Here is a 57,671-nt window from a genome sequence, read left to right as displayed (position 1 = left end):
GTGATCGCCGGTAGCACCATGCCACCGGGCAAAAAAGCGTTTAATCCGGGAAAGGTGAATGGATAAGATCGAAGTTCGGGGCGCCCGCACCCATAATCTCAAAAACATCAACCTCGTTATCCCCCGCGACAAGCTCATTGTCGTGACCGGGCTTTCGGGTTCTGGCAAATCCTCGCTCGCTTTCGACACCTTATATGCCGAAGGGCAGCGCCGTTACGTTGAATCCCTTTCCGCCTACGCGCGGCAGTTTCTGTCACTGATGGAAAAGCCGGACGTCGATCATATTGAGGGGCTTTCTCCTGCCATCTCGATTGAGCAGAAATCGACGTCTCATAACCCGCGTTCTACGGTGGGGACAATCACCGAAATCCACGACTATTTGCGTTTGTTGTTCGCCCGCGTCGGTGAGCCGCGCTGCCCGGACCACGATGTACCGCTGGCGGCGCAAACCGTCAGCCAGATGGTGGATAACGTGCTGTCGCAGCCGGAAGGTAAACGCCTGATGCTGCTCGCGCCAATCATTAAAGAGCGCAAAGGCGAACACACCAAAACGCTGGAAAATCTGGCAAGCCAGGGTTACATCCGTGCTCGTATTGATGGCGAAGTCTGCGATCTTTCCGATCCGCCGAAACTGGAATTGCAAAAGAAACACACCATTGAAGTGGTGGTTGATCGCTTCAAGGTGCGTGACGATCTTACCCAACGTCTTGCCGAGTCGTTTGAAACCGCGCTGGAGCTTTCCGGTGGTACAGCGGTGGTTGCTGATATGGACGATCCAAAAGCGGAAGAGCTGCTTTTCTCAGCGAACTTCGCTTGTCCAATTTGCGGCTACAGTATGCGTGAACTGGAGCCGCGACTGTTTTCGTTTAACAACCCGGCGGGGGCCTGCCCGACCTGTGACGGCCTTGGCGTACAGCAATATTTCGATCCTGATCGCGTGATCCAAAACCCGGAACTGTCGCTGGCTGGCGGTGCGATCCGAGGCTGGGATCGCCGCAACTTCTATTATTTCCAGATGCTGAAATCGCTGGCAGATCACTATAAGTTCGACGTCGAAGCGCCGTGGGGCAGCCTGAGCGCGAACGTGCATAAAGTGGTGCTGTACGGTTCAGGCAAAGAAAACATTGAATTCAAATACATGAACGATCGCGGCGATACCTCCATTCGTCGTCATCCGTTTGAAGGCGTGCTGCACAATATGGAGCGCCGTTATAAAGAGACGGAATCCAGTGCGGTACGCGAAGAATTAGCCAAGTTTATCAGCAATCGCCCGTGCGCCAGCTGCGAAGGAACGCGTCTGCGTCGGGAAGCGCGCCATGTGTATGTCGAGAATACGCCGCTGCCTGCTATCTCCGACATGAGCATCGGTCATGCGATGGAATTCTTCAACAATCTCAAACTCGCAGGTCAACGAGCGAAGATTGCGGAAAAAATTCTTAAGGAGATTGGCGATCGCCTGAAATTCCTCGTTAACGTCGGCCTGAATTACCTGACACTTTCCCGCTCGGCAGAAACGCTTTCTGGCGGTGAAGCCCAGCGTATCCGTCTGGCGAGCCAGATTGGTGCGGGCCTGGTTGGCGTTATGTACGTGCTCGATGAGCCGTCTATCGGCCTGCACCAGCGCGATAACGAGCGCCTGCTGGGTACGCTTATCCATCTGCGCGATCTCGGTAATACCGTGATTGTGGTGGAGCACGACGAAGACGCGATTCGCGCCGCTGACCATGTGATCGACATTGGCCCGGGCGCAGGTGTACACGGCGGTGAAGTAGTCGCGGAAGGTCCCCTGGAAGCGATTATGGCCGTGCCAGAGTCGTTAACCGGACAATACATGAGCGGCAAACGCAAAATTGAAGTGCCGAAGAAACGCGTTCCGGCGAATCCGGAAAAAGTGCTGAAGCTGACAGGCGCACGTGGTAATAACCTGAAAGACGTGACGCTGACGCTGCCAGTCGGTCTGTTTACCTGCATCACAGGGGTTTCAGGTTCCGGTAAATCGACGCTGATTAACGACACACTGTTCCCGATTGCCCAACGCCAGTTGAATGGTGCGACCATCGCCGAACCGGCACCTTATCGCGATATTCAGGGGCTGGAGCATTTCGATAAAGTGATCGATATCGACCAAAGCCCAATTGGTCGTACTCCGCGTTCTAACCCGGCGACCTATACCGGCGTGTTTACGCCTGTGCGCGAACTGTTTGCGGGCGTACCGGAATCCCGTGCGCGTGGTTATACGCCAGGACGTTTCAGCTTTAACGTCCGTGGCGGACGCTGCGAAGCCTGTCAGGGCGACGGCGTGATCAAAGTGGAGATGCACTTCCTACCGGACATTTACGTACCGTGCGACCAGTGCAAAGGTAAACGCTATAACCGTGAAACGCTGGAGATTAAGTACAAAGGCAAAACCATCCACGAAGTGCTGGATATGACCATCGAAGAGGCGCGTGAGTTCTTTGATGCGGTGCCAGCTCTGGCACGTAAGCTGCAAACGTTGATGGACGTTGGTCTGACGTACATTCGCCTGGGGCAGTCCGCAACCACACTTTCTGGTGGTGAAGCCCAGCGCGTGAAGCTGGCGCGTGAGCTGTCAAAACGCGGCACCGGGCAGACACTGTATATTCTCGACGAGCCGACCACCGGTCTGCACTTCGCCGATATTCAGCAACTGCTCGACGTACTGCATAAACTGCGCGATCAGGGCAACACCATTGTGGTGATTGAGCACAATCTCGACGTGATCAAAACCGCTGACTGGATTGTCGACCTGGGGCCGGAAGGCGGCAGTGGCGGCGGCGAGATCCTCGTCTCCGGTACACCAGAAACCGTCGCGGAGTGTGAAGCATCACACACGGCACGCTTCCTTAAGCCGATGCTGTAATCGCAAAGGCCGCTTTCTGAGCGGCCTCAGATTATTGACAAAGTGCGCTTTGTTCTTGCCGGATGCGGCATGAACGCCTTATCCGGCCTACAAAAACATGCAATTTCAATATATTGCAGAAATTACGTAGGCCTGATAAGCGTAGCGCATCAGGCAATTTTGCGTTTGTCATCATTCTCAGGCCGCTTTCTGAGCGGCCTTTTCCTTTCAGAGTTGCACCAGCAATTTACGTTTTTCTTCCGGCAGTAAATTCACCGCCTGCTGATAAGACGCATCCACCAGATAATAGATTTGCGAATCTGGCAGCGAACCGTCGAGATACACGGTGCTCCAGTGCGCTTTATTCAGATGGCGGCTTGGACGCACATCGCTGTGCTGCTGACGTAGCAGCTCCGCCAGCTCCGGGCTGGTTTTCAGCGAAACAGCTGGGCGATTTTCTACTTCTTTCACCATCGCAAACAGTACATCTTCCACTTTGATCTGCGTCGCTTTCCAGTCGTTATGCACGCTCTGTTCTGCGCCTGGTTTTGCCATGCAATATTGTAGCAACTCCGAAATGGTCATTTTTTACTCCCCTTGTAGTGTCGCGATGATGCGACGCGATCCGCCGTGGATGCGATGTTCCCCCAGCCAGATGCCTTGCCAGGTGCCGGTCTGAATACGCCCTTTATGCACCGGCAATACAAGCGATGTTCCCAGCATTGAGGATTTGATATGAGAAGGCATATCGTCTGCTCCCTCATAGTCATGCTCATAATTTCCGTTATCGGGAACGGTGCGGAGGAAAAAACGCTCCATGTCGTGGCGTACGGTGGGATCGCAGTTCTCATTAAGTGTCAGAGAGGCGGAGGTATGTTGCAGCAACAGATGCAGTAAACCGATGTTAACGCGCGGCATATCAGCCAGCTGATGCAGTATTTCATCCGTTACCAGATGAAATCCACGAGATTTGGCGCTAAGCGTGAGCGTCTTTTGATACCACATGTGCTGCTCCTTGATAAAACTCTCTTAATCAGTTTGCAGCAAGACAGCGAAAGGATAAAGGTGTGATTAAAAAAACAGCATTCGGGAGAGTGTCACGCTCTCCCGCTCTGTCAGTATTCTGAATTGACGATCACCTCTTCACCAAACGCACCCGCTTGTGGCAAGGGTTTGTAGGTAGAGTTGGAGGCACGTAGAATGCGGATACCACGAGCACCGACTTCGCGTGCGGCGGTAATATCGTTATCGGAATCGCCATAAAAAATTCGGATATTTTTATCCTGTAGCCATTGCGATTTTGTATTTTGACCTGGTTTATCGCCTGCAAAAATTACCGGATTCATGTTGGTGGCAGGAATGTGAAAATTATCCGCCAGCGTTTTTGACACCGTTTCTGTTTTCGTCGGGCTACGACCAGTCACAAAGAAGATCGCGTCACCGCGGCGTACATGCATATCAATCAGCTGACGAGCAACCTCTTTTGGAATGCTGAATTCATCCCAGCCATTGTTCATTTTTTCCCAGAACACAGGATTTTTCAGATAATCTTCACTTTCTGGCGAGAAGGTTTTTTTGCCGCGCCAGAATCCCGGACTGGAAAAAAGCACCGTGTCATCAATATCAAACCCCACCGCCATTGGTGGACGCCCTGCGAGGCTATTTTCTATTTGTGTGACTGAAACCCAATGAACAGGAGCCTGCTCTGCAAGTCTGGCAACGTTAGTACCAGGATTAAGCGGTGAAGGTGACGAGGCAAGGGCAACAGCGGAACTGTTTAGAGCGAACAATAAGCAAACGGCACTCAAAGCCTGTGTGATCTTGCGCATATTTTTCCCTAAATAGTCAGTCTATTGAAACGTTTTATTATGAGATTTGTTGCAAAAACCATCTGACCATAACGCCAGCTGCCAGGGAATAAAAGGGTTATCTACGGCTTTTGTTAAGAAAGGGAGCAGGATCACATGCGATCAGACTATGTTTGTTGTATTTAATAACTTAATGGCTCTCTATTGTGTAAAAATATTCGGATATAAAAACTTCTATTTTCTCAGTAGGAAATATCGCTTATCAGAACCCATTCCTTTGTACGATTAGCCGAAAAAATACGTATACCCACTTATTGATGATTGAGCAGGCGGCTGTTCATCCGCCTGCCAACGACATTACATCACCGCAGCAAACGCCTTTGCCACACGTTGTACATTTGCCGTATTTAACCCGGCAACACACATGCGACCGCTGGCGATGAGATAGACCCCAAACTCTTCACGTAGTCGGTCAACCTGAGCAGCACTTAAACCGGTATAACTGAACATACCGCGCTGATTAAGCAGATAATCGAAATTGCGCTCTGGCATCTCTGTGCTCAATACGTTCACCAGTTCCTGACGCATCGCCAGAATGCGAGTACGCATCTCTTCTACTTCCGCCAGCCAGCTGGCTTTCAATGCCTCGTCATTCAGCACCGCCGCCACCACCTGCGCACCAAAATTCGGCGGGCTGGAGTAGTTGCGGCGAACTGTTGCTTTCAATTGCCCCAGTACGCGGCCTGCGGCTTCGGCATCTTCACACAGCACAGAAAGTCCGCCGACGCGCTCGCCGTAAAGGGAGAAAATTTTCGAGAACGAATTGCTCACCAGAGCGGGTAATCCAGCGCTGGCAATGGCGCGAATGGCGTAGGCATCCTCTTCCATACCGGCACCAAATCCTTGATAGGCAATATCAAGAAATGGGATAAGCTCGCGGGCTTTGAGAATTTGAATCACCGCATCCCACTGGTCATTAGTGAGATCGGCACCCGTTGGGTTGTGGCAACATGGGTGCAGCAACACAATACTGCGGGCAGGTAATGTTTTTAGCGTCGCCAACAGGTCATTAAAGCGCACGCCGTTAGTCGCTTCGTCATACCAGGGGTAAGTACTCACTTCGAATCCAGCCCCGGCGAATATTGCTACGTGGTTTTCCCAGGTAGGATCGCTGACCCAGACGCCTGATTCCGGGAAGTAGCGTTTCAGGAAATCTGCGCCCACTTTCAATGCCCCTGAGCCGCCAAGGGTTTGAATGGTTGCTACGCGCTGTTGTTGCAGTACCGGATGGTCCGCACCAAACAGCAGCGGCGCAATGGCATGGCGATAGCTATTAAGCCCTTCCATCGGTAAATAAAGCGAAGCGCCATGAGGCTGCGCATTCAGGCGCGCTTCCGCATCCGCCACGGCTTTCAGTTGTGGAATAATGCCGTCTTCGTTGTAGTACAGACCGATACTTAAATTCACTTTGTCGCTGCGAGGGTCTTCTTTGAAACGCTCCATAAGCGTAAGAATCGGGTCGCCAGCGTAGGCGTCAACTTTTTGAAACACGCGATGGTTCTCCAGGTTTACGGGCAGGTGGTTAAAACACAATAAACCGGAAGGTGGGGAAGATCGAGAGGATGTTCAGGGGTGAACGACAATTAGCAACAAAAAGTGACCAATGACAAACGCACATTCGCCAGAGGCACGACCTTTATAACAGCATGAAATAATATCAATTTATTGAATTAGTAAGATTTTATTAGCCGGATAGGCATTCATACCACATCCGGCACAGATAATCAGATATTACAGAACGATTAATCCACGTATTTCATCGCGACCCTTGAAGTCAGGCGCGTGATAAGTTCGTAAGCGCTCACTTTCGTCATTTCAGCGATACGTTCTACGGGCAAACCTTCGCCCCATAAAATGACCGGGTCCCCGGCTTTATCCTGCGCCTGTGGACCTAAGTCGACGCAGATCATATCCATCGCGACTCGCCCGACAATCGGCACTTCGCGACCGTTCACCAGCACCGGCGTACCGGACGGCGCGGCGCGCGGATAACCATCGCCATAACCCATAGCGACTACGCCAAGACGGGTATTACGTTCGCTTACCCAGGTTCCACCATAACCGACAGGCTCTCCGGCTTTATGCTCACGCACAGCAATCAGGCTGGAGGTCAATGACATTACCGGCTGACAGCCAAAATCGGCACCGGTGGAGCGATCTTCCAGCGGCGAGACACCGTAAAGAATGATGCCCGGGCGCACCCAGTCAAAATGTGACTGTGGCCACAGCAGAATGCCCCCCGACGCGGCAATGGAACGTTGACCAGGTTTGCCTTCACAAAAGGTATTAAAGATATCGAGTTGTTTCTCGGTTGCACCGCATTTTGGCTCATCCGCGCGCGCAAAATGGCTGACAATATTCACCGGCTGACGAACGTTTTTGCACCGCGTCAGACGATGATAAAACGCCTCAGCCTGTTCCGGCCTTACACCCAGACGGTGCATACCAGTATCGAGTTTCATCCAGACGGTAACCGGCTCGTCCAGGCTAGCCTCTTCCAGCGCAGCAAGCTGTTCTTCGTTATGCACGGCGGTATGAAAATGCTGCGCAGAAATCGTCGGTAAATCTCTGGCATCAAAAAAGCCTTCGAGTAACAGTACAGGTTTGGTGATTCCCCCCGCACGCAGTCGCAGAGCTTCTTCGAGACGGGCGACGCCAAAGGCGTCAGCATCGGGGAGCGTTCGCGCGGTCTCAAGAAGACCGTGACCATAAGCGTTCGCTTTCACCACCGCAACCATTTTACTGGCAGGAGCCAGTTCACGAAGACGTTGCAGGTTGTGTCGCAGAGCGCGGCGGTTAATCACAACAGTTGCCGCTTGCATTTGTGTTCCTTGATAAGTGTTTGCTTTAATTACCTAATTCATAAAATAATTATTATTCGTCGTCGTACTGCGGCCCCGCATAGTTGTCGAAGCGCGACCATTGACCGTTAAAGGTCAGGCGTACCGTCCCGATTGGGCCGTTACGTTGTTTACCGATAATAATTTCCGCGATGCCTTTTAAATCACTGTTTTCGTGATACACCTCATCACGATAGATAAACATGATCAAGTCCGCATCCTGCTCGATGGAGCCGGATTCACGCAGGTCGGAGTTAACCGGGCGTTTGTCGGCACGTTGTTCCAGAGAACGGTTCAACTGGGACAGCGCCACCACCGGCACGTTCAGTTCTTTCGCCAGTGCTTTCAGCGAGCGGGAGATTTCTGCAATTTCCAGCGTACGGTTATCGGAAAGCGCCGGTACGCGCATCAATTGCAGGTAGTCGATCATGATAAGCCCGATGCCGCCGTGTTCACGGGCAATACGGCGTGCGCGGGAACGCACTTCCGTTGGCGTCAGGCCGGAGGAGTCATCGATATAGATATTGCGTTTTTCGAGCAAAATACCCATGGTGCCGGAAATGCGCGCCCAGTCTTCATCATCGAGCTGCCCGGTACGGATTTTAGTCTGGTCAACGCGCGACAGCGACGCCAGAGAACGCATCATAATCTGTTCTGATGGCATCTCCAGCGAGAAGATAAGTACCGGTTTATCCTGCAACATCGCCGCATTTTCGACGAGGTTCATCGCAAATGTTGTTTTACCCATCGACGGACGCGCGGCGACGATGATCAAATCCGACGGCTGCAAGCCAGCGGTTTTTTTGTTGAGATCGTCATAACCGGTGTTTACCCCGGTAACGCCATCGTGTGGCTGCTGAAACAGCTGCTCAATACGCGCCACGGTTGCGTCGAGCACATCGGCGATGTTCTTCGGCCCTTCGTCTTTGTTTGCACGACTTTCGGCAATTTTAAAGACGCGGGATTCAGCCAGGTCCAATAGGTCTTCGCTGGTTCGCCCCTGCGGATCAAAACCGGCTTCGGCAATCTCATTCGCGACTGAGATCATTTCACGGACAACGGCACGTTCACGCACGATGTCCGCATAGGCACTGATGTTCGCCGCACTTGGCGTATTTTTTGACAACTCTGCCAGGTAAGCAAAACCACCAACGCTGTCGAGTTGTCCCTGACGTTCCAGCGATTCCGCAAGGGTAATCAGATCGATAGGACTACCGCTTTCCTGCAAACGCGCCATTTCGGTAAAGATATGACGGTGTGGGCGGGTGTAAAAATCGTCTGCCACCACACGCTCGGCTACATCGTCCCAGCGTTCGTTATCCAGCATTAAACCGCCCAACACCGACTGCTCCGCTTCGATCGAGTGCGGAGGCACTTTCAGCCCGGCAACTTGTGGATCGCGTTCGCGGGGTTCAGCCTGCTGTTTGTTGAAGGGTTTATTTCCTGCCATAGTGAATGGAGTTACCGAGATAAAGAATGGGTCGAAACTTTACCATATGAAGCAGACCCTGACGATACGTTCTGGAGGACACATGGCAACACGAATTGAATTTCACAAGCACGGTGGCCCGGAAGTACTTCAAGCCGTAGAGTTCACTCCTGCCGATCCGGCGGAGAATGAAATCCAGGTCGAAAATAAAGCCATCGGCATCAATTTTATCGACACGTATATCCGCAGCGGCCTTTATCCGCCGCCATCGCTACCCAGCGGATTAGGTACCGAAGCGGCAGGCATCGTGAGTAAAGTCGGCAGTGGTGTAAAGCATATTAAGGCAGGCGATCGCGTAGTCTATGCACAGTCGGCATTAGGCGCTTACAGCTCTGTGCATAACGTCAATGCCGATAAAGCGGCGATTCTGCCCGCGGCAATTTCTTTTGAGCAAGCGGCGGCATCATTCCTGAAAGGCTTAACGGTTTATTATCTGCTGCGCAAAACCTATGAAATTAAACCTGATGAGCAGTTCCTGTTCCACGCAGCGGCTGGCGGCGTTGGCTTAATTGCCTGCCAGTGGGCAAAAGCCCTTGGGGCGAAACTTATCGGCACCGTGGGAAGCGCGCAAAAAGCGCAGAGTGCGCTAAAAGCGGGCGCATGGCAGGTTATTAACTATCGCGAAGAGAATCTGGTCGAGCGGTTAAAAGAGATCACCGGTGGCAAGAAAGTGCGCGTGGTGTACGATTCCGTGGGCAGAGACACCTGGGAACGGTCGCTGGATTGCCTGCAACGCCGCGGCTTAATGGTCAGTTTTGGCAACTCATCAGGTGCGGTTACCGGTGTGAACTTAGGCATTCTCAATCAGAAAGGCTCGTTGTATGTGACACGCCCTTCCCTGCAAGGCTATATCACCACGCGGGAGGAATTAACCGAGGCCAGTAATGAACTGTTCTCTTTGATTGCCAGCGGTGTGATTAAGGTCGATGTCGCCGAACAACAGAAATATCCGCTGAAGGATGCACAGCGTGCGCATGCGATTCTGGAAAGCCGGGCGACGCAAGGCTCCAGCCTGTTGATTCCATAAAAGAAATAGGGCTTCCACCTGGGAAGCCCTTTCTTTTTATAGTTCGGCTGTATGTAGGGTACAGCACGATGAATCTGTTAGAGGCGCAATAGTGACAGATTTGATTATCAATTCCTATTTTGTTCTAAGGATAAAACCTTAGGTTGTGATCGTCCGCACAATCCCTTAGTAACGCCAACGGTCATAGCGCTGATATTTCGGCACTTTTGGTGCTTTAATCGCCTTAATAACCCACACCACCGCAATCGCCAATAACAGCCACGGCAGCAACTTAATCATCAATGCCAGCATACCGCCGAGGAACATAATGGCCGTCGCCACAACCAGCGCAGCGATAATACCCAGCAACGAAACGCCGGTGACCATCAGCATGACAAAAAAGCCAATCACAAAAAGTAGTTCCAGCATGATGCTCTCCCAAATATGAAATCTCTTGCTGGCATTACAAGAATCATGCCAAAAATAATCTATTGATTTAACAGCAAAACGCCCCGCGACGGTGCGCAGGGCGTGGTGAATTTGACTACTTTTTGGTGAAAAGTTAACGCTTATCTGCCACCAGTTTGAGCGCGTGTTCCAGCACGTTAATGTCAGCACCCGCTTTATGGGCATTTTCACTTAAATAACGCCGCCACTGCCGCGCGCCAGGAATACCCTGGAACAGCCCCAGCATATGCCGGGTAATATGGCCCAGATAAGTTCCCTGGCTGAGTTCACGCTCAATATACGGATACATGGCACGCACCACCGCCACCGGATCGGCATCGGTATCCGAGGAACCAAAAATCTCTCGGTCTACCGCCGCCAGAATACCCGGATTCTGATACGCCTCGCGCCCTACCATCACGCCATCCATATGTTGCAAATGCGCTTTAGCCTCTTCCAGCGACTTGATACCACCGTTAATCGACATCGTCAGATGCGGAAAGTCGCGCTTCAGTTGATAAACGCGCGGGTAATCAAGCGGCGGGATTTCACGGTTTTCTTTCGGGCTTAACCCAGAAAGCCAGGCTTTACGTGCGTGGATGATGAACATCTCACACTCGCCTTTGCCGGAAACGGTGTTGATGAAATCGCAGAGAAATTCATAGCTGTCCTGGTCATCGATGCCAATACGCGTTTTCACCGTCACCGGAATCGATACGACATCGCGCATCGCTTTCACGCAGTCGGCAACCAGCTGCGCATTGCCCATCAGGCACGCACCAAACATGCCGTTCTGTACCCGGTCAGACGGGCAGCCGACATTCAGGTTGATCTCATCATATCCGCGCGTTTCTGCCAGCTTCGCACACTGCGCCAGCGCCGCCGGATCGCTACCGCCCAGTTGCAACGCTACCGGATGTTCTTCTTCACTGTACGCCAGGTAATCACCTTTACCGTGAATAATCGCCCCTGTGGTCACCATTTCTGTATACAGCAACGTATTGCGGGAAAGCAGACGCAGGAAATAACGGCAGTGTCTGTCCGTCCAGTCGAGCATTGGTGCAACGCTAAACCGACCACTCCAGTGAACGTCAGTTTTTTCAGGCATTGCGCTGGTTTGGTTGATTTTTTGCATTTCAGAATTACCGTGCATTTTCAAAAGTAGAGATTATTTTAACGATATATCATGGAGTTATGTTATTCAGCATCACTGTTCAGGAGGCTCAATAGCGGGGTACTATACCATAACAACAGGAAGCGCCTGGCTCTTTGAAAAAGAAAAATGAGATCCCTTCAAAGCGTGACGCTCTCGCGAATTGAAGAAATAATCTTATTAGATGTTAGCGTTGTGAAAAGCAATGATAAGCAATTCAGTTTCGACGATAAATAAAAAATCATACATAAAAGCGTGTTGAACTATCTCGCGGCGAATGGCAATGATAGATAAAAAAGAACCCAAGCAATATTGGGTTCTTTTATGTAAAAAATTCCATTCTACAGAGAAAATTCACATTTTATTTTTTTAACACAATACCGAATAGGTCATAAATGAACTTAATAATATCTTCGTTAATGAGATCGTTGTCATTTATATCTTTGTCATTCATATCTTTGCCAATTACAATGGGTCCCGTTGAGTCTGGGTCAAATGATTGAACGAATTTAATTAACGTCTCACCTGCAGCCTGCATTTTTGTAATGTCTGTGATGTCTTTATTGTCTTCTTCAGCCTGCTTTTTCCTATCATTCAGAATTAAATTAAAATCCAGTTCATTTTTATCTACCAATTCTTTCATATCCATCAGGCTTTTTTTCATCACTTGACGAGATAATATTTTTATCTTACTTGTTATGTAGTTTTCACAATAATCATTAACTCTTCGTGCTGTTGCTATGATATCAGCTGATGCACTACCATATGAAAATGAAAGTAAAAGGGAAGCCAAGGGTTTTAAGCGAGCATCGTTCTTTGCTTTATATGCATTTTCCAAATTTAAAAAACCTTCGCTTACAGTTTTTAGATGTAATGACGCTACAGGTACTTTACCATAGGGTTTATCATAAAATAGCTGAATTGCGGAGGGAAGGTCATTCTGATTTATTACATCGAACGTACACCTGTCTATTAGAGTTGCATCGCTATTTTCCATTGGATTACAAACAAAATCCATCGCATAATGAAAAATCGCCCGTTCTACAAATGCAGAAATATAGTCACGATCACCTAATTGCTCATTAGTGCACTGTACAATACACTCGTCAACCCAATCTTTGAGAGCATTTATTCGTCCAATTAAGGAAACATTCTTTTCACTTGCAGTCCATAAATTATGGGTAATACTCTGAATAAACAAATCTATTTTTGCAATAATCGCAGCGCGATTACTCATCGTTGCATAATCAACCGATTTATTATACATATCCTTAAGTTTTTCCGAGCTTACATTTTTATTATCGTATTGATTTGAGTTGAGGCTTTTATTAAAGTAATCTCTTGAACTTCCTATTATACTTGACATAATTTATCCACCTTTTTACCGAGCTGTATCATTCTTATAATTCATTTGACAAAAAGTCACTATCAAAAACCGCTCATAATTTCTGATCTGTAGGCATACTTTCAAACGCATTTAAATAAATAGCGAGTTAACTTCAAGCAATGTATTTAAAAATGGAGTAATAATTATTGTCATGTTGATAATGGTGTCACCTGGCTATACAACACCTTACCTATGAAACAGAAAATCAACATTACAACAACAATAAGGGTTCTCGGTGTTTTTCCTGGAACATGGTAAAGTAAGGACATTCTTAACCCACACCTTGAGGTGCCCGATGGAAAAGACCACAACGCAGGAATTATTAGCGCAGGCTGAAAAACTCTGTGCGCAGCGTAATGTGCGCCTGACCCCGCAGCGCCTGGAAGTGTTACGCCTGATGAGTCTGCAGGATGGCGCTATCAGCGCTTATGATCTGCTTGATTTGTTGCGCGAAGCTGAACCGCAAGCCAAGCCGCCAACGGTTTACCGCGCGCTAGACTTTCTCCTTGAGCAAGGGTTTGTGCATAAAGTTGAGTCCACCAACAGCTATGTGCTCTGTCATCTGTTCGACCAGCCAACGCATACTTCAGCTATGTTTATTTGCGATCGCTGCGGTGCGGTGAAAGAAGAGTGTGCGGAAGGTGTGGAGGACATCATGCATACGCTGGCGGCAAAAATGGGTTTTGCCCTGCGGCATAATGTGATTGAAGCACATGGATTATGTTCAGCATGTGTAGAAATAGAAGCGTGTCGTCATCCTGAACAGTGCCACCATGACCACTCTATTCAGGTGAAAAAGAAATCTCGCTAACAGGGCGTACATCCTTGTACACGTCGGGCAGAAGGGATTAATTACCAGCGATATTCATTGCGGGTTTCCCAATCCACGACCTCTTTTTCTGCCTGATCTTTCTGATAACCATAACGTTCCTGGATTTTACCGACCAGTTGATCACGTTTACCTTCAATGACCGTCATATCATCATCGGTCAGTTTGCCCCATTGCTCTTTCACTTTACCTTTAAACTGTTTCCAGTTACCGCCGGCTTCATCTTTATTCATAATCAAGACCTCATCGTTAGGTTGTGAATGAGAGTACGCTCACTTTTCTTCTGAACGTGAGATTAAGTGTAGTCAGGAATTTTACCCAGGATTATTTATTCAGAATTATTAACCGTCACGTTGCTGCAAACCAGGTACCGTTGCGCCAGTGACGCTGCCAGATAGCTGCCAGAGAAAGCCCGCGCAGCGCCAGAAAGACAGTTAACGCCAACCACAAACCATGATTGCCCAGCCACGGCAGCGTAAGGAGCGTCAGGGCAAAACCTGCTGCTGCTACCGCCATACTGTTACGCATTTCAGCCGCACGCGTTGCGCCTATAAACATGCCATCCAGTAGATAACACCAGACACCGACCAATGGCAAAATCACCTGCCAGATAAGATAGCGGTCGGCCAGCTGCTGAATCTGGGTTAACGACGTCAACAACGCAATGATGTGTTCCCCTGCCAGTAAATAAATCACCGAAAACAGCAGTGCAACGATCCCCGACTGGCGGCACGCTGCGCGCCAGACCTCCAATAGCTGGCTCCCGTCGCGCGCACCGTACGCCTGACCTGAATGCGCTTCAACCGCGTAGGCAAAACCATCAAGCGCATAGGCGGTAAAGGTGAGTAGCGTCATCAGAACCGCGTTTACCGCGATGATGTCACTTCCAAGTCGTGCGCCAAGTACGGTGATCGCACCAAAACAGAGTTGCAGCAACAGCGAGCGCAGCATGATATCGCGGTTAAGCGCCAGCAAACGGCGGAAATTACCTCGCCAGGCTTTTTTCAGCATTTCGCCGGAGATACCGCGTGTTTTGATGATTTTACGCACTAGTAGCAGACCAATCAGCAATGTTGCATATTCCGCAATAACCGTCGCCAGCGCAGCGCCCTGCACGTTCATATGCAGCCCCATCACCAGCCAGACATCCAGCACTATGTTGAGAATATTGCCGACTACTAACAAAATTACTGGCGCACGGGCATATTGCACGCCGAGTAGCCAGCCAAGTAACACCAGATTCGCCAGCGACGCCGGTGCGCTTAACCAGCGGATTTCAAGAAAGCGCCGCGCCTGTTCCAGCACTGCTTCGCTACCGCCAACAATATGCAGCGCCAGATCGATAATCGGCGTACGCAGTAGCGCAATTAACGCCCCAGCCCCCAGAGCCAACAGCAACGGCTGTACCAGCGCACGGGCTAATGCCTGGGGATTTTGGGCACCATAAGCCTGCGCAGTAAGCCCGGTGGTGCTCATGCGCAAAAACAGCAACAGCATAAAGAGAAAGCTGGTCGCCGTTGCACCAACCGCCACACCGCCCAGATAAACCGGACTATCAAGATGACCAATAACCGCCGTATCGACCAGCCCAAGCAACGGGACGGTGATATTGGAGAAAATCATGGGTAAGGCGAGATGCCAGAGTGCTTTATCAGATGAAGTGAGGAATGCCATGCAGACAAGCCTGATGAAGAGAGATGAAAAACAAACCGCGACGCCAGGCGGCATCGCGGTCTCAGAGATATGTCACAGCCAGTCGCCGTTGCGAATAACCCCAACCGCCAGCCCTTCAATCGTGAAGCTTTGCTGACGAAGGTCAACGACAATCGGTTTAAACTCACTGTTTTCTGGCAACAGTTCGACTTTATTGCCCTGTTTTTTCAGACGCTTAACGGTAACTTCGTCATCAATACGAGCGACGACGACCTGACCATTACGTACGTCCTGAGTTTTATGCACAGCCAGCAAGTCGCCATCCATAATGCCGATATCTTTCATCGACATCCCGCTGACGCGCAGCAGGAAATCCGCATTCGGTTTGAACAAGGAAGGATCAACCTGATAATGACCTTCAATGTGCTGCTGCGCCAGAAGCGGTTCACCGGCAGCCACACGACCTACCAGTGGCAACCCCTCTTCCTCTTCCTGTAACAGACGAATCCCGCGTGATGCGCCGGAAACAATTTCAATAACGCCTTTGCGTGCCAGCGCTTTCAGATGTTCTTCAGCCGCGTTTGGGGAACGGAACCCCAAACGCTGCGCGATTTCCGCACGCGTCGGCGGCATACCTGTCTGGCTGATGTGATCACGGATGAGATCAAACACCTCTTGCTGCCTGGCCGTTAACGCTTTCATTCCGCCCCCTGGGTGTATATACAGTTATGCTGTGAGTATATACAGCAAAAGGCGATTTTGGAACCATAAACTGCACAATAAACCAGAGATTTATCGAATTCTGGAAGGGTTATCCAAAATGCGACCATAACAGGATGCACCAGGTAATCACGGCGACGATAATCGCGATCAGTACCGCAGCGGACCCCATATCTTTAGCGCGTCCGGAAAGCTCATGGTATTCAGAGCCAATTCGGTCAACCACGGCTTCAATAGCACTATTGAGAATTTCCACAATCATCACCAGCATGACGGAGCTGATAAGCAGCACGCGAGTAATCGCGTCCACATCCAGCCAGCAGGCGATGACCACCGCCAACAATACCGCTACGCCTTCCTGACGGAATGCCGCTTCGTTGATCCATGCCGCGCGTAACCCCTTCCAGGAATAGCCAGCAGCTTTGATAATTCGAGTGAATCCAGTGGTATTATTGGCCATTGAAAGAACCTTTTTACATTATGAGCGTCAATATCAGTGTACCGTTAAATCCGATGATTCGGGTTTGCGTAACGCCGCGCGAAACATGAGCGGATACCACAGAATTTCCCATGAGTTTCTGCTATCCTTGCCGCGCATTTGCATTATTAACCAGAGGCTTTACATCGTTTATGTCCGGCTGGCCACGAATTTACTACAAATTACTGAATTTACCATTAAGCATCCTGGTAAAAAGCAAGTCTATTCCGGCAGATCCTGCCCCGGAACTGGGACTGGATACCTCTCGTCCAATTATGTACGTTTTACCGTACAACTCGAAAGCAGATTTGCTGACGTTGCGCGCCCAGTGTCTGGCACATGACCTGCCTGACCCCTTAGAGCCGCTGGAGATTGACGGCACGCTACTGCCGCGCTATGTGTTCATTCACGGCGGGCCGCGTGTTTTCACCTATTACACACCGAAAGAAGAGTCCATTAAGCTGTTCCACGACTATCTTGATTTGCATCGTAGCAATCCAAATCTGGATGTGCAGATGGTGCCGGTATCGGTGATGTTCGGTCGCGCGCCTGGGCGGGAAAAAGGTGAAGTGAACCCACCGCTGCGTATGCTAAATGGCGTGCAGAAATTTTTCGCCGTACTGTGGCTCGGTCGCGACAGTTTTGTGCGTTTCTCACCGTCAGTTTCTCTGCGCCGCATGGCCGATGAACACGGCACGGATAAAACTATCGCCCAGAAACTAGCGCGCGTGGCGCGTATGCACTTTGCTCGTCAGCGTCTGGCTGCCGTAGGTCCACGTCTTCCTGCCCGTCAGGATCTGTTTAATAAGCTGCTCGCCTCCCGCGCCATTGCCAAAGCGGTAGAAGATGAAGCGCGCAGCAAAAAAATCTCCCATGAAAAAGCGCAGCAGAACGCCATTGCACTGATGGAAGAGATTGCGGCGAATTTCTCTTACGAGATGATTCGCCTGACTGACCGTATTCTGGGCTTCACCTGGAACCGACTTTATCAGGGCATTAACGTCCATAACGCTGAGCGCGTTCGCCAGCTGGCTCATGACGGTCATGAGCTGGTGTATGTGCCTTGCCACCGCAGTCACATGGACTACCTGCTGCTTTCTTACGTGCTCTATCACCAGGGGCTGGTGCCACCGCATATCGCCGCCGGGATCAACCTGAACTTCTGGCCTGCCGGGCCGATTTTCCGCCGTCTGGGTGCGTTCTTCATTCGCCGTACTTTTAAAGGCAATAAACTCTACTCCACCGTTTTCCGTGAGTATCTCGGCGAACTGTTCAGCCGTGGTTATTCCGTCGAGTACTTTGTGGAAGGCGGTCGTTCCCGTACGGGGCGTTTGCTGGATCCGAAAACCGGTACGCTGTCGATGACCATTCAGGCGATGCTGCGTGGCGGCACGCGTCCGATTACGCTGATTCCGATCTACATCGGTTATGAGCACGTCATGGAAGTGGGTACTTACGCCAAAGAACTGCGCGGTGCAACGAAAGAGAAAGAGAGCCTGCCGCAGATGCTGCGCGGTTTAAGCAAGCTACGTAATCTCGGTCAGGGTTACGTCAACTTCGGTGAACCAATGCCGTTGATGACCTACCTTAACCAGCACGTACCAGACTGGCGTGAATCTATCGATCCCATCGAAGCGGTGCGTCCGGCCTGGTTAACGCCGACGGTCAATAACATTGCTGCCGATCTGATGGTACGCATCAACAACGCAGGTGCGGCTAACGCCATGAACCTGTGCTGCACTGCGCTTCTGGCGTCACGTCAGCGCTCACTCACTCGCGAGCAGTTAACCGAGCAACTCAATTGCTACCTGGATCTAATGCGCAACGTGCCTTACTCCACGGACTCTACTGTTCCTTCAGCCAGCGCCAGCGAGCTTATCGATCACGCGCTGCAAATGAACAAGTTTGAAGTCGAGAAAGACACTATCGGCGACATCATCATTCTGCCGCGCGAACAAGCGGTGCTGATGACCTACTATCGCAACAACATTGCGCATATGTTGGTGCTGCCTTCGCTGATGGCGGCAATTGTCACCCAGCATCGCCACATCTCCCGTGACGTATTGATGGAGCATGTCAATGTGCTTTACCCAATGCTGAAAGCGGAGCTGTTCCTGCGCTGGGATCGCGACGAGTTGCCGGACGTTATTGATGCGCTGGCAAATGAGATGCAGCGCCAGGGACTGATTACCCTGCAAGATAATGAATTGCATATCAACCCGGCGCATTCTCGCACGCTACAGCTGCTGGCCGCAGGCGCGCGCGAAACGCTGCAACGTTATGCCATCACCTTCTGGCTGTTGAGCACCAACCCGTCGATCAACCGCGGTACGCTGGAAAAAGAGAGCCGCACCGTCGCGCAACGTCTCTCCGTGCTGCACGGTATCAACGCGCCGGAGTTCTTCGACAAGGCGGTGTTCAGTTCTCTGGTGCTGACACTGCGTGATGAAGGGTATATCAGCGATAGCGGCGACGCCGAACCGGCAGAAACGATGAAGGTTTATCAATTGCTGGCGGAGTTGATTACATCAGACGTGCGTTTGACGATTGAGAGTGCGACGCAGGGCGAAGGGTAATCAGAGAGAATTGCCGGATGCGGCGAAAACGCCTTATCCGGCCTTCCATAATCTGCAAATTCAATAAATTGCGATCTGTTGTGTAGGCCTGAGAAGCGCAGCGCATAAGGCAACCCAGAAGAAAGCCGGATGATCATCCGGCTTTTTTACATCATCAGAAATGCCAGTAACTCATTGCCAGCCCTAAAAACAGTACCAGACCAACATAGTTATTATTCATAAATGCTTTAAAGCAGGCTTCACGCTCGCGGTTGGCAATCAGTTTTTGTTGATAAACAAACAGCGCGCCAGCCACCAAAATTGACCAGTAATATCCCCAGCCTAAGCCATTTAACTCACCGATAATCGCCATCAGCGCCAGTACGCCAATCTGCAAAATACCAATAATCAATTTATCGTACTGGCCGAACAAGATTGCAGTGGACTTAATGCCAATCTTCACATCATCATCACGATCAACCATCGCATACTGCGTGTCGTAAGCCACCGCCCAGAGAATATTGGCGAGGAACATTAACCAGCAACTCAACGGCACCGACTCACTCACAGCGGCAAAAGCCATTGGAATCGACCAGCCAAACGCCGCCCCCAGCACCACTTGCGGTAGATGGGTATACCGCTTCATAAACGGGTACACCCACGCCAGCGCCAGCGCGGCAATCGACAACAGAATGGTCATCGTATTCAGCGTCAGCACCAGTAAAAACGAAATCAGTACCAGCACGACAAACAGCGCACGCGCCTCTTTCTCTGTTACCGCGCCACTGGGAAGTGGTCGGTTCGCCGTGCGCTTAACATGACCATCGAACTTGCGGTCAGCATAATCATTCACCACACATCCGGCAGCGCGCATCAGCCAGACACCCGCGACAAACACCGCCAGGATCCAGAGCTGGGGAACGCCCGGTGTCGCCACCCACAACGCCCATAATGTTGGCCAGAGCAGCAGTAACGCGCCAATTGGCTTATCCGTACGCATTAAGCGATGAAACGCCAGCAGCTTATTCTGCGTCAGACTCCACTCCATATTTTTTTCCTCTTAGTACAACGGTGACGCCGGTAAAAACAGTTCGGTTAGCAACAGCGGTTTACCGCTTAATCGCAGGCGGGAACGTCGCCCCCACAGTCCGGCATCACGGCCTATCTCAATAAAGTCCCGGGTTAATGTCGATGATGTGAACAGATAGCGCCCTAACGGCGTTTTACCCAATTTTTGTAACGCCAGCTCCGGCCCGCTTAACGTTGACTCAGGAACGACGGTACGACCGGCAAGCCACGGTTCACCATCGGCACATAACAAAATTTCACGTAACCAGTAACGGGACTCTTTCGGCAACAATGGCAGTTCTTCGTGGATTTCATTCTGCCCGACAAACCCTTCGCGGATCATCGTCACGCTCACTGTTTTTCCCTGCTGCTCAAAACGTTTCGTCATGGAATCTTCCAGCAACAACCAGTCGAGCAGTTGCGGATCCAGGGAAGGGATCTCTGTAAAATAGCGCAGCGCACGCAGTTGCGTTAACGCGGGGTGTGACATGCCGAACTCTCCGTTACATAACGTAAAGGCATTGTATCGCAGAAAAGTGTTTACGGGAGATGTATAGCAAATTAAGTGATCTAATGCGCAACAAAAACGCAACAATCGCATGAAGTGATAAAACGCTGTTGAACCTTACGCTTTGCCGATGCCCGTGCTGGCAAGAGCAACCATAGGGGCATCACCGCCCGGGATGCCAGGAATGGTGATGTTTTCCTTTACTTACACACCTTTATTCTTTTTATGGATAGCTCGCCAACTTGCAGTAAAAATTGGGAAAAGCGCATGTTCATCATGAGATGTGGAGCCGAAAAGTGTTTCCGGAGTAATATTAACAGGCAGCATTTCATGTCTGGATTTAAAGATGTAGGGGGAATTCCAATGGGTATCTTTTGTAGGATTCAACATATCATGTAAGCGCTGGGAGCTTACCACCATAACTGGCCCATCATCGACAGAGGAGAACAGGATAAAGATATTATCGTTTCGTGTTAATTGCTTGGCGTTAAATGTTCTTAAATAATCGTCAACTTCTTTAAATATAGGTGATATATTATCACTGCGTATCCACTCTTTATAAAGATACCAGGCATTTTCTCTGATAATCTCATCCGATGATCGTAGAGCCTGATCGATAAGTTGGATAAAAAAATTATTATTTTGATCAATCAACCATTTATTCACACGAAATCTATTAATGAAAGTATTCATCTGTGTGACATCAAATTTCACCTTACTAAAACGATGTTGACGCATAAAAATATCTAACTTATCATCTTCATCATGATATAAATAGCTACGTATAATTGGATTGCTCACATAAGGATAATGACTAAATGTGTTTTTCATATTCTCAATAAAGTTTTTATTAACAATATTAAGAATTTTTAATTGTATCACCAGTTTGACTGCCAGAACGGATTTTAATTTCACTGCATTATCAGGCAACGTATTAATCATTTGGATAATGGCATTGATATAACCATCAAGATCTTCATTACCAAATATATCTGAGTAATCAATCGTTAATGTCAATTTCTCTGTAATGCAGTCTTTAAAATTCCCTGTCGACATTCGCACATGATCAAACATAACAGCTGTCAGATTCGATTTAATAAATGATATTTCTTTGGTAGAAAGAAATTCTGCTCTGGTGAAGTGCGAAGCATAAAGATAACAATTATCGAAGTTTGAATTTTTAATCTGACATTCGCGAAAATTACTATGACCAAGTTGACTCTGCGAGAAGTCAACTGTATCAAGAATATTTTGGCTAAAATCAACACATTCGCCACTCGTTTTGAGAAAAATCACATTGTGTAAACGTCGACATTTAAATATGACATTATTAACTGTTGCCTTAGTAAAATTGCAATTCTCAATTTCTTTACATTCGAAAGTTGCATGTTGTAGATTTGACGATAAAAAAGACACCTCCGAAATAACGTCACCTTTAAAATGGCAACTTGTTAAATCCAAATCAGACAGGTCGATATACCCCTGCGCATCTTTATCCATCAGAAAATCACAAGCACATTCTATTTCTTCATTTCTATAAAATTTTACGCTTATAATATCATTACTGATTGAGACTTCACGAAACATATTTATTGAATGATTTTTTTCGTTCCGTTGTTTTATATTTAAAAATATATTGCTGATATAAATAAAATTTTCTCGATTTAACCCTGGTACCCCATTGAAATTACGTAGTAAATCAAGATCTAATTTATTATTTCCTTGCACCACATCATGTTTCATCAAAGAGTTATTGCCGCCAGAATTTGTGATATGACCTATCATAAAACCTCTGTATTACAGAAATAAAATAACCTGGAAAAGTAGCCTGAGCGTCCAGACACTACCGGGGATAGGAAAAGAATCTCTGATATGGCATTGAGATAATGCACATTCTTAGTGAAGAAGAAGCGAAGTACTATAAAAAATCGCTCATATCCCAGGAAATAAGCATAAAAAAAGGTGCGCCAGGAGACGCACCAGTTGTTGCAAAATCAGCACTGTGGGGCGTAATTACCCCTTGCCTTTTACACTGCTGATAAAGGTGGAACGGGCAGATGTCGACCCCAGGCGTTCAGCTTCATCAAGCAGTTTTAACGCCTTATCAACATCACCTTTCGCGACAGCGTTTTTGATCGCGGTATTAAAATAACTTTCCGTGTCGTTGAGCATCGGCTCGCTTTTCTTCACCGGTGCCGGAGCGGGTGCAGCCACAGCTGGTGCCGCCGTGTTGCCTACCGTAACCGGAGCTGGAGCGGAAGAACCAAATAGAGGCCCCACCAACACGCTAGAACTGGAGTTCGTTTTGACTTTCAGTTTCAGTAAGCCATCGGTGGTATGACGAGCAACCGGGTCAGGAATATCCGGGATCGAGTTACCGACGCCTTTGGCATAGGCTTTAGCCGGGTCGAGCAGTTGGGTCGTCTGCTGGAGATCTTTTTCCGTGGTAAAGACCAGAACATAAAGTTTTTGCTGCCCCAACGCCGGTGTCAGGCGCATAACACCTTCCAGCCGATCTGCACTCATCACGCCTGGTTCCTGGTAGGTGAAATAACTGCTGGGGAAAAAGGCTGATGGGGTCATGTTCTGATCAAGAATCAGCACGTTGGGCGCAAATACGCTGGTTTGTTTGTTCACTTCGCTGGTCAGCGTCAGTGTCAGTTCGCCAATGTTTGCCGGGACGCTGTACGCAGCAACCGGACCACTGATGCCGGGGACTTTCAGTTGTTGGCCGCCGGTCGCCAGTTGGGTGGTCTGGGTTTTAGATTGATCGACCGGTGTCCAGGTGAGTTGTTGCAGCGCGGCAGATGGAATGGCTGGCGCGTCGCTGGTGTTTTGCGGTACGTAGTTAACATCGGCAAGGCTGATTCCAGGCGCGCTTGCCAGCAACCCTGCTGATAAACAGAGGGCGATGAGACTTTTATTCATTTTCATTGTTTTCACCTCAAAATCTGGAGTTCAGCGGTAGCCAGGCAATAGCGCGCCAAACCCGATAATCAGAGGGGCTTTCGCCCCTTTCAGATAATGACAACCTGTTTTTATGCCGGATGCGGCGCGAACGCCTTATCCGGCCCAGGTTTTGCTATTACCACCAGATTTCCATCTGAGCACCGAAGGTCCACTCGTCGCTGTCGCCACGTCCGAAGCTGCCGCCGTTGAAATCAGCTGGAACAGCTTTGCCGTAGTATGGGTTGGTTGAAGAGCTACCGTTGTAGTCATAACCCCATTTCTCATCCCACTTGGCGTAGGTTGCGAAGACACGAATAGCCGGGCGTGACCAGATGCTGTCGCCAGCCTGCCATTGTTGCGCGAGGGTAATTTTGTACTGATTGTTCTTGTCGCCGGTGCGCTGGGATTCGACGTTGTCGTAGCCGATTTCCATCACGGTGCTCATGATTGGCGTCCACTTGTACATCGGGCGAATACCGACGGTCCACCATTTGGTGCCGTTGTCGTTATCCCAGTTGATATCCTGGTACATACCCACGTACATCATGTCCCAGTTGTCGCCCATGGAGATCGCACCATGGTCGAGGATACGAAGCATGTGACCGTTGTTATTGATATTGTAGGCAAATTTTTCGTTATCAAACGCAACGCCAGAACCCTGCGACAGACCTTTACCCTGTGAGGTCATCGAGTCAGTAGCGTACTGAACAACAAACTTGTTAAAGCCCTTCAGGACACTCTGAGTATGTTCTGCAGTGAATAACCAGCCATCTTTCGATGCACCATCAACCAGACGATAGTTATCACGCAGATTGGCACGACCGTAGTCGACACCCAGCTCTAACGTGCCGCCCGGATTGATTTCCATCTGCGCTAAACGTACGTCGAATACATCGTTCGCGGTTTCGTTGGTATAGTCATAAATATTATTGCTGGCGAAAGAGGAAGAACCACCAGCTTCAGAGGAACGGGTTGCTGCCAGAGAGAGTTTACCAAAGCCAACATCGATGTTTTCCAGACCGGCACCAGGACCAGAAATATCCCAGTAGTAGAAGTCGATCATATGAACGTCATGACGTTGGTAGAAACGCTTACCTGCCCAGATGGTGGAGCCTGGCAGCCATTCAATCAGGTTTTTACCCTGCACGTTTGCTTCACGGAAGGCTGGATCGGTAGCTTCCCAGTCATTTTGTTGTGCGACGGAATAGGCCACGTTAGTGTCGAAATAAAAGCTCTTATCGCCCTCTTTCCACACTTCCTGACCCAATTTTAATTCAGCATAAGTTTCACATTCGTTGCCAAGACGGTATTTACTTTGAGCACCGGTAGTCTGGAAACACTGTTGTTCGCCGCCGCTACCTGTCCAGCCAATACCGGAACGTGCATAGCCGTGGAAATCAACAGCCATTGCCTGAGCAGACATTACGCCCGCTGCGACGGCAACCGCCAGAGGAAGTTTGCGCAGAGTAATCATCATTCTATCTCCTGAGTCATTGCTTTTCTTTTTTCACATCACCTGTGACAGGCTTTGTGTGTTTTGTGGGGTGCTTAAACGCCCGGCTCCTTATGCAGTCGACGACATGCAGTGCCATCCTCACGGAACAGATGGCAACGCTCTGGCGGCAGGCCGATAGCGAATGTGGCACCTTCTTCTACCAACACCACGTCGTTCTGGCGGTACACCAGGTTTTGACGAATGGAAGGGATCTGGATATGGATTTGAGTTTCGTTGCCGAGCTGCTCGACGACCTGAACTTCACCCTCAAGGATGACGTCAGCGATATCACTCGGCAGTAGATGTTCCGGGCGAATACCCAGCGACATATTGGCTCCAACCTGGACATCACGGCTTTCAACCGGCAGCCAGACTTGCTGACGATTCGGCATCGGCAGTTCCACCTGCACTTGATCGATTGCTGTGGCGGTCACTTTTACCGGCAGGAAGTTCATCTTTGGCGAACCGATGAATCCGGCGACAAAGCGGTCTGCCGGATAGTGGTACAGCTCCAGCGGTTTCCCAACCTGCGCCACGCGACCGGCGTCCAGCACCACGATTTTGTCGGCCAGCGTCATCGCTTCGACCTGATCGTGGGTGACGTAAATCATTGTGCGGCCCAGGCGTTTATGCAGACGGGAGATTTCGATACGCATTTGCACACGCAGTGCGGCATCAAGGTTGGAGAGCGGTTCATCGAGCAAAAATACACTTGGCTCGGCCACCAGCGTACGGCCAATCGCCACACGCTGACGCTGACCACCAGAGAGCGCTTTCGGTTTGCGATCCAGCAAATGCGCCAGTTGCAGCACTTCCGCCACCTGGTTAACGCGTTGGTTAATCAGCTCTCTTTTCGCGCCTGCCAGTTTCAGGCCAAATGACATGTTTTCTGCTACTGACAGGTGGGGATAGAGCGCGTAAGACTGGAACACCATACCAACGCCGCGTTCTGCTGGCGGTGTGTCATTCATCCGTTTCTCACCGATGAACAGGTCGCCGCTGGTGATCGTCTCAAGCCCGGCAATCATGCGCAGTAAAGTCGATTTTCCGCAGCCAGACGGCCCGACAAACACTACGAATTCACCTTCATGGATGTCGAGATTGATATCTTTCGATACCACGACCTCGCCCCAGGCTTTCGTTACATTTTGCAGCTGTACGCTCGCCATGCCCTTCTCCCTTTGTTACAACCTGTCATCGACAGCAACATTCATGATGGGCTGACTATGCGTCATCAGAAGATGGCTTAAATCCTCCACCCCCTGGCTTTTTTATGGGGGAGGAGGCGGGAGGATGAGAACGCGGCTTCTGTGAACTAAACCGAGACCATGTAAGGAATTTCGTGAAGTTGCTTGCAAAAATCGTGGCGATTTTATGTGCGCATCTCCACATTACCGCCAATTCTGTAACAGAGATCACACAAAGCAACGGAGGGGCGTAGGGGCAAGGAGGATGGAAAGAGGTTGCCGTATAAAGAAACTAGAGTCCGTTTAGGTGTTTTCACGAGCACTTCACCAACAAGGACCATAGATTATGAAAATAAAAACAGGTGCACGCATCCTCGCATTATCCGCATTAACGACGATGATGTTTTCCGCCTCGGCTCTCGCCAAAATCGAAGAAGGTAAACTGGTAATCTGGATTAACGGCGACAAAGGCTACAACGGCCTCGCTGAAGTCGGTAAGAAATTCGAGAAAGATACCGGAATTAAAGTCACCGTTGAGCATCCGGATAAACTGGAAGAGAAATTCCCTCAGGTTGCGGCAACTGGCGATGGCCCTGACATTATCTTCTGGGCGCACGACCGCTTTGGTGGCTACGCTCAATCTGGCCTGTTGGCTGAAATCACCCCAGACAAAGCGTTCCAGGACAAGCTGTATCCGTTTACCTGGGATGCCGTACGTTACAACGGCAAGCTGATTGCTTACCCAATTTCTGTCGAAGCGTTATCGCTGATTTATAACAAAGATCTGCTGCCGAACCCGCCAAAAACATGGGAAGAGATCCCAGCGCTGGATAAAGAACTGAAAGCGAAAGGTAAGAGCGCGCTAATGTTCAACCTGCAAGAACCGTACTTCACCTGGCCGCTGATTGCTGCTGACGGGGGTTATGCGTTCAAGTACGAAAACGGCAAGTACGACATTAAAGACGTGGGCGTGGATAACGCTGGCGCGAAAGCGGGTCTGACCTTCCTGGTTGACCTGATTAAAAACAAACACATGAATGCGGACACCGATTACTCCATCGCAGAAGCCGCCTTTAATAAAGGCGAAACAGCGATGACCATCAACGGCCCGTGGGCATGGTCCAACATCGACACCAGCAAAGTGAATTATGGTGTAACGGTACTGCCGACCTTTAAGGGCCAGCCATCCAAACCGTTCGTGGGCGTACTGAGCGCGGGTATTAACGCCGCCAGTCCGAACAAAGAGCTGGCGAAAGAGTTCCTCGAAAACTATCTGCTGACTGACGAAGGCCTGGAAGCGGTTAATAAAGATAAACCGCTGGGTGCAGTAGCGCTGAAGTCCTATCAGGATGAACTTGCGAAAGATCCTCGTATTGCCGCCACCATGGATAACGCTCAGAAAGGTGAAATTATGCCGAACATCCCGCAGATGTCCGCTTTCTGGTATGCCGTGCGTACTGCCGTGATCAACGCCGCCAGCGGTCGTCAGACTGTGGATGCAGCGCTGAAAGATGCACAGACTCGTATCACCAAGTAATGCAGTGAAATGCCGGATGCGGCGTAAACGCCTTATCCGGCCTACAAAACCGAAACGTATGTAGGCCTGATAAGACGCGTCAGCGTCGCATCAGGCAGTTGTTGTCGGATAAGGCGTAAATGCTTTATCTGTCCTGGAATGAGGAAGAACCCCATGGATGTCATTAAAAAGAAACATTGGTGGCAAAGCGACGCGCTGAAATGGTCAGTGTTAGGTCTGCTCGGCCTGCTGGTGGGTTACCTTGTTGTTTTAATGTACGCACAAGGGGAATACCTGTTCGCCATTACCACGCTGATATTGAGTTCAGCGGGGCTCTATATTTTCGCCAATCGTAAAGCCTACGCCTGGCGCTATGTCTATCCGGGAATGGCTGGGATGGGGCTATTCGTCCTTTTCCCTCTGGTCTGCACCATCGCCATTGCCTTCACCAACTACAGCAGCACTAACCAGCTGACTTTTGAACGTGCGCAGGAAGTGTTGTTAGATCGCTCCTGGCAAGCAGGCAAAACCTATAACTTTGGTCTTTACCCGGCGGGCGATGAGTGGCAACTGGCGCTCAGCGACGGCGAAACTGGCAAAAATTACCTCTCCGACGCGTTTAAATTTGGCGGCGAGCAAAAACTGCAACTAAAAGAAACAGCCGCCCAGCCTGAAGGCGAGCGCGCGAATCTGCGTGTGATTACCCAGAATCGTCAGGCACTGAGTGACATTACTGCCATTCTGCCGGATGGTAACAAAGTGATGATGAGCTCCCTGCGCCAGTTTTCTGGCACGCAGCCGCTCTACACACTCGACGGTGACGGCACGCTGACGAATAACCAGAGCGGTGTGAAATATCGGCCGAATAACCAAATTGGTTTTTACCAGTCCATTACCGCCGACGGCAACTGGGGCGATGAAAAGTTAAGCCCCGGTTACACCGTGACCACCGGCTGGAAAAACTTTACCCGCGTCTTCACCGACGAAGGCATTCAGAAACCGTTCCTCGCCATTTTCGTCTGGACCGTGGTGTTCTCGCTAATCACCGTCTTTTTAACAGTGGCGGTCGGCATGGTTCTGGCGTGTCTGGTGCAGTGGGAAGCGTTGCGCGGCAAAGCGGTCTATCGTGTCCTGCTGATTCTGCCCTACGCGGTGCCATCGTTTATTTCAATCTTGATTTTCAAAGGGTTGTTTAACCAGAGCTTCGGTGAAATCAACATGATGTTGAGCGCGCTATTTGGCGTGAAGCCTGCCTGGTTTAGCGATCCGACCACTGCCCGCACGATGCTGATTATCGTCAACACCTGGCTGGGTTATCCGTACATGATGATCCTCTGCATGGGCTTGTTGAAAGCGATTCCGGACGATCTGTATGAAGCCTCAGCAATGGATGGCGCAGGTCCATTCCAGAACTTCTTTAAAATTACGCTGCCGCTGCTGATTAAGCCGCTCACACCGCTAATGATCGCCAGCTTCGCCTTTAACTTTAACAACTTCGTGCTGATTCAACTGTTAACTAACGGCGGCCCGGATCGTCTTGGCACTACCACGCCAGCCGGTTATACCGACCTGCTCGTTAACTACACCTACCGCATCGCCTTTGAAGGCGGCGGTGGTCAGGACTTCGGTCTGGCGGCGGCAATTGCCACGCTGATCTTCCTGCTGGTGGGTGCGCTGGCGATCGTCAACCTGAAAGCCACGCGAATGAAGTTTGATTAAGGGAGATAACAAAAATGGCAATGGTCCAACCGAAATCGCAAAAAGCACGTTTGTTTATTACTCATCTGCTACTGCTACTTTTTATCGCGGCGATTATGTTCCCGCTGCTGATGGTCGTCGCTATCTCTCTGCGTCAGGGGAACTTCGCGACTGGTAGCCTGATCCCGGAACAAATCTCCTGGGATCACTGGAAACTGGCGTTAGGTTTTAGCGTTGAACAGGCTGATGGGCGCATTACGCCACCGCCGTTCCCGGTACTGCTGTGGCTGTGGAACTCAGTAAAGGTCGCCGGAATTTCCGCGATTGGCATTGTTGCGCTATCCACCACCTGCGCCTACGCTTTCGCCCGTATGCGCTTTCCTGGTAAAGCGACACTGCTGAAAGGCATGCTGATTTTCCAGATGTTCCCGGCGGTGCTTTCACTGGTAGCGTTGTATGCGTTATTTGATCGTTTGGGTGAGTACATTCCATTCATCGGCCTGAATACTCACGGCGGCGTAATCTTCGCGTACCTGGGGGGGATTGCGCTGCATGTCTGGACCATCAAAGGCTATTTCGAAACCATCGACAGTTCGCTGGAAGAAGCGGCGGCGCTGGATGGTGCAACACCGTGGCAGGCCTTCCGCCTTGTCCTGTTGCCGCTGTCAGTGCCGATTCTGGCGGTGGTGTTCATCCTGTCGTTTATCGCTGCCATTACTGAAGTTCCGGTCGCGTCGTTGTTACTGCGTGACGTAAACAGCTACACCCTGGCCGTGGGAATGCAGCAATACCTCAACCCGCAAAACTACCTGTGGGGTGACTTTGCCGCCGCTGCCGTGATGTCTGCATTACCGATCACCATCGTCTTCTTGCTGGCTCAACGCTGGCTGGTCAACGGACTGACGGCAGGTGGTGTGAAAGGTTAAAGATGTTGTTCTGCCAATGTTATGCCGCTACACCCTCAAATTACGTTATCCCAACTTGTGACTGTTATTCGGCGCTCTATGGAGCGCCTTTTTTTACTCCCGCTTCAGCCGTTTCGAATTACACAGCCATAAGGTGATCACCAGTAGCAGGATCGCTGCCGAGTAGATCAACACATCCAGTGGTGATTTATGATCGACGATGATCAAGCGCACAATGGCGGTGATCCCGATATAGACAAAGTAACGCAAGGGAAAGTGAAAACCGGACTGAAAGTACTTCACAATCAACGCGATAAATTCGAAATAGAGAAAGTAAACCACCAGCCCTTCCACCAGCTCATATTTGCTGGCTTGTTCTGGCGCGAACAGCACATCAGCCAGATGCACCGTTTCTTTGCCGAGGAAGACAACCAAAATCAGGCCGAGGCACAACAGGCCAAGATTGAGAACGGTCTGCAAAATGGTGGAGATAAACTCCACGCGCGGACGAGAGAGTGACGTCATAGCAGTACCTCCTTCACAATGGCGAGCTTCCTGTATAACGCAAAAATGTGACGGAGATCTATATTTTTTGTGTATGTTTTGTTCAACGCCGAATACGATTCCTGTATTCGGCGCTGCTTGTTAGCGGAAATTGACGCTTCGATCGCTGGTCATGTCATACAACTGGAACTTACGCCCAAGTTGCTGACCACCGTCACGCGTCAGCGGCGTCCAGCCAATTGCCGCTCGGCTACGAGTCGGGCCAGACGAGAAGAGATCCAACGGTACAGAGATATACACGCCTTTGGTGAAGTCCCCTTCGCCGTACTCCTCTTTCGAAACATTCGTGATCGTGGCATACCCACCCACCACCACGCCGCTATCAAAGCGTTTGGCGATTTCCAGCGTGCCGCCTTTATCCCCTGCCAGATACTGCCCGACGCTGGCTTTCACTAATACATCCTGAGCGAAAGATGGCGTCCAGTAGGCGGTAAAATGACCAGTTTTCACGCTGTAATCGGTGAATTTCATCATATCTTTCGCACTACGCCAGTCGCGCTGTTTAACGTAGTTAGCATCCAGACCAAACGCCCAGTTGCTATCCAGCGGGCGATACAATACTTCTGCCCCCGCGCCGCCAAACATGGTTTCGAGATAACCACCGTAGACCTGACCGTAGAAGCCGTTGCCCAGATGCTGGAAGTAGTTGGCTTGCAGGTTATTCACATAGACATCATTCTGCACATACTCACGCACATGGGTACGAACGCGCGGTAAGTGCGAGTCCTGCGGTGGATTGGTGTAATTAAACTTGTCGTAATTGTTCGCCAGGTTAGCAAACAGGCTACCGGTGGTCAGCAGATGGTCCGTCAGCCACAAATCCGCCGTTCCCATCATGCCCAACTGGTACATGTAAAAGTTTTCCGGGCCACCGACCGACTGGTTCAGCACCGGATCGATATGGAAATCAAAGCGTGATTTGTCTATATACCAGCCCTGCTCGGTGGACGCAGGAACTACCGGCTCGACGCGTTTTTGCGCCAGCGTCGTTTCGTGGCCCAACGACTCTCCGGCAAGATGATTTTTCAGGCTGGCTACATCGGTTTCCGTCGTCACCTGCGGCATGTTAAGGCGATTTTCTGTAACGCGGATCGTCTTGATCCCCTCCGGCAGATCGTTCATCACGATCCGATTAGCACGGATGATCCCTTCACGCGAATCACGATATTTCACCTGCTCACCGGTGACGTACAGCGTATCGCCTTTCGTCTGGATCTGCGGATCGGCCAGTCCGGCGTTGTATTTCAACAGCGTTAACTGATTCGCCACCACCGAATGCTGCAAAATGGCATCCTGCGGCTGCGGTTGATATTGCGGACGGGCGTTATCATTGTAGGACGGGCGTAGATCGTTAAAGTTGGTACGCAGCGTGACGCCAAACATAAAGGTGTTACCGCGTTCATAGCTAAGGTTAACGTCGGCCCAATCGGTAACGCGATAAATCGCCCCGACGTTAAACTTACTTTTTTGCTCCAGCTTCCCGGCAAAATCCTGCTGATAATTATTGCCTTCATACTCCAGTTTCAGACGCAGTGGCTGCCAGGGCGTCTGGTATTCCACGCCGCCAAACAGTGAGGCCGGACCGTGGAACATCTGGCTGCCGTCGATAGATCCCGCTTGTTTGTAGCTGTTATCGCGATAGCAATATTTGTCACTGGCTGAACAGAGCGGATTTTTCACGTTACCGCTGGTGCCCAGATATCCCCAGCCCAGGCCGAGCGTAAAATCGAATGGCCCCCAGGCTTTGCTGGCGACAAGATATTCCGCATCGAACAGCCCCGTACCGCCGATATCCCGCGCACCAACCGCCACCTGTGGCAGCCAGTAACTCTCTTCCCATAAACGCAGTTTGAGATCGAAGGCTTTATCTTTATACGTTTGATCACCAGAGAACGCTTCGACGCTGCTGTACTGCCGAGTGCGCACGTCGGTATAACGCAGCGTTGTTTCCAACCACGGGAAGAGTTGCACTGAAGCTGAGTAATAACGGTACTGATCGTTATCGCGATAGTTCAGACTCAACTCCCCTTCCCGCGCCATGCGCGCGGTAGGTGTTTGTAATAATCCTACACCACCGAAATCCGATTGCGACGGACCAATGGGCGCAGGATATGTTTCGCCGTAGCAAGCCGTGCTAATGCCCAGCGCCAGTAAACTAAGCAGATGTCTTTTTTTCATTATTGCGGTATCCGCTGCGTCAGAGTCTGAAGAATGTCAGCGTTAAGGGCATCAGGCGTCTCACTCCAGACGGAGTCCGCGAGGCCAACATAAATAATGCTGCCGGGCATCGGCTCTACGTGACGCTTGTTCCAGTAAGCCACCGGAGTTTTTTGCGTGCGTCCATCCGGATAAACGACCCACGCGTAGCTGCGATCCGCGCCGCTAAGCAGACTTTGCCCGGAGAGATAGCTCGCCACGTCGCGACCGGGAGTGAATGACTGCTTGCCTGGACGGCTGATAAGCCCGAACAACGTGACCGTGGACGGTGGTGGTCCGACCCACAGCGTGTAGTTGCCCTGCAACGGCGGGTTACCGCGTTCGGCAACGCGCACGATATCAGGATCAAGATTGATTTTTTGTCTGCCCGTCACCTTCAACGCCTGAATTTGCTGGCGTAAGGCGTTAATGGCGGCGGCATCGTCGGTGCTGGATTCTGAGGCCAGTTCTGCCAGCCTTGTCAGCAACGCCTGCTGCTGCCGTAATGCCGCCGCCGTTGCCAGCTCTTCGCTAATCACCGCTCCGGGCCACCAACTGTTTGCCAGCCGCGGTTGGCCTACCAGATCGATTAAATGCTCTGCGCCCGTTAGCGTTTTGGCCTCATTGCTGCCATTACTGAACACTTTGACGGTGCCTGCCGCAAAGACCGATGACGCTCCCACGCTCATAATCAACGCAGCAATAGTTTGTTTAATCATTGTTTTGCCGCCTTGATGAGAGTGGTTTTCACCGGGAAATAATCCGCGCCGAGATACTGTTCCGACTGGCGAATTTGCCCTTCGCTGTCGATCCAATAGCGGTTATGCCAGCGAGCCTGGTCGGTGGAGACTTCTTCGTCCAGCACACGAACCGGAGTTTCATCGCTACCGACTTTGACAGTATCGGTGCCATCCCATTTGAAAACCGAGCGTGCGGTGGCGTAGCGCACCTGCTGGTACTCGGTCCAGCCCATCGTGCGCGTCCAGGTTGCGCCATCAACAATTTGTGCGGGTTTTATCAGCGGGTCGGCGGCAAGGTTATTCACTTCAATCAGGTTGTCGCCGCCAAGCAAAGTCTTCACCAGACGACCATGTTGTGTGACGAGAGTGGCTTGATCCTGAGTAACCCATTTTTGTTGTCCGTCTTCAGCGAAGGCTAGCACCACAAACAACTGCGGCCCGCCATTAAGCTGCATGTACTGGCTGGCGTAGGGCATATTTTGAATATCATCGTCCGTCAGCTGTACGCCTGGCGTACCGAACAGACTGTCCCACAGTGAATTGCCCAGCTCTTTAGTCGTGGCTGAACAGGCCTGTAATAGCAGGCAGATAAGAATGAGTGCAGGTCGCTTCACGACTCTTCTCCAGAGGGGCAGAATAACCACACCGGAGTGTGGTTATGGTTAATCCCCGTCATACTTCAAGCCACAGATGCAATGACTCGAATTATTTTGGGGATACATACTTTATTACTGGGTACTGGTGGTTGTGGTTGTTGTGGTCCCGGTATTAGAACCATCACCGCCACCGGTTGCCGCGAGCGCGACACCCACCGCCGAACTTACGGTGCTGACGCTGGTCGCGGAGGAACTACCCGCCGAAACCGACGTTGCTGCCGACCCTGCTGCTTCGCCCACCTGTACAGGTGCAGCCCACGCAGAAGTCGCCGCAAGCGCAGATATGGCAAAAATGCCATACAGAACTTTTTTCATAACAATTTCCCTTCATTGAATGAATGGAGATTTACCCAAAAACATTTCGGGCGGGATCGAGTATACACAACTAAAGCATGCGAATTACGGCGTGGGGAATTAGTGATGGAGTTTTAAGATAATTGGAATGAATATCAAATATAAGTTTCAACTTATATATAAATAAGTTTAAAAATCAAAAAGTTAAAATAAAATCAAAAATGATTGACCTACGTATTTTCCGAAATAACCACGATTAAAAATCTATTTTAGGATTAACCTCACGGTATGATTTCTGTTAAATCACAGACAAGGGGATTTATCTGATAAAACAATGCCGACTTATAGTCGGCATTGTTATTAAGGTTATTTAATCAATCCTGCTATGTATTAATTGCCGAATACGATGTACATATCGGCATCGACCTGTAGGCCTGATAAGATGCGTAAAGCGTCGTATCAGGCACCAGTTGCCGGATGCGGCGTAAACGCCTTATCCGGCCTACATATCATCGGCATCAGGCTCGCTCGATGATTAACCACGCCACGCTTTATAGCGGTTAATCAGACCATTGGTCGAGCTATCGTGGCTGCTGATTTCTTTATCATCTTTCAGCTCTGGCAGAATACGGTTCGCCAGCTGTTTACCCAGCTCCACGCCCCACTGGTCGAAGGTGAAGATGTTCAGGATCACGCCCTGTGTAAAGATTTTGTGCTCATACAGCGCAATCAACGCACCCAGGCTGAACGGAGTGATTTCGCGCAGCAGGATAGAGTTGGTCGGACGGTTACCTTCGAACACTTTGAACGGTACCACATAGTCCAGGGTTGCCGGATCTTTACCCTGATCGCGATATTCCTGCTCAACCACTTCGCGGGATTTACCAAACGCCAGCGCTTCGGTCTGAGCGAAGAAGTTAGACAGCAGTTTCTGGTGATGATCAGAGAGCGGGTTATGGGTGATAGCCGGGGCGATGAAATCGCATGGCACCATCTTCGTACCCTGGTGGATCAGCTGGTAGAACGCGTGCTGACCGTTAGTACCAGGTTCACCCCAGATAATCGGGCCAGTCTGGTAATCCACAACGTTACCGTTACGGTCTACATACTTACCGTTGGACTCCATATTGCCCTGCTGGAAGTACGCTGCGAAACGGTGCATATACTGGTCGTACGGCAGAATCGCTTCAGTTTCCGCACCAAAGAAATTGTTGTACCAGATGCCGATCAGCGCCAGCAGTACAGGCAGGTTTTTCTCTGCAGGTGTGGTGGAGAAATGCTTGTCCATCGCGTGTGCGCCGGAAAGCAGTTCAACAAAGTTATCAAAGCCGATGGAGAGAACAATCGACAAGCCAATCGCTGACCATAAAGAGTAACGACCGCCGACCCAGTCCCAGAACTCGAACATGTTGGCGGTATCAATACCAAACTCACCAACGGCTTTGGCATTGGTTGAGAGCGCAGCGAAGTGTTTCGCAACGTGTTTTTCATCACCTGCCGCTTTCAGGAACCAGTCACGCGCGCTATGGGCGTTGGTCATGGTTTCCTGAGTGGTGAAGGTTTTAGATGCTACCAGGAACAGCGTGGTTTCCGGGTTTACTTTTTTCAGCACTTCCGCGATGTGAGTTCCATCGACGTTAGAAACAAAGTGCATGTTCAGGTGATTTTTGTACGGACGCAGTGCTTCGGTCACCATGTACGGGCCGAGGTCAGAACCGCCGATACCGATGTTCACTACGTCGGTGATGGCTTTGCCGGTATAACCTTTCCACTCACCGGAAATGATCGCTTCCGAGAAGGTTTTCATCTTCTCCAGCACCGCGTTGACTTCCGGCATGACATCTTTGCCATCAACCAGAATCGGGGTATTGCTACGGTTACGCAACGCTACGTGCAGTACGGCACGGTTTTCGGTGCGGTTAATCTTCTCGCCAGAGAACATCGACTTAATCGCGCCAGCCAAATCACACTCTTTCGCCAGATCCTGTAATTTCGCCAGCGTCTCTTCAGTGATGCGGTTTTTGGAGTAATCCACCAGCATCTGATCGTCGAAGGTTGCGGAGAACTTAGAAAAACGATCGCCGTCTTTAGCAAAAAGATCGGCGATCGTAACGTCTTTCATTTCATCGAAGTGTTTCTGTAGTGCCTGCCAGGCCGCGGTCTGCGTTGGATTGATGTTTTTCATTAGCAATACTCTTCTGATTTTGAGAATTGTGACTTTGGAAGATTGTAGCGCCAGTCACAGAAAAATGTGATGGTTTTAGTGCCGTTAGCGTAATGTTGAGTGTAAACCCTTAGCGCAGTGAAGCATTTATTAGCTGAACTACTGACCGCCAGGAGTGGATGAAAAATCCGCATGACCCCATCGTTGACAACCGCCCCGCTCACCCTTTATTTATAAATGTACTACCTGCGCTAGCGCAGGCCAGAAGAGGCGCGTTGCCCAAGTAACGGTGTTGGAGGAGCCAGTCCTGTGATAACACCTGAGGGGGTGCATCGCCGAGGTGATTGAACGGCTGGCCACGTTCATCATCGGCTACAGGGGCTGAATCCCCTGGGTTGTCACCAGAAGCGTTCGCAGTCGGGCGTTTCGCAAGTGGTGGAGCACTTCTGGGTGAAAATAGTAGCGAAGTATCGCTCTGCGCCCACCCGTCTTCCGCTCTTCCCTTGTGCCAAGGCTGAAAATGGATCCCCTGACACGAGGTAGTTATGTCTGAAATTGTTGTCTCCAAATTTGGCGGTACCAGCGTAGCTGATTTTGACGCGATGAACCGCAGCGCTGATATTGTGCTTTCTGATGCCAACGTACGTTTAGTTGTCCTCTCGGCTTCTGCTGGTATCACTAATCTACTGGTCGCTTTAGCTGAAGGACTGGAACCTGGCGAGCGATTCGAAAAACTCGACGCAATCCGCAATATCCAGTTTGCCATTCTGGAACGTCTGCGTTACCCGAACGTTATCCGTGAAGAGATTGAACGTCTGCTGGAGAACATTACTGTTCTGGCAGAAGCGGCGGCGCTGGCAACGTCTCCGGCGCTGACAGATGAACTGGTCAGCCACGGCGAGCTGATGTCGACCCTGCTGTTTGTTGAGATCCTGCGCGAACGCGATATTCAGGCACAGTGGTTTGATGTACGTAAAGTGATGCGTACTAATGACCGATTTGGTCGTGCAGAGCCAGACGTAGCCGCGCTGGCGGAACTGACCGCGCTGCAGCTGCTCCCGCGCCTCAATGAAGGCTTAGTGATCACCCAAGGATTTATCGGCAGCGAAAGTAAAGGTCGTACAACGACGCTTGGCCGTGGAGGCAGCGATTATACGGCAGCCTTGCTGGCGGAGGCCTTACACGCTTCTCGAGTTGATATCTGGACCGATGTCCCAGGCATCTACACCACCGATCCACGCGTGGTCACCGCAGCAAAACGTATTGATGAAATCGCGTTTGCCGAAGCGGCAGAGATGGCAACTTTTGGTGCAAAAGTACTGCATCCGGCAACATTGCTACCCGCAGTACGCAGCGATATTCCGGTGTTTGTCGGCTCCAGTAAAGACCCACGCGCAGGTGGTACGCTGGTGTGCAATAAAACTGAAAATCCGCCGCTGTTCCGTGCCCTGGCGCTTCGTCGTAATCAGACTCTGCTCACTTTGCACAGCCTGAATATGCTGCATTCTCGCGGTTTCCTCGCGGAAGTTTTCGGCATTCTCGCGCGGCATAATATTTCGGTGGATCTCATCACCACCTCCGAAGTGAGCGTGGCGTTGACACTTGATACCACCGGTTCCACCTCCACTGGCGATACATTGCTGACGCAATCTCTGCTGATGGAGCTTTCCGCACTGTGCCGGGTAGAAGTGGAAGAAGGCCTGGCGCTGGTCGCGTTGATTGGCAATGACCTGTCAAAAGCCTGCGGCGTAGGCAAAGAGGTATTCGGCGTACTGGAACCGTTCAACATTCGCATGATTTGTTACGGCGCATCCAGCCATAACCTGTGCTTCCTGGTGCCCGGCGAAGATGCCGAGCAGGTGGTGCAGAAGCTGCATTTTAATTTGTTTGAGTAAACACAGTATGGTCCGAAAGACATTATTTCGGGCCGTATGTTTTTCTTGTCATTATGCCCATCAATAAACGAGTCTATTCCCTGTTAACCAGCATCTTTATCTAAGAATAATTACCTTTAATTTTTTATCTGCATCTCTAGCTAATTATCGAGAGAGATAAATATTTAAGAGAAGGCAAAATGAATATTATCAGTTCTGCTCGCAAAGGAATTCCCGTACACTGAACTCTCCGGCTCACTGAGGGCACCATCATGGCACTCCCCCGTATTACCCAAAAAGAGATGACTGAACGCGAGCAGCGTGAACTTAAAACACTGCTGGATCGGGCGCGTATTGCGCATGGTCGCGTGCTGACCAACTCGGAAACTAACAGCATTAAGAAAGAGTACATCGATAAATTAATGGTTGAACGTGAGGCTGAAGCAAAAAAAGCCCGCCAGTTGAAGAAAAAGCAGGCTTATAAACCGGATCCTGAAGCGTCGTTTAGCTGGTCGGCAAATACGTCAACACGCGGCAGGCGTTAATCAACGCCCCTTCTTTTTGCGCCCCGGCGAGGTAAAACGTTTACCATTTGACGCCGGGCGACCACCTTTTTCCGCCGTTTTTTCCATCTTAACGACCGGGCGTTTGATGCCCGCCATTTTCGGTTTGGCCTTCGCTTTAGGTTTTGCCTCGGAAGAGGAATTTTCAATGAGCTTAAAGAGATCGATAAGCTCATCGTCGGTTAAATCGCGCCACTCACCCAGCGGAATGCCGCTTAAACTGACGTTCATAATGCGCGTACGCTCCAGCTTTTTCACTTCGTAACCAAAGTGCTCGCACATGCGACGGATCTGACGGTTCAGTCCCTGCACCAGGGTAATGCGAAAAACAAACGGCGCTTCTTTTTTGACTTTGCACTTTTTCGTCACCGTCCCGAGGATCGGCACCCCCGCCCCCATACCACGAATAAATTCATCGGTAATCGGTTTATCGACCGTAACCAGATACTCTTTCTCATGATCGTTACCCGCACGGAGGATCTTATTCACCAGATCGCCGTGATTGGTGAGGAAAATCAGCCCCTGGGAATCTTTATCCAGGCGGCCAATCGGGAACACGCGTTTGCTGTGGTTAACAAAATCGACAATGTTATCGCGCTCGCCATCTTCGGTGGTGCTGACAATACCGACGGGCTTGTTCAGGGCGATAAGTACCAAATCTTCGGCTTCCCGAGGCTCAATCAACTGACCATTTACTTTCACAACGTCGCCGGGTTTCACCTGATCGCCAATGGTGGCTCGCTTGCCATTAAGGAACACATTGCCTTGCTCGATATAGCGATCCGCTTCGCGGCGTGAGCAAATTCCGCTTTCGCTGATGTATTTATTTAAACGGACTGATGAGTCGGGCAGCATAAATTCTCCTGTAAAAAACGGAATATACCGTACCTTTGGGTTGATAAAAAATAGTCATGAGCGAACTATTTGTTATTTCCATTGGCTTGAATTCGTTACCTGCTCAAATCACTTTCCAGAAGCAATGTGCGACATCGTGAGCCATGTCAGTAAGCGATTAAAATCACAGTGATAGCATGCCTCCCGTGATTTCTTACTAACCGGAGAAGTAATGGAACTGCTTTTATTGAGTAACTCGACGCTGCCGGGAAAAGCCTGGCTGGAACATGCGCTGCCGCTGATTGCTGAACAGTTGCAGGGTCGCCGTTCAGCGGTATTTATTCCTTTCGCGGGCGTAACGCAGACCTGGGATGATTACACAGCGAAAACGGCTGCGGTTCTCGCTCCGCTGGGTGTTTCTGTCACCGGTATTCATAGCGTTGTCGATCCTGTTGCCGCGATTGAAAATGCGGAAATTGTGATTGTCGGCGGCGGTAATACTTTCCAGTTGCTGAAACAGTGCCGCGAGCGCGGGCTGCTGGCACCAATTACTGACGTGGTGAAACGTGGCGCGCTGTATATTGGCTGGAGCGCAGGCGCTAACCTTGCTTGCCCAACCATTCGTACCACCAACGATATGCCGATTGTCGATCCGCAAGGTTTCGATGCGCTAAATCTGTTCCCGCTGCAAATCAACCCGCACTTCACCAACGCGCTGCCGGAAGGCCATAAAGGTGAAACCCGTGAGCAGCGTATTCGCGAACTGCTGGTCGTCGCGCCAGAACTGACGATTATTGGTCTGCCGGAAGGTAACTGGATCACAGTAAGTAAAGGTCACGCTACGCTGGGTGGCCCGAACACCACTTATGTGTTTAAGGCTGGTGAAGAAGCGGTTCCGCTGGAAGCGGGTCACCGTTTTTAAGTGAATTGCCGGATGCATGATCCGGCATCTTGTACATAGTGCCTGATGCGACGCTTTACGCGTCTTATCAGGCCTACAGGGGCACGGTATTAATACTCGTCTCGTCCTTCATCTTCATCAGGCTGTTCCAGCACACTGTAAGCGACTGAACAAAACAGCGAGTTCAGGCGCTGCATATCTCCCAGTAAGCCTAAATGTAGCGAACTGGTTTCAATGCTCTGCACGTTTTGCTGATGCAGGCGATCGACGTGGGCGTGGGAATAGCGGCGATTAAGAATGCGAAAACGATGTTTGCTGCGGCGCAAACGACGGGCGCTGGTAACATCGCCAGAGAAGAAAACCGACATTGCCAGTTTTAAATTACTGAGCAATTGCTCATAGAGCGCATCCAGTTCCTTCAAGCCATCAAGCGAAAATGCTCGCCTTGCAGCCAGCGATTTGTCGGCAATTTCACTACCCATGCGCTCGACGATATCGGAGGCCTGTTCAAGGTTAAGCGACATTTCGATGATCTCCGCCCAGCGACGCGACTCTTCCTCCGCCAGCTCTTCTTTTGGCATTCGCGCCAGATACAGCTTAATGGCGGTGTAGAGAACGTTGATATCATCTGCCAACTTACGCAGCTCTTTCTCCTGCCGTGGCTCGCCGTGCATCACTTTATTCAGCCCTTCCATCATCTGTTCCATAGCGTCGCCAATGCGCAGGGTTTCGCGGGCGGCATTCGCCAGAGCAAGCGTAGGCGTATCCAGCGCGCTGACATCCAGATGTTTGGGCCGTAGCTGGGTATCCAGTTCCGGTTCATCGCGAATAATCGTTTTGCAAAAACGAGCCATCGGTTCAACGAATGGCAGCATGACCAGGCAACGAACGAGGTTGTAGAAAACGTGGAAATAGATCACCAGTTCCGCTTTTGGCAATGACAACTTCCCCATTGTCTCTGCCAGCAAATGAACAAACGGCAGGATAATCAGGCTACCCACCAGCTTAAACAGCAGACTACCCAGCGCGACACGGCGGGCTGCGGCATTGGCGGCACTGTTGTTGAGCATCGCCAGCAGGCCGGAACCGAGGTTAGCACCAATCACCAGACAAAGTGCCACGGGGAAGGAGATGATGCCTGCGGCGGTCAGAGTCGCGGTCAGCAGTACAGCAGCAAGGCTGGAGTAGCTGATAATGGCGAACATCGCGCCAATCAGCGCATCCAGCAGAATGTCACCCGTCAGCGAGGCAAAAATCACCTGAACGCCGTTTGCCTGGGTGATCGGCGTTACGGCCTGCACAATCAATTCCAGCGCCAGCAAAATCAGCCCAAGACCAATACCGACGCGGCCCAGTTGCCCGGCGCGTGATTGTTTGCGTCCGAGGAAAAAAATCACGCCGATAAAAATAAGTAGTGGTGACAACCAGGATAAGTCGAAGGTGAGAATACGCGCCATTAGCGCCGTCCCGACATCTGCACCCAGCACAATCACCAGCGCAGGCGCGAGAGCAACCAGATCCTGGGCGACAAACGAGGTCACCAGCATGGTGGTGGCATTACTGCTCTGCACCAGTGCGGTAACGCCGATCCCCGCGCAAAAGGCAAGCGGCTTCTTTTCGACGCTTCGGCTAAGAACGGTACGCAGACGTGCGCCGAAGACGCGCATTACGCCTGTTCGAACAATATGTGTCCCCCAGACCAACAGGGCGACGGCAGAAAGCAGGTGAAGCAGCGTTAACACGAGTTCAGGTTCTCCTTATCGTTATATGTTCCTGAAGCAATTGAATGACCAAAGGACCGGAAACACGCTGACTGAAATCTTTATTGTGACTTTTGACATTCGTTTTTCCGGCTCAGATTATTCCAGCCTGATTCCAGTATAAGTGTTTCATATTAATAAAGAGACAGGGCACTCATTGAGCGCCCTGTTTGTTGTAAGGAAAAGTGACAGATTTGTGAATCAGTCCGCGTCATACCCCAGATTCGGTGCCAGCCAGCGTTCAACATCTGAGACGCTCATACCTTTACGGCGGGCATAGTCTTCGACCTGATCGCGCTGAATTTGCGCCACCGCGTAGTACTTGCTGTCCGGGTGGCTGAAGTACCAACCCGAAACCGATGCACCGGGCCACATGGCGAAAGATTCTGTAAGTTTCATGCCGGTATGTTTTTCCACTTCCAGCAACTCCCAGATGGTGGCTTTTTCCGTATGTTCCGGGCAGGCCGGGTAGCCTGGTGCCGGGCGGATTCCCTGATAGTTTTCGCGGATCAGCTCTTCGTTGCTGAGGTTCTCGTTCGGCGCATAGCCCCAGTAGACTTTACGCACACGCTCATGGAGATACTCCGCAAACGCTTCGGCTAAACGGTCGGCAAGCGCTTTCACCATGATTTTGTTGTAATCATCGTGCTGTGCTTCAAAGGCATCAGCCAGTGCGTCCTCTTCCAGTCCGCCAGTCACGGCAAATGCGCCGATGTAATCTGCTTTACCAGAAAGCTTCGGCGCAACGAAGTCAGCGAGACAGTAGTTAGCGAAGCCCGTTTTTTCGGTCTGTTGACGCAGATGGTGGCTGACGTTGATCACATGGGTACGCGTTTCGTCACGGTAGATTTCAATGTCATCGCCCACACGGTTTGCCGGGAACAGGCCCACCACGCCACGTGGATTCAGCGTTTTTTCGGCGCTTAATTTATCCAGCATGTCATTGGCGTCTTTAAACAGGCGCTTCGCCTCTTCACCCACCACTTCATCTTCCAGAATGCGCGGATACTTCCCGGCCAGTGACCAGGTCATAAAGAACGGCGTCCAGTCGATGTAATTACGCAGCGTTTCGATGCTGGCTTCCACTTCCTGCACGCCGAGACGGTGCGCCACCGGCGGCGTATAAGCCTGCCAGTCAAAAGCGAAATCGTTATCGCGCGCCGCTTCCAGCGTGACCGGTGGAGTGCGCGGTTTCTTGCGCCCGTGTTGAATACGTACGGTTTCGTACTCTTTACGGGTACGAGCGACAAAATCATCACGCTGAGTGTCAGAAAGCAGCGCCGCCACCACACCAACGGTGCGTGAGGCGTTCTGCACATACACCGTCGGGCCACTGTAGTTTTGCTCGATTTTCACCGCCGTGTGCGCTTTAGAGGTGGTCGCGCCGCCGATCAGTAACGGAATGGTGAAACCCTGACGCTCCATCTCTTTCGCCACGTTAACCATTTCATCCAGCGACGGCGTGATAAGCCCCGAAAGGCCAATCAAATCAGCATTCACTTCTTTGGCGGTGCGGAGAATTTTTTCCGCCGGCACCATAACGCCGAGATCAACAATTTCGTAGTTGTTACATTGCAGCACCACGCCAACGATATTTTTACCGATGTCGTGGACGTCACCCTTCACTGTAGCGATCACCATCTTGCCATTAGTTTTGCCCTGCTCTTTGCTGGCTTCTATGAATGGTTCGAGGTAAGCCACCGCCTGCTTCATCACACGCGCCGATTTGACCACCTGCGGCAGGAACATTTTGCCTTCGCCAAACAGATCGCCGACCACGTTCATGCCGTCCATCAACGGGCCTTCAATCACTTCAATCGGGCGCGTAGCCTGCTGGCGGGCTTCTTCGGTATCCTGCTCGATAAACTCGGTAATGCCTTTGACCAACGAGTATTCCAGACGTTTATTCACTTCCCACGAGCGCCACTCCGCCTGCTGGGCGTTAGCGGTGTCGTCGGTTTTGCTGCCGCGATATTTCTCGGCAAGCTCCAGTAAACGCTCGGTGCCATCGTCGCGACGATTAAGAATCACATCTTCCACCGCGTCGCGCAGTTCAGCGGGTAGGTCGTCGTAAATCGCCAGTTGCCCGGCGTTGACGATCCCCATATCCATGCCATTGCGAATAGCGTAGTAGAGGAACACCGCGTGAATGGCTTCGCGCACCGGATCGTTGCCACGGAATGAGAACGAAACGTTAGAAACGCCGCCGGAAATCAGCGCGTGCGGCAGTTCACGTTTGATGTCTTCACACGCGCCGATAAAGTCCTGCGCGTAGTTGTTGTGCTCTTCAATGCCAGTTGCGACCGCGAAGATGTTCGGGTCAAAGATGATATCTTCTGGCGGGAAGCCAACCTCTTCGGTGAGGATTTTGTACGCCCGACGGCAAATCTCGATTTTCCGTGCGCGGGTATCGGCCTGGCCCTGTTCGTCAAAGGCCATCACCACGACTGCCGCACCGTAGCGACGCAACAGTTTCGCGTGATGGATAAAGGCGTCGACGCCCTCTTTCATCGAGATAGAGTTAACAATCCCTTTGCCCTGGATACACTTCAGACCTTTTTCAATGACCTCCCATTTTGAGGAGTCGATCATAATCGGCACGCGAGCGATATCCGGTTCACCGGCAATCAGATTGAGAAAACGCACCATCGCCGCTTCGGCGTCGAGCATCCCTTCATCCATGTTGATATCGATAATCTGCGCACCGTTTTCCACCTGCTGACGCGCCACATCCAGCGCCTCGCTGTATTTCTCTTCTTTGATCAGGCGCTTGAACTTAGCGGAACCGGTGACGTTGGTGCGTTCACCCACGTTCACAAACAGGCTGTCGTCGCCAATGTTCAGCGGCTCCAGGCCGGACAAACGACAGGCTACGGGGATTTCCGGCAGTTTGCGCGGCGCTAATCCTTCTACTGCACGACTCATCGCTGCAATATGTTGTGGCGTGGTGCCGCAGCAGCCGCCGACGATATTGAGAAAGCCCGCTTGCGCCCATTCACGTATCTGTTTTGCCATCGTGTCGGCGTCGAGATCGTACTCACCAAAGGCGTTGGGTAGCCCGGCGTTCGGGTGCGCGGTAACGTAGCATTCCGCAATCCGTGACAATTCCTGTACGTACTGGCGCAGTTCATCGGGCCCCAGCGCACAGTTCAGGCCAAAGGTTAGCGCTTCGGCGTGGCGCAATGAGTTGTAAAATGCTTCAGTAGTCTGCCCGGAGAGCGTGCGCCCGGAGGCGTCGGTGATGGTGCCGGAGATCATAATCGGCAGCTCAACGCCCAACGCTTCGAACTCCGTTTTCACCGCAAAGACCGCCGCTTTGGCGTTAAGGGTGTCGAAAACGGTTTCAATCAGAATCAGATCCGCGCCGCCTTCCACCAGCGCTTTGGTGGATTCACGATAGGCCGCCACCAGCTGGTCAAAAGTGATGTTGCGGAATGCAGGATCGTTCACGTCCGGAGAAATAGACGCCGTGCGGTTGGTTGGGCCGAGAACACCGGCAACGTAGCGCGGTTTCTCCGGCGTGCGCGCGGTCCACTCGTCAGCACAAGCGCGAGCCAGTTTCGCCGCCGCAAAGTTGATTTCCGCCGACAGGGATTCCATCTGGTAATCCGCCATCGCAATGGTCGTGGAGTTGAAGGTGTTGGTTTCGATGATATCCGCACCCGCTTCAAAGTAGGCGTTGTGGATAGCGGCGATCACTTCCGGTTTGCTGAGCACCAGTAGGTCGTTGTTGCCTTTGAGATCGCATGGCCAGTCGGCAAAGCGTTCACCACGAAAATCGGCTTCGTTCAGTCGATAGCTCTGGATCATAGTGCCCATACCGCCGTCCAGCACCAGAATACGTTCATTTAACTGCGCACGCAGTTGTTCCACTTTGCTGCTCACACTTGCTCCCGACACGCTCAACCCAGATTTAATAAAAATTCAACAAACCATACTGGCATAAACGCATCTGTGGTAAAAGCGACCACCACGCAACATGAGATTTGTTCAACATTAACTCATCGGATCAGTTCAGCAACTATTGCATTAACTAACAATAAAAATGAAAATGATTTCCACGATACAGAAAAAGGAGACTGTCATGGTCGCACCCATTCCCGCGAAACGCGGCAGAAAACCCGCCGTTGCCACCGCACCAGCGACTGGGCAGGTTCAGTCTTTAACGCGTGGTCTGAAATTACTGGAGTGGATTGCCGAATCCAATGGCAGTGTGGCACTCACGGAACTGGCGCAACAAGCCGGGTTACCCAATTCCACAACCCACCGCCTGCTAACCACGATGCAACAGCAGGGTTTCGTGCGTCAAGTCGGCGAACTGGGACACTGGGCAATCGGCGCACATGCCTTTATGGTCGGCAGCAGCTTTCTCCAGAGCCGTAATTTGTTAGCCATTGTTCACCCTATCCTGCGCAATCTAATGGAAGAGTCTGGCGAAACGGTAAATATGGCGGTGCTTGATCAAAGCGATCACGAAGCGATTATTATCGACCAGGTACAGTGTACGCACCTGATGCGTATGTCCGCCCCTATTGGCGGTAAATTACCGATGCACGCTTCCGGTGCGGGTAAAGCCTTTTTAGCCCAGTTAAGTGAAGAGCAGGTGACGAAGTTACTGCATCGCAAAGGGTTACATGCCTATACCCACGCAACACTGGTGTCTCCTGTACATTTAAAAGAAGATCTCGCCCAAACGCGAAAACGGGGTTATTCATTTGACGATGAGGAACATGCGCTGGGGCTGCGTTGCCTCGCAGCGTGTATTTTCGACGAGCACCGCGAACCATTTGCGGCAATTTCGATTTCCGGACCGATTTCACGTATTACCGATGATCGCGTAACCGAGTTTGGTGCGATGGTGATTAAAGCTGCGAAGGAAGTGACGCTGGCGTACGGTGGAATGCGCTGACTTTTTCTGGCGGGTAGAGGTAATATTCTGCCCGTCATACCTGAGTAGCAATAGAATAAGGGTATCTGTTAATCGCATTGACGCAAAAATAACTTAATATCATACACTTCACACACTTTTATTAACTCAGCATTATTTTTAAACATCAAACCACTTAATTATTAACAAAATCGCAAGAACTCATTGCGCCGAAACTTTTGCGGTTTCATTATGAGATTGAGCGATTTATGATATTTCTTTACTTGTAATCATATTAAATTTTTCACTGTTCTGATAGTTAAAATTCCAGACATCAATAAACAATGAGATATTTAAATGATTACTCGTATTCCTCGCAATTCTTTCTCTTTAAATATTAATAATGCAGCCCAGACAAATGAACACCAAAACCTGAGTGAATTGTTTTATAAAGAACTCGAGAATAAATTTTCTGGCAAGGAGCTGGGGACACCTCTATTAAAAAGCTTCTCAGAAAACTGTAGACAAAACGGCCGTCATATCTTTAGCAATAAGGATTTTGTCATTAAATTTTCCACGTCTGTCTTACAGACTGATAAAAAAGAAATTACGATAATTAATAAAAATGAAAACACGACACTCACTCAAACCATTGCTCCAATATTTGAAGAATACCTAATGGAAATTTTACCTCAACGCTTAGACACTCTTGATAAACAAGAATTAAACCTAACCTCAGATAGAAAAGAAAAAGAATTTCCAAGAGTTAAACTTAATGGTCAATGTTATTTCCCGGGGCGCCACCAAAACCGTATAGTATGCCGACACATTGCTGCACAATATATTAATGATATTTATCAGAATGTTGATTACAAACCCCATCAAGATGATTATTCTTCAGCTGAAAATTTTCTCGCTCACTTCAACAAAAAATGCAAAAACCAGACTTTGGCGTTAATTTCCAGCCGTCCTGAGGGGCGTTGTGTTGCTGCCTGCGGTGATTTCGGTCTAGTTATGAAGGCATATTTTGACAAGATGGTATCAGTGTTATGGCAGCCATATTATTGGTGGATAACCATGCTTTGACGGCCCGGCTAAGAATAAAAAATACAACTGAAGGATGTACCCATTACGTGGTTTCAGTTTATGATCCTAATGTAACTAACGATAAAATAAGAATCATGAGCGAAAGTAAAGAGGATATTAAACACTATTCTCTGATGGATTTTATGAATGTAGATTATAGCCTCCTGAAATGGTCAAATGATCATGTTATTAACCAATCTGTTGCAATAATTCCAGCACTTCCGAAAGAACAGCTATTGATGTTAAAAGGATCTGTGGATGAAATAACCCCTCCATTATCACCTGCAACGATGAATTTGCTCATGGCAATTGGTCAGAATCACAAACTTACGCAGCTGATGATTCAGCTCCAGAAAATGCCAGAACTACATAGAACAGAAATGTTGACTGCCTATAATAGTATTAACCTGCCAGGTTTATATTTGGCTATAAATTATGGTAATGCGGATATCGTTGAGACTATTTTCAATTCACTGTCAGCTCCTGGATATGAAGGATTACTCTCGAAAAAAAACCTCATTAATATTGTGGAGGCAAAAGATAAAAATGGTTGTTCTGGATTATTTTTAGCGATATCACGTAAGGATAAAAATGTCGTAACCTCGATTCTGAACGCCTTACCTAAACTTGCTGCTACACATCATTTAGATAACGAACAGGTGTATAAAATCCTGAGTGCCAAAAGTAGATCGTCCAGCCATATTTTATACTATGTTATGGCGAATGGTGATGCCGACATGCTGAAAGTTTTTTTGGATGCATTACCTTTGTTAATTCGCACATGTCATTTGACTAAAGAGCAGGTACTCGATCTCCTGAAGGCAAAGGATTTTTATGGTTACCCGGGGCTATACCTGGCGATGCAAAATGGGCATAGCGATATTGTGAGAGTTATACTCGAAGCATTGCCCTGTCTGGCCCAGGAAATTAACATTTCCGCTTCTGATATTGTAGATCTTCTGACCGCCAAAAATCTTGCGCGCGACACGGGTTTGTTTATAGCCATGCAGCGCGGACATATGAACGTTATTAAGACTATTTTTAACGCATTACCCACTCTATTTAATACGTTTAAATTCGATAAAAAAAATATGAAGACCCTCCTCCTGGCACATAATTCTAATGAATATCCCGGTTTGTTTTCAGCGATACAGCATAAACAACAAAAAGTTGTAGAGACGGTTTATCTTGCTTTATCTGACCATGCACGCCTTTTTGGATTTACCGCTGAAGATATTATGGATTTTTGGCAACATAAAGCGCCACAAAAATACTCTGCCTTTGAGTTGGCTTTTGAATTGGGTCACCGGGTTATTGCTGAATTAATCCTTAATACGTTAAATAAGATGGCTGAAAGCTATGGCTTTACGGATAACCCTCGATACATCGCGGAGAAAAATAAGATGGAAGCTTTACTCAAAAAAGCATCTCCCCATACCGTACGCTAAATCTTTGCCTGCGCCGATACGCATAAACATCTTCCACATGTCCTTCACGAATGCGGTTTTGTAGTGCGCGCCAGTAATCAGCGCGGAACAGGTCGGCGTGCATCTCTTCAAACAGCGGACCAATGCGCGGATCGGCGCAAAGCCAGTGGCGGAATTCTTCCGGGAAAACATCGCCCGGCGAGACGCTGTACCACGGTTCGCTGGCAAGTTCGTCCTCCGGGTAGCGCGACGGTGGGATGTCGCGGAAGTTTACTTCCGTCATGTAGCAAATTTCATCGTAATCATAAAACACCACGCGCCCGTGACGGGTGACACCGAAGTTTTTAAACAGCATGTCGCCGGGGAAGATGTTGGCGGCAGCAAGCTGGCGAATGGCGTTGCCGTATTCTTCAATGGCGTCGCGCAACTGCTGACCTTCCACTTGTTCCAGCCAGATATTGAGCGGCACCATCCGCCGCTCAATATAAAGATGGCGAATCACAATTTGTTCGCCGAGATCGGTGATTTTTTCCGCTGCTTCCTGGAGCAGTAATGCCATTAATGCCGGGGAAATATGCCGCTTCTCCAGCACAAAGTTTTCAAACTCCTGGGTGTCCGCCATTCGACCCACGCGATCGTGCTCTTTAACCAGTTGATAGCAGGCACGAACGTGAGCGGCAGACATCTCTTTCTGCGGCGCGAACTTGTCTTTGATGACTTTGAATACCCGATCAAAACCCGGCAGCGTAAACACCAACATCACCATGCCACGAATACCCGGCGCTTCAATGAACTGCTCATTACAGCCCTGTAGATAAACGAGATATTCGCGGTAGCTTTCGGTTTTGGCGTGTTTCTGGCAACCGATAGCCATATACAATTCTGCGGTCGTTTTGCCCGGCAGAATTTCCCGTAGCCACTCAACCAGCGCTGCGGGCAGCGGCGCATAAACCATAAAATAAGAACGCGCAAAGCCAAAAACAATGCTCGCTTCGGCGGTCGTCGTCAGGCAGGTATCAATAAATAACTCGCCGTCGTCCGTCTGATGGATCGGCAGCAAAAATGGCAATGTGCCGAAAGGCGTGATCAGTTTGCCCACCAGCCAGGCGGCTTTATTGCGATAAAACAGTTCGTTCGCCACCTGTAAATGGCTTTCCGCGAGGTTGTCTGTCCCCAACATTTCTGTCAGATGGCGAATGATGTAATGAATGTCACGGCTTTTATTTTGCCAGCGCAGACGCAGCGGCAGATCGCTGATAACGCGCATTAGCAGAGATTCCCAGCCGTGATCGGGGTGAAAGTCTTTCGCCAGCGGGCGGGGAATGGTACGAAAACGGCGCTCTGGCTGGGAGCTAAAGATAAAAAGCCGCTCGGGAGTAAGCGAGCGGTGGTCAAATAACCGACAGTACACGGAGTTAAAAAAGCTCTCCGCAATCTCGAAACGCGGGTAGTCCGGCAACAGCCGGGTGTAATGCTCTTTAACGCGCAGTAAAAATGCCGCGTCCGTGCTTTGGCCGTTGGTAATGCAGCGCAGTTGCTCCACCACCAGACCCACGTGATGATCGTAAAGATGGATACGGTTTTTCATCGCCTGCTGGACAGCGTGCCAGTCGGCTTGTTCGAAACGCTGCTGCGCCCCGGAAGTCACTTCGAGGAATCGACCATACTGAGCGTCGAAGCCTTGCAAAATGGTTTGTGCAATCAGTAATTCCAGGCCACGCGGCATTTAGCGCCCTCATCAAGAGCAAAGAATTGCCGGATGCGGCGTGAACGCCTTATCCGGCCTGCAGTCAGCAACGGTTGTTGTTGCTTAGAACTGCGATTCTTCGGTGGAGCCGGTCAGCGCGGTAACTGACGACGTACCGCCCTGAATAATGGTCGTCACTTTATCAAAGTAACCTGTACCCACTTCCTGCTGGTGAGATACGAAGGTATAGCCATCTTTCGCGGCGGCAAATTCCGGCTGCTGCACTTTCTCAACGTAGTGCTTCATACCCTCGCCCTGGGCATAGGCGTTTGCCAGGTCGAACATGTTGAACCACATGCTGTGGATGCCTGCCAGGGTGATGAACTGGAACTTGTAGCCCATATCCGACAGCTGCTGCTGGAAGCTGGCAATAGTTTTGTCGTCGAGGTTTTTCTGCCAGTTGAACGACGGCGAGCAGTTATAAGCCAGCAGTTTGCCCGGATATTTCGCGTGGATAGCTTGTGCAAAGCGACGCGCCAGTTCCAGATCCGGCGTGGAGGTTTCACACCATACCAGGTCAGCATATGGCGCATACGCCAGGCCACGGCTGATCGCTTGCTCAATGCCCGCATGAGTACGGAAGAAGCCTTCACTGGTACGCTCGCCGGTAATAAATTCGCTGTCATACGGGTCGCAATCGGAGGTGATCAGATCCGCCGCATCGGCATCGGTACGAGCAACCAGCAGGGTTGGAACGCCCGTCACGTCAGCTGCCAGACGCGCCGCGACCAGTTTCTGAATAGCTTCCTGAGTTGGCACTAAAACTTTGCCGCCCATGTGACCGCATTTCTTCACTGACGCCAGCTGATCTTCGAAGTGAACTGCCGCTGCACCGGCTTCAATCATCGCTTTCATCAGTTCAAAGGCATTCAGGACACCGCCAAAACCGGCTTCCGCATCGGCAACGATCGGCAGGAAGTAATCGACATAGCGCGGATCGCCCGGCTCAATGCCCGCGGACCATTGGATCTGATCCGCACGGCGGAAGGTGTTGTTGATCCGCTCCACCACGGCTGGCACCGAGTTTGCCGGATAGAGCGACTGATCCGGATACATGCTGGCCGCCAGGTTAGCGTCCGCGGCTACCTGCCATCCCGACAGATAGACTGCTTCAATACCCGCTTTCGCCTGTTGCAGCGCCTGACCGCCAGTCAGTGCACCGAGGCTGTTGATGTAGCCTTTTTTCGACTCGCCATGCAGCAGACGCCACATTTTCGCCGCACCCAGTTGTGCCAGCGTGCATTCAGGATTGACTGAACCGCGTAATTTCACCACATCTTCCGCACTGTACGGGCGAGTAATGCCTTCCCAACGCGGTTGAGTCCACTCTTTCTGTAATTCTTCAATTTGTTGTGTACGGGTTTTCATGTGCAGATGCTCCATAGTTATGTGGTGGTTTACGCTAACAGGCGGTAGCCTGGCAGGGTCAGGAAATCAATTAACTCATCGGAAGTGGTGATCTGTTCCATCAAGCGTGCGGCATCGTCAAAACGCCCCTGGGAGAAACGTTCTTCGCCCAGTTCGCTGGCAATGACTTTCATCTCTTCGCCCAGCATCTGGCGGAACAAGGCTTTGGTCACCGGTTTGCCATTACTCAACGTTTTTTGGTGATGGATCCACTGCCAGATGGAGGTACGGGAAATTTCAGCCGTCGCCGCATCTTCCATCAGGCCATAAATCGGCACACAGCCGTTGCCAGAGATCCACGCTTCGATGTACTGCACAGCCACGCGAATGTTGGCGCGCATACCTTCTTCGGTGCGTTCACCATCACAAGGTGCCAGTAGCTGATCGGCAGTAATCGGCGCGTCTTGTTCGCGCATCACTTCAAGCTGATTTTTACGGGAGCCGAGAATGTCGTTGAATACCGCCATTGCCGTATCCGCAAGACCTGGGTGAGCGATCCATGTGCCATCGTGACCGTTATTGGCTTCCAGCGATTTATCCGCTTTTACTTTGTTGAGCACCTGGTTATTGCGCTCTTCATCTTTGCTCGGAATAAACGCTGCCATGCCGCCCATCGCAAATGCGCCGCGTTTATGGCAGGTTTTGATTAACAGGCGTGAATAGGCATTAAGGAACGGTTTATCCATCGTCACAGCCTGTCTGTCTGGCAGGACGCGATCGGGATAGTTTTTCAACGTTTTGATATAGCTGAAGATGTAATCCCAACGACCGCAGTTCAGACCAACAATATGGTCACGCAGCGCGTGAAGGATTTCATCCATCTGGAACACGGCGGGCAGCGTTTCAATCAGCAACGTCGCCTTGATGGTGCCGCGCGCCAGATTAAAGCGATCTTCTGCATAGCTGAAGACTTCGCTCCACCAGGCCGCTTCCTGCCAGGACTGGGTTTTTGGCAGATAGAAATAGGGGCCACTGCCTTTTGCCAGTAAGGCCTGGTAGTTGTGAAAGAAGTAGAGCGCAAAATCAAACAGGCTGCCAGGGATTGCCTCACCACGCCAGGTGACATGTTTTTCCGGCAAGTGCAGACCGCGTACCCGACAAATCAACACCGCTGGATTGGGCTTGAGCTGGTAAATTTTGCCTGCTTCATTGGTGTAACTGATGGTGCCATTAACTGCATCGCGCAGGTTAATTTGCCCATCGATCACTTTGTTCCAGTCCGGGGCCAGTGAATCCTCAAAATCGGCCATAAAGACTTTCACATTGGCGTTGAGCGCGTTGATCACCATCTTGCGCTCTACGGGTCCGGTAATCTCTACCCGACGATCTTCTAAGTCCGCAGGAATACCACGAATTTTCCAGTCAACATCACGAATGGAAGCTGTTTCCGAAATAAAATCAGGCAATGTTCCGTTATCGATATCCTGCTGCTGCTGAATGCGCGCTGCCAGAAGTTTATTGCGTTGTGGCGTAAAATGCGTCACCAGCTCAGTCAGAAACTCTACCGCTTCGGCAGTAAGAATTTGCTTCTCCTGCTCGCCATACGGCCTTGTGAAAACCAGTTCATCGGTTGTTGTTGCCTGTTCAGTCATCGTGCTGCTCCTCGTCATGGATCCGAAAACTTCCCCACTGTGAACGAAGGATCGTTGTGTGCTTTTCGTTCAGCACAACTAAGACTACTCATTTAAAATGCAAAATCAAAAACAATTTCCATTTTAAATAAAAATACATGTTAACCTATTGATAACAATATGAATAAAATTTATTCACCTCTTGAGGTGTGTTTCGGAAATAAAAAAGGCACCCGAAGGTGCCTGAGGTAAGGTGCTGAATCGCTTAACGATCGACTATCATAGAAGATTAATCCAACGTTGGATTCATGTGCCGTAGATCGTATGGCGTGATCTGGTAGACGTAATAGTTGAGCCAGTTGGTAAACAGCAAATTACCGTGACTACGCCAGCTCGCTCGCGGTGTATTTTGCGGATCATTATGCGGGAAATAGTTATACGGTACATCCGGGTCTAGTCCGGCTTCCACATCGCGGAAAAATTCCTGCGCCAGCGTATGTGCGTCGTATTCCGGATGCCCCGTCACAAAGGCAATGCGCTTATCTTTGCTGGCAAACAGATATGCATCCCCTTCTTCTGTCTCCGCCAGAATTTCCAGATCGGTATAATCACGAATCAACGCTGCCGGAAAGTCAGCATAGCGCGAATGCGGTGCCAGGAATGAATCATCAAAGCCACGCGTCAGAAGCGCATGAGGATGGAGAATATGATGCTCGTAAACGCCAGATAGTTTGTCGGTGCGGGTTTGCTTAGGAATGCCGTAGAGGATATTGAGCGCGGCCTGGACCGCCCAACAGACAAACAGCGTCGAGGTGACGTGATCTTTCGACCACTCCAGCACCTGTTTGATCTGCGGCCAGTAAGCGACATCATTAAACTCCACCAGGCCCAGCGGCGCGCCGGTAACTATCAGACCGTCAAAGTTTTGTTCCTGAATATCTTCAAAGTTACAGTAGAAGTTATTCAGATGCTCTGCGGGCGTGTTGCGCGATTCACGGGAATCGATGCGCAACAGCTGAATATCGACCTGCAAAGGTGAGTTTGAAAGCAGGCGCAGAAACTGATTTTCAGTTTCGATCTTCTTCGGCATCAGGTTAAGGATAAGCACCTTTAGCGGACGAATTTCCTGACCAGACGCGCGAGAAGTTGTCATCACAAAGACGTTTTCTTCACGCAAGAAATTGACGGCGGGTAGCTCGTCCGGCACACGAATCGGCATAACCTGATTACCTCACTACATACGCTTATACGTTTAGACATCCAGATAGCTGAAGATAACCAGAAAATTTGCCAATGTCGAGCCTGCATGTTGAAGGTGAGAAAGTTTCAAGGAAAAGGCTACGTTAGAATATAAGAATGACGAAAAGGAGAGAAAATGGTTATTAGTATTCGCCGCTCACGGCATGAGGAAGGGGAAGAACTGGTTGCGATTTGGTGCCGTTCTGTAGATGCCACTCACGATTTTTTATCAGCAGAGTATCGGGCCGAGCTGGAAGAGCTGGTGCGTTCCTTCCTGCCGGAAGCGCCGTTGTGGGTCGCGGTTAATGAGCGGGATCGGCCGGTTGGGTTTATGTTGTTAAGTGGGCAGCATATGGATGCGCTGTTTATCGATCCTGATGTGCGCGGCTGCGGCGTGGGTCGGATGCTGGTGGAACATGCGCTCTCGATGGCACCGGAACTGACAACCAATGTTAATGAGCAAAATGCCCGGGCGGTAGGGTTCTATAAGAAGTTGGGATTTAAGGTTACGGGACGCTCTGAGGTGGACGATTTGGGGAAACCGTATCCGTTGCTGAATCTGGCGTATGTGGAGGCGTAGGCATTTTTTTCTCATCCCGGTGAGCTGAACTTCAGGTTTCGTACCCACCAATGGTGACATGATTATTTCTGCTTAAGCATTGCCATGACCGCACTATCACTGAGCACCACTGATTGCGCATGGATGTGGAAATGGCGATATTTCATTAACGTTGCACCAGCGACCACTTCATGAAGAATGCGTTCCTCAACCTGTGACAAACCGCCCTCATTCATTTCCAGCGCGCTCACAACAATATCCATACGTTTTGCTGGCAAAAAAGAGTACCAGGGTGAACGTGGGTGGAGTTGCAAAACAAGATCTTGCAGAACTTTTTCTGCAACAAAGAAATTGGCGATTAACAGGCGCTGGTTACTGAAGGCAGCCTCTCCTGACACTTCACGTTTGCTTTCAAGATCGCGAACAGTAATTTGATTACGACGAATTTGGATATACAGAACTGACATGAGATTCCCTTCATCATGCAAATAATTGATATGCAAAAAACCCCGGCCTTATGGACCGGGGTTTTTCTAATTTGATGCCTGGCAGTTCCCTACTCTCGCATGGGGAGACCCCACACTACCATCGGCGCTACGGCGTTTCACTTC

The 57,671-nt window shown here is 50.3% G+C and carries 45 protein-coding genes, 1 pseudogene and 1 riboswitch; of the genes and pseudogenes, 13 read left to right on the top strand and 33 right to left on the bottom strand.

Annotated elements, in window-relative coordinates:
- Nucleotides 1-58 precede the first annotated feature (58 nt).
- Entirely contained in the window at nt 59-2,881 is a 2,823-nt protein-coding gene (gene uvrA / locus FQZ95_RS04660; protein WP_000357740.1) for an excinuclease ABC subunit UvrA, read from the top strand.
- A 207-nt stretch (nt 2,882-3,088) separates the two neighbouring features.
- Here the strand turns inward: uvrA and FQZ95_RS04655 are convergent, their stop codons facing one another.
- The 6 genes from FQZ95_RS04655 to dnaB form a co-directional block, all read right to left on the bottom strand.
- A complete protein-coding gene (locus FQZ95_RS04655; protein ID WP_000155657.1) occupies nt 3,089-3,445 on the bottom strand; it encodes an MmcQ/YjbR family DNA-binding protein in 357 nt (118 codons plus the stop codon).
- Nucleotides 3,446-3,448: 3 nt separating this feature from the next.
- On the bottom strand, nt 3,449-3,865 hold the full coding sequence (locus tag FQZ95_RS04650) for a secondary thiamine-phosphate synthase enzyme YjbQ (protein WP_000270364.1): 417 nt from the start codon (nt 3,863-3,865) through the stop codon (nt 3,449-3,451).
- Between the two features lie 110 nt (nt 3,866-3,975).
- Complete coding sequence (gene aphA, locus FQZ95_RS04645) at nt 3,976-4,689, bottom strand: acid phosphatase AphA (protein ID WP_001353538.1); 714 nt, start codon at nt 4,687-4,689, stop codon at nt 3,976-3,978.
- A 336-nt stretch (nt 4,690-5,025) separates the two neighbouring features.
- Nucleotides 5,026-6,219: an aromatic amino acid transaminase gene (tyrB, locus tag FQZ95_RS04640; protein ID WP_160529925.1), complete on the bottom strand. Its 1,194-nt coding sequence runs from the start codon at nt 6,217-6,219 to the stop codon at nt 5,026-5,028.
- 251 nt (nt 6,220-6,470) lie between these two features.
- Entirely contained in the window at nt 6,471-7,550 is a 1,080-nt protein-coding gene (gene alr / locus FQZ95_RS04635) for an alanine racemase (RefSeq protein ID WP_001147340.1), read from the bottom strand.
- 52 nt (nt 7,551-7,602) lie between these two features.
- Entirely contained in the window at nt 7,603-9,018 is a 1,416-nt protein-coding gene (gene dnaB / locus FQZ95_RS04630; protein ID WP_000918363.1) for a replicative DNA helicase, read from the bottom strand.
- A gap of 82 nt (nt 9,019-9,100) precedes the next feature.
- Here dnaB and FQZ95_RS04625 point away from each other — a divergent pair, with 82 nt between their 5' ends.
- Nucleotides 9,101-10,084, top strand: a complete 984-nt coding sequence (locus tag FQZ95_RS04625; RefSeq protein ID WP_160529924.1) for a quinone oxidoreductase — start codon at nt 9,101-9,103, stop codon at nt 10,082-10,084.
- A 165-nt stretch (nt 10,085-10,249) separates the two neighbouring features.
- Here FQZ95_RS04625 and pspG read toward each other — a convergent pair whose 3' ends face one another.
- The 3 genes from pspG to FQZ95_RS04610 all read right to left on the bottom strand — a co-directional run bounded on the left by pspG (nt 10,250) and on the right by FQZ95_RS04610 (nt 13,029).
- The gene (pspG, locus tag FQZ95_RS04620; protein ID WP_000891404.1) at nt 10,250-10,492 is read right to left on the bottom strand and encodes an envelope stress response protein PspG; all 243 of its coding nucleotides are present in this window, start codon (nt 10,490-10,492) and stop codon (nt 10,250-10,252) included.
- Between the two features lie 133 nt (nt 10,493-10,625).
- A complete protein-coding gene (gene dusA / locus FQZ95_RS04615) occupies nt 10,626-11,663 on the bottom strand; it encodes a tRNA dihydrouridine(20/20a) synthase DusA (RefSeq protein ID WP_001355080.1) in 1,038 nt (345 codons plus the stop codon).
- Nucleotides 11,664-12,024: 361 nt separating this feature from the next.
- Complete coding sequence (locus FQZ95_RS04610; RefSeq protein WP_160529923.1) at nt 12,025-13,029, bottom strand: DUF2713 family protein; 1,005 nt, start codon at nt 13,027-13,029, stop codon at nt 12,025-12,027.
- A gap of 316 nt (nt 13,030-13,345) precedes the next feature.
- On the opposite strand from FQZ95_RS04610, the gene zur reads away from it, so the two are divergent.
- Complete coding sequence (zur, locus tag FQZ95_RS04605) at nt 13,346-13,861, top strand: zinc uptake transcriptional repressor Zur (RefSeq protein ID WP_001353540.1); 516 nt, start codon at nt 13,346-13,348, stop codon at nt 13,859-13,861.
- Between the two features lie 41 nt (nt 13,862-13,902).
- On the opposite strand, the gene FQZ95_RS04600 is transcribed toward zur, so the two are convergent.
- From FQZ95_RS04600 to dgkA, 4 genes are all read right to left on the bottom strand, one after another.
- Nucleotides 13,903-14,112 (bottom strand): CsbD family protein, encoded by a 210-nt coding sequence (locus FQZ95_RS04600; protein WP_001030595.1) that lies wholly within the window; start codon nt 14,110-14,112, stop codon nt 13,903-13,905.
- A gap of 115 nt (nt 14,113-14,227) precedes the next feature.
- On the bottom strand, nt 14,228-15,553 hold the full coding sequence (gene dinF, locus FQZ95_RS04595) for an MATE family efflux transporter DinF (protein WP_001353541.1): 1,326 nt from the start codon (nt 15,551-15,553) through the stop codon (nt 14,228-14,230).
- 72 nt (nt 15,554-15,625) lie between these two features.
- Nucleotides 15,626-16,234, bottom strand: coding sequence for a transcriptional repressor LexA (gene lexA, locus FQZ95_RS04590; protein ID WP_000646078.1), 609 nt, complete (start codon nt 16,232-16,234; stop codon nt 15,626-15,628).
- Nucleotides 16,235-16,343: 109 nt separating this feature from the next.
- Nucleotides 16,344-16,712 carry a diacylglycerol kinase gene (gene dgkA / locus FQZ95_RS04585; protein WP_000002907.1) on the bottom strand — a complete coding sequence of 123 codons (369 nt, stop codon included), beginning with the start codon at nt 16,710-16,712 and terminating at the stop codon, nt 16,344-16,346.
- A 170-nt stretch (nt 16,713-16,882) separates the two neighbouring features.
- Here dgkA and plsB point away from each other — a divergent pair, with 170 nt between their 5' ends.
- On the top strand, nt 16,883-19,306 hold the full coding sequence (gene plsB, locus FQZ95_RS04580) for a glycerol-3-phosphate 1-O-acyltransferase PlsB (RefSeq protein WP_160529922.1): 2,424 nt from the start codon (nt 16,883-16,885) through the stop codon (nt 19,304-19,306).
- Between the two features lie 154 nt (nt 19,307-19,460).
- On the opposite strand, the gene ubiA is transcribed toward plsB, so the two are convergent.
- From ubiA to malK, 6 genes are all read right to left on the bottom strand, one after another.
- Nucleotides 19,461-20,333, bottom strand: coding sequence for a 4-hydroxybenzoate octaprenyltransferase (gene ubiA, locus FQZ95_RS04575; protein WP_000455227.1), 873 nt, complete (start codon nt 20,331-20,333; stop codon nt 19,461-19,463).
- Between the two features lie 12 nt (nt 20,334-20,345).
- Complete coding sequence (ubiC, locus tag FQZ95_RS04570; protein ID WP_001353542.1) at nt 20,346-20,843, bottom strand: chorismate lyase; 498 nt, start codon at nt 20,841-20,843, stop codon at nt 20,346-20,348.
- A gap of 222 nt (nt 20,844-21,065) precedes the next feature.
- Nucleotides 21,066-22,646: a SopA family protein gene (locus FQZ95_RS04565; RefSeq protein ID WP_160529921.1), complete on the bottom strand. Its 1,581-nt coding sequence runs from the start codon at nt 22,644-22,646 to the stop codon at nt 21,066-21,068.
- Nucleotides 22,647-22,874: 228 nt separating this feature from the next.
- Complete coding sequence (gene malM / locus FQZ95_RS04560) at nt 22,875-23,795, bottom strand: maltose operon protein MalM (protein ID WP_001355073.1); 921 nt, start codon at nt 23,793-23,795, stop codon at nt 22,875-22,877.
- A 151-nt stretch (nt 23,796-23,946) separates the two neighbouring features.
- Nucleotides 23,947-25,287: a maltoporin LamB gene (gene lamB, locus FQZ95_RS04555; RefSeq protein WP_000973662.1), complete on the bottom strand. Its 1,341-nt coding sequence runs from the start codon at nt 25,285-25,287 to the stop codon at nt 23,947-23,949.
- 71 nt (nt 25,288-25,358) lie between these two features.
- On the bottom strand, nt 25,359-26,474 hold the full coding sequence (gene malK / locus FQZ95_RS04550; protein WP_160529920.1) for a maltose/maltodextrin ABC transporter ATP-binding protein MalK: 1,116 nt from the start codon (nt 26,472-26,474) through the stop codon (nt 25,359-25,361).
- A 364-nt stretch (nt 26,475-26,838) separates the two neighbouring features.
- Between malK and malE the strand changes: the two genes are divergently transcribed.
- The 3 genes from malE (at nt 26,839) to malG (ending at nt 30,632) form a co-directional block, all read left to right on the top strand.
- On the top strand, nt 26,839-28,029 hold the full coding sequence (malE, locus tag FQZ95_RS04545; protein ID WP_000695398.1) for a maltose/maltodextrin ABC transporter substrate-binding protein MalE: 1,191 nt from the start codon (nt 26,839-26,841) through the stop codon (nt 28,027-28,029).
- A 153-nt stretch (nt 28,030-28,182) separates the two neighbouring features.
- Nucleotides 28,183-29,727 carry a maltose ABC transporter permease MalF gene (malF, locus tag FQZ95_RS04540; RefSeq protein WP_001353545.1) on the top strand — a complete coding sequence of 515 codons (1,545 nt, stop codon included), beginning with the start codon at nt 28,183-28,185 and terminating at the stop codon, nt 29,725-29,727.
- A gap of 14 nt (nt 29,728-29,741) precedes the next feature.
- Nucleotides 29,742-30,632 carry a maltose ABC transporter permease MalG gene (malG, locus tag FQZ95_RS04535; protein WP_001252058.1) on the top strand — a complete coding sequence of 297 codons (891 nt, stop codon included), beginning with the start codon at nt 29,742-29,744 and terminating at the stop codon, nt 30,630-30,632.
- A 93-nt stretch (nt 30,633-30,725) separates the two neighbouring features.
- On the opposite strand, the gene psiE is transcribed toward malG, so the two are convergent.
- From psiE to pgi, 6 genes are all read right to left on the bottom strand, one after another.
- Complete coding sequence (psiE, locus tag FQZ95_RS04530; protein WP_000202899.1) at nt 30,726-31,136, bottom strand: phosphate-starvation-inducible protein PsiE; 411 nt, start codon at nt 31,134-31,136, stop codon at nt 30,726-30,728.
- A gap of 120 nt (nt 31,137-31,256) precedes the next feature.
- Nucleotides 31,257-33,353, bottom strand: a complete 2,097-nt coding sequence (locus FQZ95_RS04525) for a YjbH domain-containing protein (protein ID WP_088541558.1) — start codon at nt 33,351-33,353, stop codon at nt 31,257-31,259.
- Nucleotides 33,353-34,090: a capsule biosynthesis GfcC family protein gene (locus FQZ95_RS04520; protein ID WP_088541559.1), complete on the bottom strand. Its 738-nt coding sequence runs from the start codon at nt 34,088-34,090 to the stop codon at nt 33,353-33,355. The genes FQZ95_RS04525 and FQZ95_RS04520 overlap by 1 nt, the downstream gene beginning before the upstream one ends.
- Nucleotides 34,087-34,725, bottom strand: a complete 639-nt coding sequence (locus tag FQZ95_RS04515) for a YjbF family lipoprotein (RefSeq protein WP_001296632.1) — start codon at nt 34,723-34,725, stop codon at nt 34,087-34,089. Before FQZ95_RS04515 ends, FQZ95_RS04520 begins: the two co-directional genes overlap by 4 nt.
- Nucleotides 34,726-34,839: 114 nt before the next feature.
- The gene (gene yjbE / locus FQZ95_RS04510; RefSeq protein WP_000757333.1) at nt 34,840-35,082 is read right to left on the bottom strand and encodes an exopolysaccharide production protein YjbE; all 243 of its coding nucleotides are present in this window, start codon (nt 35,080-35,082) and stop codon (nt 34,840-34,842) included.
- A gap of 514 nt (nt 35,083-35,596) precedes the next feature.
- The gene (gene pgi, locus FQZ95_RS04505) at nt 35,597-37,246 is read right to left on the bottom strand and encodes a glucose-6-phosphate isomerase (RefSeq protein WP_000789986.1); all 1,650 of its coding nucleotides are present in this window, start codon (nt 37,244-37,246) and stop codon (nt 35,597-35,599) included.
- A 236-nt stretch (nt 37,247-37,482) separates the two neighbouring features.
- Nucleotides 37,483-37,679, top strand: a riboswitch (Lysine riboswitch).
- Between the two features lie 91 nt (nt 37,680-37,770).
- Between pgi and lysC the strand changes: the two genes are divergently transcribed.
- Nucleotides 37,771-39,120, top strand: coding sequence for a lysine-sensitive aspartokinase 3 (gene lysC / locus FQZ95_RS04500; protein WP_001290305.1), 1,350 nt, complete (start codon nt 37,771-37,773; stop codon nt 39,118-39,120).
- 251 nt (nt 39,121-39,371) lie between these two features.
- Entirely contained in the window at nt 39,372-39,644 is a 273-nt protein-coding gene (locus tag FQZ95_RS04495) for a DUF3811 domain-containing protein (protein WP_001207638.1), read from the top strand.
- Here FQZ95_RS04495 and rluF read toward each other — a convergent pair whose 3' ends face one another.
- A complete protein-coding gene (gene rluF, locus FQZ95_RS04490) occupies nt 39,645-40,517 on the bottom strand; it encodes a 23S rRNA pseudouridine(2604) synthase RluF (protein ID WP_088541560.1) in 873 nt (290 codons plus the stop codon).
- A 211-nt stretch (nt 40,518-40,728) separates the two neighbouring features.
- Between rluF and pepE the strand changes: the two genes are divergently transcribed.
- Nucleotides 40,729-41,418 carry a dipeptidase PepE gene (pepE, locus tag FQZ95_RS04485; protein WP_000421763.1) on the top strand — a complete coding sequence of 230 codons (690 nt, stop codon included), beginning with the start codon at nt 40,729-40,731 and terminating at the stop codon, nt 41,416-41,418.
- 89 nt (nt 41,419-41,507) lie between these two features.
- Here pepE and FQZ95_RS04480 read toward each other — a convergent pair whose 3' ends face one another.
- On the bottom strand, nt 41,508-43,139 hold the full coding sequence (locus tag FQZ95_RS04480; RefSeq protein WP_105277319.1) for a Na/Pi cotransporter family protein: 1,632 nt from the start codon (nt 43,137-43,139) through the stop codon (nt 41,508-41,510).
- Between the two features lie 219 nt (nt 43,140-43,358).
- A complete protein-coding gene (metH, locus tag FQZ95_RS04475) occupies nt 43,359-47,042 on the bottom strand; it encodes a methionine synthase (protein ID WP_088541562.1) in 3,684 nt (1,227 codons plus the stop codon).
- A 199-nt stretch (nt 47,043-47,241) separates the two neighbouring features.
- On the opposite strand from metH, the gene iclR reads away from it, so the two are divergent.
- Nucleotides 47,242-48,066: a glyoxylate bypass operon transcriptional repressor IclR gene (iclR, locus tag FQZ95_RS04470; protein ID WP_000226403.1), complete on the top strand. Its 825-nt coding sequence runs from the start codon at nt 47,242-47,244 to the stop codon at nt 48,064-48,066.
- A 315-nt stretch (nt 48,067-48,381) separates the two neighbouring features.
- Nucleotides 48,382-50,558: pseudogene (locus FQZ95_RS04465) on the top strand (ShET2/EspL2 family type III secretion system effector toxin).
- Here FQZ95_RS04465 and aceK read toward each other — a convergent pair.
- From aceK to metA, 4 genes are all read right to left on the bottom strand, one after another.
- Nucleotides 50,527-52,263: a bifunctional isocitrate dehydrogenase kinase/phosphatase gene (aceK, locus tag FQZ95_RS04460; protein ID WP_088541565.1), complete on the bottom strand. Its 1,737-nt coding sequence runs from the start codon at nt 52,261-52,263 to the stop codon at nt 50,527-50,529. The pseudogene FQZ95_RS04465 and the gene aceK overlap by 32 nt on opposite strands.
- Nucleotides 52,264-52,347: 84 nt before the next feature.
- A complete protein-coding gene (gene aceA, locus FQZ95_RS04455; RefSeq protein WP_000857856.1) occupies nt 52,348-53,652 on the bottom strand; it encodes an isocitrate lyase in 1,305 nt (434 codons plus the stop codon).
- A 29-nt stretch (nt 53,653-53,681) separates the two neighbouring features.
- Entirely contained in the window at nt 53,682-55,283 is a 1,602-nt protein-coding gene (aceB, locus tag FQZ95_RS04450) for a malate synthase A (RefSeq protein WP_000138924.1), read from the bottom strand.
- Between the two features lie 268 nt (nt 55,284-55,551).
- Nucleotides 55,552-56,481 carry a homoserine O-acetyltransferase MetA gene (gene metA / locus FQZ95_RS04445; protein WP_001122781.1) on the bottom strand — a complete coding sequence of 310 codons (930 nt, stop codon included), beginning with the start codon at nt 56,479-56,481 and terminating at the stop codon, nt 55,552-55,554.
- A gap of 156 nt (nt 56,482-56,637) precedes the next feature.
- On the opposite strand from metA, the gene FQZ95_RS04440 reads away from it, so the two are divergent.
- On the top strand, nt 56,638-57,081 hold the full coding sequence (locus FQZ95_RS04440; RefSeq protein WP_000236983.1) for an acetyltransferase: 444 nt from the start codon (nt 56,638-56,640) through the stop codon (nt 57,079-57,081).
- A 62-nt stretch (nt 57,082-57,143) separates the two neighbouring features.
- Here FQZ95_RS04440 and FQZ95_RS04435 read toward each other — a convergent pair whose 3' ends face one another.
- Nucleotides 57,144-57,527, bottom strand: coding sequence for a YjaA family stress response protein (locus FQZ95_RS04435; protein WP_001353546.1), 384 nt, complete (start codon nt 57,525-57,527; stop codon nt 57,144-57,146).
- Between the last annotated feature and the right edge of the window lie 144 nt (nt 57,528-57,671).

The sequence above is a fragment of the Escherichia sp. HH41S genome (genome assembly GCF_009820115.1).
In the GTDB taxonomy this organism is placed as follows: Bacteria; Pseudomonadota; Gammaproteobacteria; order Enterobacterales; family Enterobacteriaceae; genus Escherichia; species Escherichia coli_F.
Note: the sequence above shows the minus strand (reverse complement) of the source record. Positions and strands in the feature narration are given on the sequence as shown.

What these genes read in the sequence shown, in the direction of transcription:
- lamB (WP_000973662.1), bottom strand. Translation starts at nt 25,287, where the DNA reads ATGATGATTACTCTGCGCAAACTTCCTCTGGCGGTTGCCGTCGCAGCG.
- ubiC (WP_001353542.1), bottom strand. Translation starts at nt 20,843, where the DNA reads ATGTCACACCCCGCGTTAACGCAACTGCGTGCGCTGCGCTATTTTACA.
- dnaB (WP_000918363.1), bottom strand. Translation starts at nt 9,018, where the DNA reads ATGGCAGGAAATAAACCCTTCAACAAACAGCAGGCTGAACCCCGCGAA.
- dgkA (WP_000002907.1), bottom strand. Translation starts at nt 16,712, where the DNA reads ATGGCCAATAATACCACTGGATTCACTCGAATTATCAAAGCTGCTGGC.
- uvrA (WP_000357740.1), top strand. Translation starts at nt 59, where the DNA reads ATGGATAAGATCGAAGTTCGGGGCGCCCGCACCCATAATCTCAAAAAC.
- FQZ95_RS04495 (WP_001207638.1), top strand. Translation starts at nt 39,372, where the DNA reads ATGGCACTCCCCCGTATTACCCAAAAAGAGATGACTGAACGCGAGCAG.
- dinF (WP_001353541.1), bottom strand. Translation starts at nt 15,553, where the DNA reads ATGGCATTCCTCACTTCATCTGATAAAGCACTCTGGCATCTCGCCTTA.
- metA (WP_001122781.1), bottom strand. Translation starts at nt 56,481, where the DNA reads ATGCCGATTCGTGTGCCGGACGAGCTACCCGCCGTCAATTTCTTGCGT.
- FQZ95_RS04525 (WP_088541558.1), bottom strand. Translation starts at nt 33,353, where the DNA reads ATGAAAAAAAGACATCTGCTTAGTTTACTGGCGCTGGGCATTAGCACG.
- lysC (WP_001290305.1), top strand. Translation starts at nt 37,771, where the DNA reads ATGTCTGAAATTGTTGTCTCCAAATTTGGCGGTACCAGCGTAGCTGAT.
- lexA (WP_000646078.1), bottom strand. Translation starts at nt 16,234, where the DNA reads ATGAAAGCGTTAACGGCCAGGCAGCAAGAGGTGTTTGATCTCATCCGT.
- aceB (WP_000138924.1), bottom strand. Translation starts at nt 55,283, where the DNA reads ATGACTGAACAGGCAACAACAACCGATGAACTGGTTTTCACAAGGCCG.
- pspG (WP_000891404.1), bottom strand. Translation starts at nt 10,492, where the DNA reads ATGCTGGAACTACTTTTTGTGATTGGCTTTTTTGTCATGCTGATGGTC.
- iclR (WP_000226403.1), top strand. Translation starts at nt 47,242, where the DNA reads ATGGTCGCACCCATTCCCGCGAAACGCGGCAGAAAACCCGCCGTTGCC.
- FQZ95_RS04600 (WP_001030595.1), bottom strand. Translation starts at nt 14,112, where the DNA reads ATGAATAAAGATGAAGCCGGCGGTAACTGGAAACAGTTTAAAGGTAAA.
- pepE (WP_000421763.1), top strand. Translation starts at nt 40,729, where the DNA reads ATGGAACTGCTTTTATTGAGTAACTCGACGCTGCCGGGAAAAGCCTGG.
- dusA (WP_001355080.1), bottom strand. Translation starts at nt 11,663, where the DNA reads ATGCACGGTAATTCTGAAATGCAAAAAATCAACCAAACCAGCGCAATG.
- ubiA (WP_000455227.1), bottom strand. Translation starts at nt 20,333, where the DNA reads ATGGAGTGGAGTCTGACGCAGAATAAGCTGCTGGCGTTTCATCGCTTA.
- FQZ95_RS04650 (WP_000270364.1), bottom strand. Translation starts at nt 3,865, where the DNA reads ATGTGGTATCAAAAGACGCTCACGCTTAGCGCCAAATCTCGTGGATTT.
- malE (WP_000695398.1), top strand. Translation starts at nt 26,839, where the DNA reads ATGAAAATAAAAACAGGTGCACGCATCCTCGCATTATCCGCATTAACG.
- rluF (WP_088541560.1), bottom strand. Translation starts at nt 40,517, where the DNA reads ATGCTGCCCGACTCATCAGTCCGTTTAAATAAATACATCAGCGAAAGC.
- pgi (WP_000789986.1), bottom strand. Translation starts at nt 37,246, where the DNA reads ATGAAAAACATCAATCCAACGCAGACCGCGGCCTGGCAGGCACTACAG.
- FQZ95_RS04565 (WP_160529921.1), bottom strand. Translation starts at nt 22,646, where the DNA reads ATGATAGGTCATATCACAAATTCTGGCGGCAATAACTCTTTGATGAAA.
- malG (WP_001252058.1), top strand. Translation starts at nt 29,742, where the DNA reads ATGGCAATGGTCCAACCGAAATCGCAAAAAGCACGTTTGTTTATTACT.
- aceA (WP_000857856.1), bottom strand. Translation starts at nt 53,652, where the DNA reads ATGAAAACCCGTACACAACAAATTGAAGAATTACAGAAAGAGTGGACT.
- alr (WP_001147340.1), bottom strand. Translation starts at nt 7,550, where the DNA reads ATGCAAGCGGCAACTGTTGTGATTAACCGCCGCGCTCTGCGACACAAC.
- malM (WP_001355073.1), bottom strand. Translation starts at nt 23,795, where the DNA reads ATGAAAATGAATAAAAGTCTCATCGCCCTCTGTTTATCAGCAGGGTTG.
- FQZ95_RS04440 (WP_000236983.1), top strand. Translation starts at nt 56,638, where the DNA reads ATGGTTATTAGTATTCGCCGCTCACGGCATGAGGAAGGGGAAGAACTG.
- FQZ95_RS04520 (WP_088541559.1), bottom strand. Translation starts at nt 34,090, where the DNA reads ATGATTAAACAAACTATTGCTGCGTTGATTATGAGCGTGGGAGCGTCA.
- FQZ95_RS04610 (WP_160529923.1), bottom strand. Translation starts at nt 13,029, where the DNA reads ATGTCAAGTATAATAGGAAGTTCAAGAGATTACTTTAATAAAAGCCTC.
- malF (WP_001353545.1), top strand. Translation starts at nt 28,183, where the DNA reads ATGGATGTCATTAAAAAGAAACATTGGTGGCAAAGCGACGCGCTGAAA.
- FQZ95_RS04655 (WP_000155657.1), bottom strand. Translation starts at nt 3,445, where the DNA reads ATGACCATTTCGGAGTTGCTACAATATTGCATGGCAAAACCAGGCGCA.
- yjbE (WP_000757333.1), bottom strand. Translation starts at nt 35,082, where the DNA reads ATGAAAAAAGTTCTGTATGGCATTTTTGCCATATCTGCGCTTGCGGCG.
- plsB (WP_160529922.1), top strand. Translation starts at nt 16,883, where the DNA reads ATGTCCGGCTGGCCACGAATTTACTACAAATTACTGAATTTACCATTA.
- zur (WP_001353540.1), top strand. Translation starts at nt 13,346, where the DNA reads ATGGAAAAGACCACAACGCAGGAATTATTAGCGCAGGCTGAAAAACTC.
- malK (WP_160529920.1), bottom strand. Translation starts at nt 26,474, where the DNA reads ATGGCGAGCGTACAGCTGCAAAATGTAACGAAAGCCTGGGGCGAGGTC.
- aceK (WP_088541565.1), bottom strand. Translation starts at nt 52,263, where the DNA reads ATGCCGCGTGGCCTGGAATTACTGATTGCACAAACCATTTTGCAAGGC.
- FQZ95_RS04625 (WP_160529924.1), top strand. Translation starts at nt 9,101, where the DNA reads ATGGCAACACGAATTGAATTTCACAAGCACGGTGGCCCGGAAGTACTT.
- psiE (WP_000202899.1), bottom strand. Translation starts at nt 31,136, where the DNA reads ATGACGTCACTCTCTCGTCCGCGCGTGGAGTTTATCTCCACCATTTTG.
- FQZ95_RS04435 (WP_001353546.1), bottom strand. Translation starts at nt 57,527, where the DNA reads ATGTCAGTTCTGTATATCCAAATTCGTCGTAATCAAATTACTGTTCGC.
- aphA (WP_001353538.1), bottom strand. Translation starts at nt 4,689, where the DNA reads ATGCGCAAGATCACACAGGCTTTGAGTGCCGTTTGCTTATTGTTCGCT.